This window comes from Sorangium sp. So ce834 (assembly GCF_051521425.1).
Classification (GTDB): Bacteria; Myxococcota_A; Polyangia; order Polyangiales; family Polyangiaceae; genus Sorangium; species Sorangium cellulosum_D.
In genome coordinates this window covers 11,335,001-11,392,671 of the sequence record NZ_CP150351.1, presented here as the reverse complement: position 1 = coordinate 11,392,671, position 57,671 = coordinate 11,335,001, and the positions used below count along the sequence as shown (strand labels likewise).

Here is a 57,671-nt window from a genome sequence, read left to right as displayed (position 1 = left end):
TCAGGCCCTGATCCGCGAGCGCCCGGATGAGCGCGACCATGGAGGCGGTCTGGCTGGGACGACGCTCACGCATGACAGCTGCATAGCGTCAGCCGCCGACGTTTCAAAGCGCGAGCGACGCCGGACCCCCACCGCGGGAGCGCCCCGCCGGGGGCGCGCGGTGAGCTGGTCCGTCCGTGGTGCAGGCTCCTGGGAGTCCCGCTAGGCTGCGCCGCCCCATGACCTCGGAGGCCATTGTCGCTCTCGCCATCCTCGGGCTCTCGATCGTCCTGTTCGTGAGCGATCGCATGCGGCTCGACGTGGTGGCGATGACGTCCTTGCTCGCCCTCACGATCTCCGGCGTCGCCACCGTCCCGGAGGCGCTCGCCGGGTTCTCGAACCCGGCCGTGCTCATGATCGCCGGCCTCTTCATCGTCGGGGCCGCGCTCACCGACACGGGGGTCGCCGACTGGCTGGGCCAGCGCCTCGAGCGCTTCGCCGGCGGCGGGGAGGCCCAGGTGACCGTCGTGGTGATGGGCGCGACGGCGCTCGTGTCCGCCTTCATGAGCTCCACGGGCACCGTGGCGATCCTCCTGCCGGTCGTCGGGACGCTCGCGCTCCGCCGCGGGATCGCGCCGGCGCGGCTCTTCATGCCGGTCGCGTTCGCGGCGCACCTCGGGAGCAACCTCACGCTCATCAGCACCCCGCCGAACCTGCTCGTGAGCGAGGCGCTCCGCGAGGCGGGGCGAGCGCCGTTCCGCTTCTTCAGCTTCACCGCCCCCGGCCTCGTCGTGCTCGCGGTCGGCGTGGCGTACATGGTCGCGATCGGCCGCCGCGCGCTGCCCAGCAAGGAAGACAGGGCCGAGGCGGGCGCGCCGCGGTCGCTCTCGCTCGACGATCTCTCGATGGAGTACGGCCTCGGCAGCGCCCTGCGCGCCGCGCGCGTCGCGCCCGGATCGCGCCTCGCCGGCCTCACGCTCGGGAAGGCGAACCTGCGGGCGGACTTCGGCGTGACCGTGGTCGGCATCGCGCGCCCCGGGCCCCACGGCCTCGAGGCGCAGCGCGTGGTGCCGCAGACGGTGTTCGCCGCCGGGGACGAGCTGCGCGTGCTCGGCGGCGACGCGGCGATCGCGGCGCTCGCCGACCGCTTCGGGCTCGAGGCGCTCTCGGCGCGCCCGGTGTTCTCGCTGCCGCCCGAGGAGTCCCTCGCCGAGGTGGTGCTGCCGCGGCGCTCCGGCCTGACGGGGAAGACCCTGAGGGAGGCCAGGTTCCGCGACCGCTACCGCGCGAGCGTGCTGTCGATCCGGCGGGGGGACGGCTGGCTCCCGGTGTTCCACGCCACGCCCGAGCTCAGGGATCTCAAGCTCCGCGCCGGCGACACGCTGCTCGTGAAGGGGCGGCTCAAGCACCTGAAGAACCTGCGCGACGAGCGGCGCGATCTCGTGCTCGTCGCCGAGCCCGACGCGCGCGGCGACGTCCTCGTCGATCGCGCGCGCGCCGCCATCGCCCTGTGCATCACCCTGGGCATGCTCGTCTGCATGGCGTTCGGGTGGCTGCCCAACGTGATCGCCGTGCTGCTCGCCGCGCTGCTCCTCGCGCTCGCGCAGTGCGTGCGCCCGGTGGACGCCTACCGCGCCGTGAACTGGGAGAGCGTCGTGCTCATCGCAGGCATGGTCCCCCTCGCCGCCGCGCTCGAGCGCACCGGCGCGATGGGGGCCGTCGTCTCCGCCGCCGAGGGGCTCCTCGCGGGGGCGCGCCCCACCGTGGTCCTCGGCGCGCTCGTGCTCTTCACCTCGACCATCGGGATGGTGCTCTCGAACACCGCGACCGCCGTGCTCATGGCCCCCCTCGCGGTCCGGCTGGCCGGGGCGCTGGGCCTCGCGCCGGAGCCGCTGCTCATCGGGGTAGCGTTCGCGTCCTCGGCCGCGTTCGCGACGCCGATCGCCTCCCCGGTGAACATCCTCGTCATGGGGCCGGGCGGCTATCAGTTCAAAGACTTCACCCGCGTCGGCCTGCCGCTGCAGCTCCTCGTGCTGGCCACCACCTTGATCGTCGTCCCGCTCGTCTGGCCCTTTTGAGCGCCGGTCAACGCTCCTCCGCCGCCCGCCGGCGACTGCCGCTCGCGAAGGACGCGAGAGCGCCGCGGACGTCGGATCATGACATCTCGGAGAGTTCCCCGCGCCCGGCCACTGGCACGCTCGCGCCTCGTCTGCACGCGGCTGCGCGCAGCCGGAGCGCGCGGCGACGGCTCTCCAATCTTGCGAATTCCGGGGCGATCATGTAGCGCAGGATCCACGGTGATCGCTCGCAGAGAACTCACGCACATCGCGGCGTATCCGCCGCGTTGGCCGATGGCCGTCGCCCTCGTGCCGCCGCCGCGGGGTGATGCATGAGGGAGCGGCTCGAGAGCCTGCTCCTCGTCCTGGCCGTCGGCTCCGTCGTCGCCATCGGCGCCAAGCGCGTCGGGGTCCCTTACAACGTCGCGCTCGTCTTGATCGGGCTCCTCCTCGTCGTCCTCGACGTGCTGCCGAACACGCCGATGGACCCGGAGGTCATCCTCATCGCCTTCCTCCCGGTGCTCGTCTTCGAGGGCGCCCTGGCCGCCGACGCGGACATCCTGCGCGCCGCGAGCCGGCCCATCCTCGCGCTCGCCGTGCCGGGGGTGCTCATCTCGCTGCTCGGCACCGCCGCGGTGGCGACGCTGGTGCTCGACCTCCCGTTCGCGGCGGCGCTCCTCCTCGGCGCGCTGCTCGCCATCACCGACACCGTGAGCGTGCTGCTCGCCTTCCGGAGCGTCCGCGTCCCGCACCGGCTGGCCGCGATCATGGAGGGAGAGAGCCTCTTCAACGACGGCACGGCGCTCGTGCTCGTGCTGCTCGCCTCGCGCGTCCTCGCGAGCGGCACGTTCGACGTGGTCGAGACCTTCCGCGCGCTCTCGATGGCGATGCTCGGCGGCGCCGTCCTCGGCGGCGCGTTCGGCGCCCTCGGCGCGGTCCTGCTCCGCCGCACGCCGGACCACCTGACCGCGATCCTCGCCTCGCTCGTGCTCGTGTTCGCCACGGCCCTGCTCACCGAGCGGCTCCACGCCTCGCCGGTCATCGCCGTCGTGGTCGCCGGCGTGGTCGTCGGCAAGGCCGCGCGCCGCCACCTCGAGCCCTCGCGCGTGCTCGCGCTGGAGGGGTTCTGGGAGACGACCGGCTTCTTCCTCAACGTGCTGCTCTTCCTGCTCGTCGGCATGCAGATCCAGGCGGAGATGCTCGTGCGCGAGGCGGCCTCCATCGGCCTCGCGCTCATCGCCCTGCACGCGGGTCGGGCGGTGGCCGTCTACGGCTGCTTCGGCGCGCTCCGGGCCATGACGCGGGAGGTCGTGCCGCTGCGCTGGCAGCACGTGATGCTGATCGGCAACATCAAGGGCGCGCTCTCGATGGCGGCCGTCCTCAGCCTCCCGAAGGACATGCCGTTCCGCGAGCGGCTGATCACGATCGTCTTCGGCGTGACCTTCGTGACCCTGGTCGTGCAGGCGCTGCCGTTCGCGCGGCTGCTCAAGCTCCTGCGGGTCGCGGCCCCGAGCGCCGACGCCGCGCTCGACGGCGCGAAGGCGACGCTCATCGCCGCGCGGCGCGGCCAGGCGGAGCTCGACGACCTGCTCGCCGCGGGCCTCCTCTCCCGCAAGGAGCACGCGGAGCGCCGGGCCGCGTTCCAGCGCCGGGTGATCGCGGCCGAGGTGGCGCTCCAGTCGCCCCAGGGCGAGGCGGAGCGCGACCACCTCACGGACATCGCGCTGCTCACGGCGGAGAAGGCGGCGCTGCTCGACGCGGCGAGGCGCGGGCTCATCGCCGACGAGACGGCGAACGCCCAGGTGAGCGAGATCGATCGCGAGATGATGAAGCTGCACGAGCACGAAGGAGGCCACTGAGATGCGCGTTCTCATCGCGGGCGCCGGGCGCGCGGGCCTGAGCGTCGCGGTCCACCTCGCGACGATGGGCCACGAGGTGACCATCGTCGATCGCGACGAGTCGATCGCCAACAGCGCCTTCGAGCGCCACGGCCTCGTCTCGCTCGTCGGCGACGCGACCGACGCGGGGCTCCTCAAGGAGGCCGAGGTGGGGCGCGCCGACGTGGTCGTGGCCATGCTCCGCCGCGACGCCGACAACCTCGCCGTCGCGCTCCTCGCCCAGGCGGCGGGCGCCAGGCGCGTGATGGTGCGCATGCGCGACCCCGACTACCGGAGCGTCTACGTCCGCGCGGGCGTCCAGCGGATCCTCTCCGAGATCGACGTCTTCATCGGCGCGATGGCCACCGCCATCGAGCACCCCGGCGTCCGCCACGCGATGGTGCTCGGCGCCGGCGAGTCGGTGGCGTTCGAGCTCGACATCCCGGCCGACGCGGCGGTCGCGGGCCGCTCGGTGAGCGTCATCGCGGGCAGCCCCGGCTTCCCCGCGTCGTGCGTCTTCGCCGGCGTCTACCGCCCCGACGGCCGCGTCGAGGCGCCGCGCGGCTCCTCCATCGTCGCGGGGGGCGCCACCGTGCTCCTCGTGGCCGCGCGCGACGAGCTCGCCGACGTCATCGCGTTCTTCCTCCGGCGCGAGCTGGGGAACGGCGGCATCCACGAGCGTCGGTGACGCGAGGCAGGTGTTTTCATGGTGAGGTGCGCGGGCTACACGGGTTTAACGGCATCGCTGGGCGCGGCGCTGGCCGCCGTCATCGCCGGGTGCGGCGGCGACGACGGGGCCGGGGCGGCGGCGGGCGGCGGCGTCGCGGCGGCGGTCTCGTACTACCGCGACGTCAAGCCCATCTTCGACGCGCGCTGCGTGGGGTGCCACAGCGCCGGCGGCGTCGCGCCGTTCTCGCTCGAGGGGCCCGACGCGGCGGTGCCCTGGGCCCCGCTCATCAAGCGGGCCGTCGTCGAGCGCACCATGCCCCCCTGGCCGGCCGACAGCGCCTGCGCCGACTACGTGGGCGATCGGTCCCTGTCCGAGCAGCAGATCCAGACCATCGCCGCGTGGGTCGACGGCGGCGCGGCCCCGGGCGATCCCGCGGAGGAGGGCCCGCCGCTCGATCGGGCGTCGAGCCCCGAGCTCGAGCGGGTGGACCGGACGCTCGAGATGCCGGTCGAGTACACCCCGCAGGCGGGGCCCGACGACTACCGCTGCTTCGTGATCGACTGGCCGGAGGAGAGCGCGCGTTACGTCACCGGGTTCGGCGTCAGGCCCGGCGAGGAGCGCATCGTCCACCACGTGATCGCCTTCATCGCCGCGCCGGAGATGGTCGCCGACGTCGAGGCCCTCGACGCGGCCGACCCGGGCCCGGGCTACCCCTGCTTCGGGGGGCCGGGGATCAGGCCGCGCTGGCTCGGCGGCTGGGTGCCCGGCGGCGGGAGCCTCACCTTCCCGGCGGGGACGGGCACCCGGATCGAGCCGGGCTCCAAGCTGGTCGTGCAGGTCCACTACAACACGCTGACCGCGGGGAAGCTGCCGGATCGCTCCGCGATCGACGTGATGCTGGAGAGCTCGGTCGAGCGGGAGGGCTCCACGCAGCCGTGGACGAACCCGGCCTGGCTCACCGGCGACGCCATGACCATCCCCGCCTTCGAGGCCGACGTCGTCCACCGCTGGGGGGCGCAGCCCACCCGGGCGCTCGCGGGAGGCGCGCCGATCGAGCTGCACATCGCGGGGCTCCACATGCATACGCTCGGCAAGCGCGCGCGCCTCGAGATCGAGCGAGCGGACGGCAGCTCGGAGTGCGTGCTCGACATCCCGCGCTGGGATTTCCACTGGCAAGGGAGCTACACGCTCGTCCAGCCCAAGGTGCTCCACCCGGGCGACACGCTGTCGCTCGAGTGTCACTGGGACAACACGCCCGAGAACCAGCCGATCATCGACGGCAAGCCGCGGGTCCCCGGCGATGTCGTGTGGGGTGAGGGCACGAACGATGAGATGTGTCTCGGCACGTTCTACATGACCGAGCTCTGATCTCCGCCGCGGAGCGTCGAGCCATCGAGTCGGATCACGCGCTGCGGCGACCGCGCGTCACACCCCGAACGCCGGATGTGGCGCCCTGCGCCGTCGCTTCGGACGTCCCTGGCGGCGTCAACGCGGGGTCCCTCCCGCCGCAACGGGTATATTCGTCAGGCCACCGCTGAGCCAGGCGCGCCCTCGTGAAAGAGAAAACCGCTTCGACCCTCTCGCAGGCCGTCCTGCGCCCCGGCGGGGCGGAGACGCTGCCGCGGGCGGCCGACGCGCCGCCGTCGAGCTTGGCGCCGTCGAGCTTGGCGCCGTCGAGCTTGGCGCCGTCGAGCTTGGCGCCGTCGAGCTTGGCGCCGTCGAGCTTCAGCCCGCCGAGCTTGGCGCCGTCGAGCTTCAGCCCGCCGAGCCGCTTCGAGGAGTACCGGCTCGTCCAGAAGCTCGGCAGCGGCGGCATGGGCGACGTCTACCTCGCGCACGACACGCTGCTCGACCGCATGGTGGCGGTGAAGCTCATCCGCGCGGAGACGGCGGACGCCGAGGTGCGCGCGCGGCTGCTCGCCGAGGCGCGCGCCGCCGCGCGCATCCAGCACCCGAACGTGGTCGCCATCTACCGCGTGGGCGAGCTCCGGGGACAGCTGTACATCGTGTCGGAGTTCGTCCGCGGCCAGAGCCTCGACCGCGTGACCGTGCCGATGCCCTGGCAGCGCGTGCTCGAGCTCGGGGCCGGGCTCGCGCGGGGCCTCGCGGCCGCCCACCGCCGGGGGGTGCTGCACCTCGACATCAAGCCGGCCAACGCGGTGCTCACCTTCGACGGCGAGGCGAAGCTCCTCGACTTCGGCCTCGCCAAGCTGCTCGACCCGGCGGCGGTGCAGGCGCCCGCGATCCGCGGCGTCGCGGCGCCCCCCGGGGCGCACGGCGACGACGCGGCGCTCGCGCACGGCGACGAGCCGCTCGACGGCGGGATCCGCGAGGCGGCCGAGATGGCGGCGCTGCTGCTCGACGCGACGAAGGGCGTCGACGGCGGCACGCCCCACTACCTGCCGCCCGAGCTGTGGCGCGGCGAGCTGGCGACGCGCCGCTCCGACGTGTACTCGCTCGGCGCGCTGCTCTTCGAGCTCTGCGCCGGCGTCCCGCCGCACGACGACGTGCCGATGCTCGATCTCCCGCGCGTCGTCCAGTGCGAGCGGCCCCGGCCCCTCGCCGCGCTCGCGCCGGGCGTCGACGCGCGGCTCGCGGCGGTCATCGAGCGGTGCCTCGAGATCGACCCCGCCGCCCGCTTCGCCTCGGGCGACGAGCTGCGCGACGCGCTCGAGCAGCTGCTCGCGCGGAGCCGGCACGCCTCGATCGCGCCGGAGGGCAACCCGTACCGCGGGCTGCTCGTCTTCGACGTCGAGCACCGCGCGGTGTTTTACGGGCGCAGCTCCGAGACGGGGACGATCCTCGACCGGCTGCGCTCCGAGCCCATGCTCGTCGTGGCCGGCGACTCGGGCTCGGGCAAGTCCTCGCTGTGCCGGGCCGGCGTGCTCTCGCTCGTGCTCGAGGGCGCCCTCGGCGGCGGGCGCGCCTTCCAGGCGGCGATGATGGTGCCCGGCCGACGCCCGCTCGCCGCGCTGGCCGCCGCGCTCGAGCCGGTCCTCGGCGCGCCCGCCGAGCGCATCGCCGAGGCCGTGCGCGCGGCGCCTGGCTCGCTCGTCCGCGACCTCCGCGCGCGCCTCGGCGAGCGCGGCGGGCTCGTGCTGTTCATCGACCAGCTGGAGGAGCTCGCGACCCTCAGCAGCCCCGCCGAGGCGGCGCTCGTCGGCGACGTCCTCAGCGCCTTCGCGGCGCGCTCGCCGTCGCTGCGCCTGCTGGCCACGGTGCGCGGCGACTTCCTCGCGCGCGTCGCCGGCATCTCTGGCCTGGGCGACGAGATCGAGCGCGCGCTCTACCTGCTCCGCCCGATGTCGGCGGACAAGCTCCGGGAAGCGATCACCGGGCCGGCGCGGGCCAAGGGGGTCGCGTTCGAGTCGGACGCGGTCGTCGACGCGCTCGTCGAGTCCACGGCGCGCGCCGAGGGCGGGCTGCCGCTCCTCCAGTTCGCGCTCGCCGAGCTCTGGGACGCCCGCGCCGCGCCCGACGCGCCCCTCAGCAGCGCGGATCTCGCGCAGATCGGCGGGGTCGAGGGCGCGCTCGCCCGCCACGCCGATCGCGTGCTCGGCCGCATGCCGCCCGCGGTCCACGCGGCGGCGCGGCGGCTGCTCGGCGAGCTCATCACGCCGCAGGGCACGCGGGCGCGGCGCGCGGAGGTCGAGCTCGCGGGGCCGGGCGGCGACGAGCCGGCGCGCGCGGCGCTCGAGGCGCTCGTGCAGGGCCGCCTCCTGTTCGCCCGCGAGGGCGAGCAGGGGACGGTCTACGAGATCGCCCACGAGGCGTTGATCCACGGGTGGGGGACGCTGCGCCACTGGCTCGAGGAGCAGCGCGAGCAGCGGGCCATGCGCCAGCGCCTCGACGCGTCCGCCGCCGAGTGGGAGCGGCTCGGCCGGCGCCGCGACGCGCTCTTCAGCGCGCGCCAGCTGAAGGAGGCGAAGGGGCTCGATCCGGGCGATCTGCCGCCGCGCGAGGCGGCGTTCCTCCGGGCGTCGCGGCGCGCCGTCCTGACGCAGCGCGTGGCCCGGTGGGCGCTCGCCGTGGGGGTCCCGCTCGTCGCGGCGCTGCTCTACGGCGCGCTCGAGCTCAGGGCGGCGCGCCAGCTCGCCGTCCGGGCGAACAGGAAGATCCAGGAGGCCGCGGACATCTCGGCCGCCGCGGCGCGCGAGGGCGCCGCGGCCGAGGCGCTCCGCGCCGACGCGCTCGCGGCGTTCGACGGCCGGCGCCGCGACGAGGGGGAGGCGCTCTGGGACCGCGCGCGCAGGCGCGCCGCCGAGGCCGAGCGGCTCCACCTGCAGGCGAGCCAGAAGCTGGAGGCGGTGCTCACGCTCGACGGCACCCGCCGCGACGCGCGCGATCTGCTCGGCGACGTGCTCTACGAGCGCGCGCTCGCCGCGGACGGCCGGGGCCACCCCTCGCTGCGCGACGAGCTGCTCCAGCGCATGACCACGTACGACCCCGACGGCGTGCGCCGGCAGCGGTGGAGCGCGCCCGTCGAGGTGGCCATCGAGACCGACCCCCCCGGCGCCGACATCACGCTGGAGCGGTACGAGACCGACGCGGAGGGGCGCCGGCAGCTTGTCGACCTGCGGCTCCTCGGGTCGACGCCGGTCTCGGGCATCGCGCTCGCGCAGGGCTCATACCTGCTCACGTGCGAGGCGCGGAACCGCACCATCGTGCGTTATCCGTTCCTGGTCCGCCGCGGAGAGCCGCGGCGCCTCTCCATCCCGCTGCCGCACGCGGGAGACGTCCCGCCCGGGTTCATCTACATCCCGCCCGGACGATTCCTCTTCGGTGCCGCCCTGGACGACATGTACCGGTGGGCGTTCCTCTCGACCGTTCCCCTTCACGAGATCAGCACGGGCGCCTACCTCATCGCGCGGCACGAGACGACGTTTCAGGAGTGGCTCGACTACGTCCAGACGCTCCCGAGAGAGTCCCGCGAGCCGTCATCCATCATCCAGGCGGGCAACGGCGCCATGACGGGCGCCCTCGGGCTGCGCCGTCTGCCCAGCGGCGTATGGCAGCTAACGATCCAGCCCACGGTGCAGGCCTACACGGCGCGCGCCGGCGAGCCGCTCGTCTACCCCACGCGGGGGGTCCGGGCGCAGCAGGACTGGCTTCGTTTCCCGGTCACGGGCATCTCGTTCGCGCAGGCGACCGAGTATGCCGCGTGGCTCCACAGGACGGGTCGTGTCCGCGGGGCCCGGCTGTGCACCGATCACGAGTGGGAGCGCGCGGCGAGGGGCGCCGACAGCCGGATCTTCCCGCACGGCGACACGCTCTCTCCCGGCGACGCCAACTTCGATGAGACCTATGGCAAGGAGAGCTCCACGATGGGTCCAGATGAGGTGGGCTCGCACCCTGCCTCACGTAGTCCCTTCGGGGTCGACGACATGGCGGGGAACGTCCTGGAGTGGGCCATTTCGTCGATAGAGGCCGACAAAGTACTTTTGCGCGGCGGGGCTTACCTCTACGATCAAACATCGGTCCGAAGTGACAACCGGACCGTCGTTGACGGCACCTTCCTCGATCCGGTGATTGGGCTCCGCATCTGCGCTTCCTTTCCTCCACCTCCGTGAAGGGTGACGAGGATCCGCGGCGCCCGGGCAGCGCCGAACGATGCCGCGCCCCTCGCGGGAGCGGAGCGCGACAGCCGGGAGGAAGATCGTCGGCGCGCAGGGCGTCATGGCTTCAGCGTCAGCGTTCGGAGGCGATCATGTTTCAGCGAGGGTTCCTGGCAGGGGCGATGGTCGGGCTCATCTCCGTGGGTGTCGGTTGCGTCGCGGAGGTCGAGGGCGGCGAGGGCGACGAGGAGCCGGCGGAGAGCGCGCTCGCGCTGCAGGCGTCCAACGATCTCACCTTCAACGGCACGTACCTGAACGGCACCCAGCTCAACGGGGTGCGCTTCAACGGGGTGCGCTTCAACGGGGTGCGCTTCAACGGGGTCTCGCTGGACGGGGCGACGCTGATCGGGACGCGCGAGAGCGACGGCAAGCCCGTCCGCGGGGTCGACTTCATCGGCGCGGAGATCGACGCGATCCTGGACGATCGATCGACCGTGGTCGTCCGCATCACGAACGTCGTCGAGCGCGACGGGATCACGTATTACACGGTGAAGTACCACGCCGGCGGCCCGGTCTGGGCGAACGTCTGCGGCGAGGGCCTCGACGCGATCGCGGTGAAGGGGATCTGGGACCCGGTGACCGGCGCCTTCTCGAACGACGGGAGCCAGTTCACGTTCGCCTGCCAGGGCGCGGCGATCGCGAAGTGCGCCGAGTGGGGCTACAAAGACTGGCAGGCCAAGGCGGAGTGCGACGGGAAGCGCTGCGAGAGCCGGGATCTCTCGTACTTCCACAAGGCGTGCGTCCGCATGGTGCGCGCGGACTACTGCGGCGACGGCGCGCCGCACACGCGGGTCGGGACGGCGATCGACGTCTGGGATGCGCTCGGCATCCAGCGCGAGACGGAGGGCTCTGGCATGAGCCTCGAAGCCGAGTGGACCGTGGACGGCGCCGCTTGCATCCGGCACACGCGGTGGCGAGGCGTCGTCGGCAACCCGGACCGCGACTACGTCATGGTGCATTGCCCGGAGCGGTGGGCCGGGGCCGATCCGAGCTGCGGCGGGCCCGGCTCGACGTTCCACAAGGAGAGCGGCTTCGCGACGCCGCTCGCCGAGCGGCGCGTCCTGCGGAACGCGTCGTTCACGACGAACGTGAGCCCGCTGTAGCGCGGCGCCGCGGCGCTCAGCTCTTCGCTGCGGCGAGGATCGCCGCGGCGTGCTCCTTGGGATCCACATCGAGCCAGACCTGCTTGATCTTGCCGTCCTTGCCGATGAGGAAGGACTGGCGAGCGGCGAGCTCGTTGCGCAGCGGCACGCGGAACGCGCTGGAGACCGCGCCGCCCTCGTCGACGACGAGCGGGAACGGGAGCTCGTATTTCTCGACGAAGGCCTGGTGGCTCTGCGCGTCCTGGGTCGAGACGCCGTAGACCTCCAGCCCGGCGGCCTGGAGATCGGCCCAGCCGTCGCGCAGGCCCTTGGCCTGGATGGTGCAGCCCGGCGTGTCGTCCTTGGGATAGAAGTAGACGAGCACCTGCTTGCCTTGCAGGCTCGAGAGCTTCACCTCCCTGCCGTCGTGCAGCTTGAAGGTCACGTCGGGCGCGGCGTCGCCGGGCTTGAGCGCGGCGGGCTGGGCGGAGGCGCCCGCCTGGGCGGGCTTGTCGGCGGCCCCGCCGGGCGCGCCGGAGGGCTCGTTGCAGCCGGCGGCGAGGGCCAGCGCCGCGAGCGCGATGCCGAGGGGGGAGGCGAGGGGCGTTGTGCGCGTCATGATGGCGCGCATGGTCCCACCGGCCCCCGCGGACGGCAAGCGAGCGCCGGCGGCGGCGCGCGCCGCGGCTCCGGGCGGAGAGCGCGCTGCCGACGTTCGTGGGCGGCGCGGGTCGCTGGAGAGGACGCTCGAGGAGACTCGCTCTCAGGGTGCCAGAAGGCACCGAGGCCCAATCCTCGTTTGGGGCGTCTGGCGGCTCGATTCGAGCACCGGTCCAGGTCGGTAATCCGACGGCTCCGACGAAGTGAGCAATGCAAAACGTCCTGACGAAAAGCTAAGGTGGCGCCCGAGGCGCGCTCCACGCTATATCTGCGTTCGCCATGCGCTGGACACCTGGGAAACGCAGTGCGAACCTCCGAGATCTCCGCGGCGTCTCCGGCGGAGCGAAGCTCGGCGTCGGCGGGACGGTGATCCTGCTCGTGCTCTCCCTCGTCTTCGGGAAAGATCTCCTCTCCTCGGGGCTCGGCCAGGGCGTCTCGCTCCCCGGCGCGCAGAGCGAGCGCGCGAGCTCGCCCGAGGAGGAGCGGCTCGTCGACTTCGTCTCCTTCGTCCTCGATGACACCGAGGCCGTGTGGAAGCAGGTGTTCAGCCGGATGGGGCAGACCTATCCGGCGCCGCAGCTGACGTTGTTCACCGACTCCGTGAGGTCGGGCTGCGGCGTCGGCGAGTCGGCCATGGGGCCGTTCTACTGCCCGGCCGATCGGACCGCGTACATCGACCTCGGCTTCTACCGCGAGCTCAAGGCGCGGTTCGGCGCGCCGGGCGACTTCGCCCAGGCCTACGTGCTCGCCCACGAGATCGGCCACCACGTGCAGAACGTGCTCGGCACCGAGCGCCGCGTGCGCCAGCTGCAAGCCTCGCGTCCAGGCGACCGGAACGCCCTCTCCGTGCGCATGGAGCTCCAGGCGGACTGCTTCGCCGGCGTGTGGGCCCACTCCACCGCGAAGCGCGATCTGCTCGAGGAGGGCGACGCCGAGGAGGCGCTCCAGGCCGCGTCCGCGATCGGCGACGACCGGCTGCAGAAGAGCGCGACCGGCAGGGTCAACCCGGAGACGTGGACGCACGGCTCGTCCGCGCAGCGGGTCGCCTGGTTCAAGCGCGGCATGCGGGGCGGCCGCGTCGAGGACTGCGATACGTTCGCGGAGGCCGCGCCCTGAAGGCGCGGCGCGCGTCCGAGGCGGTCCGGAGCGTCCAGGCCGGCAGGGCCAAGGCCGTGTGAAGAGCGGCTCGCGACAGCTCCGCGCCACGGTGTACCCTGCTCGCCCGCCGATGGTCTCGCCGTACGGTGCTCCTCGCTTCCGGCCGCAAGGCCGCTCCCCGCGCGCTCGATCCGGCCGGGGGGCGCCGTGAGCCTGCGCGAGGCGACCGACCCCTGGACCGCGGCGCCGCGATCGATCGCGGAGGTCGTCGAGGACAGCCTCCCCCAGATCGAGGTGCGCTGCCGCCCGCGGGCCATCGCCACGGTCGTCGCCCGCGTCACGGCCGACCTGGGCGACGAGGAGCCCCCGCGGCCCGCGCTGCTCGCCGCGCTCGCCCGGTGCGCCGACGGCGCGGCCGCCGAGGTCGACCGGCTGCGCAGCGCCGAGTCCGCGCTCGTGGTCGCCTACCAGTCGGCCGCCACCCCGGCCGAGCGGCGCGAGCTCCTCGCGCGGCAGCTCCGCGTCTGGGCGCGCGAGCGCAAGAAGAGCGGCGCCGCCTCCCCGCTCGGCTGGGCCGCCGCGCGCGTCGAGCAGGCCGGCGACCTCTCGGCGCTCGCCCGCAACCTCGACCTCGAGGCGGCCCAGGAGCGCTTCGCCACGGCCGTCGCCGACCGCCTCGACGAGATCGAGGTCGCCTACCACGCGCTCACCCACCTCGCGCAGCACCTCGACCCGCCCGACGCGCTGCACGTCGTCCGCGACGGCGGCGTCCTCCGGCTCGCCATCGCGCACGCCGAGCCGAGCCGCCCCGCGCCCGTCCGCCGGGCCGCCATGCTCGCGGCCGTCGCCCTCCTGCACCGCATCCCGGCGCGCGAGCGGCTCGGCCACCTCGGGCTCGACGCGGCCCGCTCGGTGCTGGCGTGGTCGCGCGGCGTGGGCGCGTCCCGCTGGGTGCAGATCGCCGCCCTCGAGATCGGCGTCCTCCTCTTCCCCGACGAGGCGTTCTCGCTGCTCGCCGAGCGCATCCGCGCGCGCGACCCGGCGGACAAGGACGGCCCCATCCTCCGCCGCAACGCCCTGCGCCTCCTCGGCGCGGCCGCGCGCCCGTCCGCCCCGGTGATCCCGCTCGGCGACGCGCGCGCGGCGAGCGCGGCGCGGCCCGCCGCAGCCCAGGACCCGCGCCGCTGGAACGGCGCGCAGGCCGGCCGCGGGAGCAGGCCGAGCGCCGCGCCGGAGGCAGCCTCATCGGGGGGCGCCCTCGAGGGCCCGGGCGGCGCCGAGCTGCCCGACGCGCCCGCGCCCGACTCGGCGCCCCGGCTCAGCGCGGAGCCCGCCGTGAGCGCGCCGCCCGCGCGCGCGGCCTCCGCGAGCGCGGACCCGCTCGCCATCGCGCTCCTCGCCCGCGACGACCCGAGCGAGCACGTCCGCCAGGAGCTCGTGCGCCAGCTCCTCGCGCTCGGCAGCCCCGAGGCCCTCACGGCGCTCGCCGAGATCGCGGAGGCCGACGGGTCGCCGCGCGTCCGCGGCTACGCCATGCGGGAGCTCTCGCGCTTCGCGACCGACCACGCGGACGCCGTCCCGCACGCCGAGCGCGCCGTGCGCTTCGCCCTCACCAAGCCCGGCCCGCCGCTCGCGTCCCGCGCGGCCCTCGAGGCGGTGCGCACGCTCTGCGCCGGGCCCTACGCCCCGCTGCCGCCGGCGACGTTCGTCGACCTGCTCGCCGAGTTCGCGAGCCGCCCGGCGCTCTCGCCGGATCTGTCCGACGAGGCGGCCGCGGCGCTGCGGCTGCTCGAGGTCGAGAGCCGCCCGGTCGCCGAGCACATCCGGCAGGCGCTCGTGGCCGCGGCCTCGGAGCTTCTCGAGGGCGAGAGCGCGCCGGTTGAGATCCCGGCCGACGCCGAGCCCCGGGACGTCGAGCGCGCGCTCCTGGTCGCCTCGCGCGGCGACATGACCTACACGCTCCGGCGCCGCGGCCGGGGCCGGTACGTGCTCACGCGCGGCGAGCCGCGCGGCTTCCGGCTCTGGCGGCTCATCCACGAGATGCGCACCCCGATGCCGGACAAGCGCAAGGGGTGGATCCACACGAGCGGCCGCCTGTTCGCGGGCGAGCTCGTCGCGCCGCCGGTCGGCATGGCGGAGGTCACGCCCACGCGCGTGCCGGGCGAGCGCCACGTCTACCCGCCCGTCGGCGGCTGGGGGCCGTTCGTCCCCCGCATCGACGATCTGCTCGCCGCGGCCAGCCTGACCGAGCGCGAGATCCGCCTCATCACGGCGCGCGGGACGGTCACGGTGCGCGCGCCGGCCAAGCTCGCGCACCGGCTGCGCGCCCGCGCCCTGCTGACGTGGCGTTACGACCGCTACGCGCAGGCCCGCATGCGCGCGCTCGTGGCGCAGGAGCCGGCCGAGCAGAAGAAGTTCACGCTGATGACCGGCGAGCTCGGCTTCACGGTCGCGCTCGGCGACACCGGGGGCGAGGTCGACGGCCGCCCGTACGCGATCGAGCCGCACCTGCCGAGCAAGTACCTCGCCGTCGCGCTGCCGTCGGCGCTCCAGCTCGGCCGCGACTGGCTCGTCGGCCCGTCGGTGCCCGTCTGGATCGACAGCTTCCTCTCGTACCTCGTCTCGCCCGCGGGCAACGTCCCCACGCAGCTCGCGTGGATCGTGTTCCTCGTCCTCGCGTACATGGTGCTGCGCGCCGCGTGGATCATGACGCAGATCGAGCGCGCGCGCCGGGGCATCCCGCTCACCATCGGCGGCTGGGGCACGCGCGGCAAGAGCGGCTCGGAGCGGCTCAAGGCCGCGCTGTTCCACGCGCTCCGGTACGACGTCGTCGTGAAGACGACCGGCTGCGAGGCGATGTTCATCCACGCGATGCGCGACCTGCCGGCGCAGGAGATCTTCATCTACCGCCCCTACGACAAGGCGACCATCTGGGAGCAGCGGAACATCCTCGCGGCCGGGAGGAACCTCCGCGCGCAGGTGTTCCTGTGGGAGTGCATGGCGCTCCAGCCGCTCTTCGTGGACACGCTCTGCTCGGAGTGGATGCGCGACGAGATCACGACGCTGACGAACGCGTACCCGGATCACGAGGACATCCAGGGCCCGGGGGGCGAGGACGTCGCGCGGGTGATCGCGCGCTTCATGCCCACGGACGGGCTGTCGTTCACGACCGAGGAGCAGATGCTCCCGCTGATCAAGGACCAGGCGCAGCGCAAGGGGACGAACCTCGTCGCGATCCCGCCGATCGACGCGGATCTGCTGCCGGTCGATCTCCTCGAGCGGCTCCCGTACCAGGAGCACCCGCGCAACGTGGCGCTGGTGCTGGCGCTGGCGGATCACTTCGGGGTCGATCGCGAGTTCGCGCTGGTCGAGATCGCGGATCACGTGATCCTCGACCTCGGCGTGCTGAAGACGTACCCGACGGTGCAGTACCGGGGGCGGAAGCTGACGTTCTCGAACGGGATGAGCGCGAACGAGCGCGCCGGGTTCATGTCGAACTGGACGCGGCTCGCGTTCGACAAGCACGACATGGACGCGACGCCCGGCAAGGCGACGGTGATGGTGGTGAACAACCGCGCGGATCGGGTCGCGCGGTCGCGCGTGTTCGCGCAGATCGTCGTCGAGGACATCGGGGTCGATCACGTGGTGCTGATCAACTCGAACCTCGGCGGGATGATGCAGTTCATCACGGAGGGGCTCGACGCGCGCCTGCGCGACATGGTGATCACGGGCGACGGGGGCAAGGAGCGCGCGCTCGAGCGCTTCGACGAGCAGATGAAGAAGGTGGGCGTCCCGGCGCGCGCGGGCGCGTTCGAGGAGGATCTCACCCGGATGCTGCGCGCGCTGCCGACGATCGACGAGGCGGCGGCGGCGGCGATCGTGGGCGGCCCCGAGGTCCTGGGGAAGAAGGGGGAGCCCGAGGCGATCGAGGCGGCGGTGAAGAAGGCGCTGGAGGCGCACGCGCCGCCCGCGGGCGAGGACGACATCCGTCCGGACATCGTCCACCACGCGGCGCGGCTGTCGCGGCGGCTGGCCCGGCGCGACAAGGCGCGCGCGGAGGTCGAGGCGGCGCTGTCGCGGGGCGCCGACGCCGAGGCCAACCAGGCGTTCCGGGCGGCGTTCCGCGAGCTGTTCCTCGAGCGCATCGCGGTGCTGTGGAACGCCGACGCCAAGGGGGACAAGGTGATCGACTTCATCACGCGCGAGGTCCCGCCGGGGTTCGACGCGCGGCTGATGGGGTCGCAGAACATCAAGGGCACCGGGCTCGACTTCGTTTACCGGTGGCTGTCGATGGACCGGGTGCGGACCGCGATCGAGCGGATGCAGAGCAACCCCTCGGCGCGGCGCGAGGTGCTGACGTTCTTCCTGTCGTACTCGGATTTCGGCCTCATCGATCTGCGCGAGGCGCTCGCGGCGGTGCGCGCGGCCAAGGAGCAGGGCGGCGCCGGGTGGGCGGAGCACGCGAACCTGATCGACGGGGCGATCCGCAGGCTCGAGGCGCTCGACAAGGAGAAGACGGCGGCGCTCGTGGTGACGGGCAAGACGGGGGTCGGGACGAAGGTGCTGCTCCGGATCGAGCAGTTCGTGGATCACATGGACTCGGTGCGCCGGACGCGGTGGGCGAAGATCGTGATGACCGACCTGTTCGCGATGCGCATCGGCCACGGCCAGGCCGCGCTGCTGCTGCGGGAGATCGTCGGGCGGCAGAAGGGCGGCTGGCTGGCGAAGGACCTCGCCAAGTGGGTCGAGAAGCGCAGGGCGTGGCTGGAGAGCCGGCGGAAGAAGCCGAAGAAGGCCGAGGCGGCCGCGCCGCCGGGGGCGCCGGCGACGGAGCAGGGGTGACGGGGAGGCGGTGACCGCGCGCGCTCGACCGCCTGGGGGAAGGGGGAGCCGACGGGAGGAGGTGCCGGCGCGGGGAGGAGGGCGGCGGTGGGCCGCTTCGGACCTTCCGGGGGAAGGGGGCGGGCGTCTCGCCTCCGGCGGGCGGATGCCGTACGCTGTCCGCGATGGGACATCCTGCCAGGCGCACCGGGCTCTCGCCCGCCGAGTACCTCGCGTTCGAGCGGGCCTCCGATCAGAAGCACGAGTACGTGAACGGCGAGATCTTCGCGATGTCGGGCTGCACCCGGGCGGACAGCCTGCTGGCCGGGAACATCCAGCGCGAGCTCGGCAACGCGCTGCTCGATCGCGCCTGCGAGGTCCACACCTCCGACCTGCGCGTCAAGATCACGGCCACGGGGCGTTACGTGTATCCCGACGCCTCCGTGGTCTGCGGCGATCCCGTGTTCGAGGATACGGAGCTCGACACGCTCATCAATCCGAGCGTGATCGTCGAGGTGCTCTCCGATTCATCGGAGGCCTACGATCGCGGCGACAAGTTCGCTCAGTACCGGAGCGTCCCCTCCATCGTGGAGTATGTGCTCGTCTCCCAGAAGGAGGTGCGCGTCGAGCACTTCCAGCGGCAGCCGGACGGCCGGTGGCTGCTCGCCATCCTGGGCCCCGGCATGCAGCTCGAGCTCGAGTCGGTCGGCGTCTCCCTCGACGTCGACCGCGTCTATCGCAAGGTGCCGCTCGGGCCCTCCGAGCTCGACTGAGCCGGCCCTCCCCGGGAGGCCCCGGGCGCGCTCGCGCCCGGGGCGGCGCGCGTCACTGCGCTGGACGGCAGTACTCGTCCTGCGGGGTGACCGACTCCACGACGACGGTCGTGCCCTTTCGGATCACGAACTCGCTCAGGCCGACCTCCTGGCCCTCTGGGCTCCAGTCGTACGTGTAGCCGAGGCGCGTCCACGGATATCCTTTCTCGCCATAGGACGTCGCCTTCAGGGCGTTGAACCAGTCCTCGTGTTCTTGCGGCGTGCCGTCCGGGAAGTCGAGATCGGCGGTCGTGTCGTCGATCTCGAGGTCCGGGGTCGGGCGGAACATCGACTCGGCCGGCACCCAGAGCGCCACGACGCGATCCTTGCCGCTGTCCGGCGGCAGGCCGAGCAGCTGCTCGAGCCGCAACGAGAGCGCCGCTCCTTCGAGGCCGCTCGCGCGGCAGAACGCCTGGAGCTCGGGCGCCGCCGTGCTCCAGACCTCGACGCCGAGCTCCGTCTCCTCGCCCACGAGCTCGTCATAGCCCGCGTAGGACGTCCAGGTGAGCATCAGCACACGATCCTCGGCGTCGCGGACGAGATTGGCATTCTCGTCGTCGATCGCCGTCAACGTGTCCACGCGCTCGCTCTCCTCGGCGACCTCGGCGTCGGCGACGGCCGCGTGGTACAGCTCGATCAGGCTCGCGTCGCCGCCCGCGCCGCCGCCCCCGCCCTCACCGGCGCCGCCGCCCTCGCCCGCACCGCCGCTCCCGCCTGCGCCGCCGCTCCCATCCGTGTCGTCGCCGCCGCACGCGACGAGCAAGGCGCACGCGCAAGCCACCACCGCCAACCAGGTTTTGCCCATATCTCCTCGATGCCTCCCGCCTGTCCCGCCGGCTCAGCGAGAGCCGACCGGACATCAGCCGCCGCAGGCTACAGCAACGAGGTGACCGGCGGGCCACGGCGATGAGGTGACGGCGCGAGATCATCGCCCGCGCTCTCCCAGCGCGCCATCACGCCGCGTCGTGAAAGATGATACCTACCGTGTGGCGATGCCCCGATCGCACACGGCTGACGCCGTGCCGCATGTTGACCCGGTACACGCCGCGCGTGCCCTGCACGGGGCGATGACGGACGGCGAAGACCGCCGCGTCGCCCTGGCGCAGCGGCACCACCATCGGTCGAGATTGCATCCGCGGGCGCTGCTCCGTCATCACGAGCTCGCCGCCCGTGAAATCGCGCTCGGGCTCGGAGAGGAGGATCGCGACCTGCAGCGGAAAGACGTGCTCGCCGTAGAGATCCTGATGCAGGCAGTTGTAGTCACCCTCGCCATACTGCAGGAGGAGCGGCGTCGGCTGGACCTGGCTCGCGGCGTGGCAGCGCTCGACGAAGCCCGCGAGCTCCTCCGGATACCGCACGTCGAGGCCCATCGCCGCGCTCCAGCGGTTGGCGATGGGCGCGAGGCGCGGATAGAGGCTGGCCCGCAGCGAGGCGATCAGCGCGGGCAGCGGGCGCGCGAAGTACTTGTACTCCCCGCGCCCGAACCCGTGCCGCGCCATCACCACCCGGCTGCGAAAGAGCTCGTCGCGCGCGTACAGCGCGGCCAGGTCGCCGCACTCGGCCCGGGTGAGCAGGCCCTCGATCACCGCGCAGCCGTGCGCGTCCAGGTCCTGCGCCACGCGCGCCCAGTCCACCGACGCCACCCGCTCGTCGTCGTCGTCGCCGTCGTCTACGCCGCGCGCGGGGGGGACGGCCCTGCGAGGCGCGTTCACGCGCCCGCCTCCCGGTCGAGCAGCGCGCGCTTGCGCTCGACGCCCCAGCGGTAGCCCGACAGCTCGCCGTCGTTCCGCACCACCCGATGGCACGGGATCGCCACGGCCAGCGCGTTGGCCGCGCACGCCCGCGCCACCGCCCGGACCGCCCTCGGAGCGCCGATGGCGCCGGCGATCTCCGCATAGCTCGCCGTCGTGCCCGCCGGGATGTCCCGCAGCGCCTGCCAGACGCGCTGCTGGAACGCCGTCCCGCGGACGTCGAGCGGCAGCTCGACCGGGGCGCGGGGGCTCTCCACGAGGCCCACCACCTGCGCGACGAGCTGCTCGAACCCGGCATCGCCGCCGACCAGGTGGGCTCGAGGGAACCGGCGCTCCAGATCGTGCAAGAGCTCCTCCGGATCGTCGCCGAGCAGGATGGCGCACACGCCGCGCGCGGTGGCGGCGACCAGGATCGCGCCGAGGGAGCACTCCCCGATCGCAAACCGGATCTCCATCTGCGCTCCTCCGGCGCGGTACCTCGTGGGCGTCATGCCCAGCACCTGGTTCGACTGCTCGTAGAAGCGCCCGCCCGAGCCGTACCCGGCCGCGTAGATCGCCTCGGTCACGGTGCCGTTCCTGCCGAGCTCGGCCCTCACCCGCCGGGCGCGGTGCGCCGCCGCGTACGCCTTCGGCGTCACCCCGGTCACGGCCTTGAAGATGCGGTGCGTGTGGAAGACGCTCAGCCCCGCGTGGCGCGCCAGCTCCTCGAGGCTCGGCGCCTCGTCGCTGCGCTCGATGAGCCGGCACAGCGCGGCCACCTGGGCCGCCTGGCGCTCGGCCAGCGGGGGCTGATCCGGCTTGCAGCGCAGGCACGGCCGGAAGCCCGCCCGCTCCGCGGCGGCCGCGGTCGGATGAAAGCCGACGTTCTCGGGCCTCGCGGGGCGCGCGCCGCAGGACGGACGGCAGTACACGCCCGTCGTCTTGACCGAATAGAAGAACTTGCCGTCGGCGCTCGCGTCGCGGGCGATCACGGCTGTCCAGCGAGGGTCGCTCTCCACCTCGGCGGCGAGGGTATGGGCCTTTCCCGGCATGTCGTCTGCCTCCTTCCGGCGCATCTTGCGGGTCACGAGGCGAGCTTAACCCCCGCCCGGATCGCCGCACTCCGGGTCTTGCTCTCGAATCCACGGGCGCCGGCGGGACGCCCGAGCGGGCGCGACGCGCCGCCGGGGCTCGCCTCGGATCCGCGCGCCGGGCGCGGGGCGGTCAGCTGCCGGGCTCGATCCGGGACAGGATCCCCTCCAGCGCCTCGACCGCGCGCATCGGCAGCCGCACCGACACGGCGGTGGAGATCGTGGTCGTCTCCGGGTTGATCTCGACGGTCGGCACCCCCGATCGCGCGGCCTCGAGGACGGGCCCGGTGATGTAGGGGAAGAGGCTCGACGTGCCGATCGAGACGACCACATCGAAGCCCTGCGCGAGCTCGCGCCGGAGGATCTCGACCTTCTCCAGCGGGAGCATCTCCCCGAAGAGGACGACATCGGGCCGGAGCACCGCGGCGCACTCCGGGCAACTGGGGCAGGGGGCGAGGTGCGCGTAGTCGTCGACGTGCGCCTCGTACGCGCAGCGCGTGCAGAGGATGCGGCGGATATCCCCGTGGATGTCGATCACGTTCGTGGAGCCGGCGATCCGGTGGAACCCGTCGACGTTCTGGGTGAGCACCCAGCAGCGCGGGATGCGGCGCTCGAGCCGGGCGATCGCCGCGTGCGCGGCGTTGAACCGCGCGCCCCGGCACGCGCGCTCGATCTGGTGGATGTACTTCCACGTGACCTCGGGGCGCCGCTGGAACATCCAGCCCGAGAGCGCGTCCTCGATGGCGAGCCCCTCGTCGGTCGCCTTCTCGCTGTAGAGCCCGCCGATCCCGCGGTAGGTCGGGATGCCGGAGGCCGCGGACACGCCCGCGCCGGTGATGAAGAGGGCTGACCGGGCCGAGGCCAGAAGCGCGCTTGCTTGCTCGATCGACATCGGGGGCGCAGTCTACCCCGCGTTGCCCGGGCTCGCGCCTGCGGATCGGCCGGGGCGCGCGAGAGGTGCTCGGGCGCGGGTCCGGCGAGGGCCGGCCGCGGCTCCACCGCCCGGGGCCCGCGGAGCCCGGACGCGCCGGCCGCATCCGCCGCGGGCCCCGGCCGGCGCGACCGCGGTCACGCGCTCTTGCCGTCGAATTTCATGGTCTTGAGCGAATCGACGTCCACGTCGTCCAGACACCGGACGTTGATGGCGCACATCTCTTTGCCGTCAGGCCCGACTCCCCGCGCGAACGACTCGATGCCGCAGACCGAGCAGAACGTGTGGTGAATGACCTTCTTGTTGAACTGGTAATCGGTGAGGACGTCTCCACCTTGCTTGAGCGTGAACTGGTCCGCCGGCGCGAAGGCCAGCATCACGCCCAGCTTCGAACAGCGCGAGCAGTTGCACACGCCCACGGGAGCGCTCAGGTCCACCTTGACCTCGTAGCGAACCTTCCCGCAGTGACAGCCACCAGAATAGGTCTTGAGCTCCGTCATGGGCGCATGGTGCCACAGCGAGCCGGCAGCGTGCCGCAAAAACGCGAGGCGCCGCGGCGGATCGCGCACGGGAAGAGGACGTGTCCCGCGCCGCAGCGGCTGCCCGCCGACACCGGGTTCTGCGGCGAGGCATTGCCTTCTGTCGGAAACTTTTCTCAGCGTTCAGGCTGCCAGCGTTCAGGCTGATGGAGCGCGCCGGGCTCCCGGAAAGAGGCCGACACAGGCCGTGTGCGTCGCCTACTGCTCCTCGTAATTCCAGGTCAGCCCGCCGTCGACGAAGTACGTCGATCCGGTCACGTAATCGGCGTCCGCCGAGGCGAGGAACACGGCGAGCGCGGCCACGTCCTCCGGCTTCCCCAGGCGGCCGAGCGGGATCTGCCCGAGCAGCGCGCCAAGCTTGTCGCGATCCTTGAGCAGGTCGGCGTTGATCTCCGTCTCGATCGCGCCGGGCGCGATCGCATTCACGGTGATCCCGGTGCCGCGCAGCTCCACCGCGAGCGTGCGCGTGAGCATGCGGACGCCGCCCTTGCTGGCGCAGTAGGCCGCGAAATTGGGGAACGGCAGATCCTCGTGCACCGAGCTGATGTTGATGATCTTGCCGGGGCGCCCCGCCTCGCGCAGGTGCCGGACCATCGCCTGGCTCCCGAAGAACACCGCCTTGAGGTTGGTGTTCACGACCCGATCGTAGTCCTCCTCGGTCACCTCCCAGAACGGCGCCCGCTTCTCCAGGCCCGCGTTGTTGACCAGCACGTCCAGCCGGCCGAAGCGCGCGACGACATCCCGGATCAGCCCCTGCACGCTCTGGACGGAGGCGACGTCGACCGAGAACAGATGACCTCGCCGTCCGGCGGCCTCGACCTCGGCCAGGGCTTCGTCGGCGCCCTCCTTGCTCTTGTGGTACGTGAGCGCCACGTCGGCGCCCTCGCGGGCGAAGCGAACGGCGATGCTGCGGCCGATGCCCCGGCTGCTGCCGGTGACGAGCGCGATCTTGCCTTGCAATCTCATGGCGGCCTCCTGTCTCCACGGGGGACCGTGCCCCCGCGCCACGCCGCTGTTGCCAGCGGAGCGTCACTCTGCACTTCCCGCGATCCGCTCGCGCCCTTCAGCTCGCTGCTCCTCTCGGGCGTGGCCTCTCGCCGACACGGGCTTTCTCTAGCATGTTCGCGCGGCAGGCCAGCGAAGCCCGGCCGTCCGGCGCACGCCGCCTCGGCCGCGAGCATGCAACGGACGAGGCCGGCGAGCGCCCGCGCTGGGCGCGCCCGCGAGCGATAGACTCCGCGCGATCCGCGCCGTTCGCCACGCGCGCTGTCGCAAATTGCCACGCAGCTGGGCCCGAACGCGCGCAGGGCGCACCGCTCTCGGCTCAAATCGATGGCAAACTGCTTGCAGGGCGCGGGGGAGGGAGCCGCCCGGCACGGTCGGCTCGCCCCGACCGGAGGCGCTCCATGACCGATCGCGCATACGACAAAGACACGGCCTGGACCAACGCAGTGCTCCCGCCCATCCCTCCTCTCGCCGCCGAGCACAGAACGACGGTGTGCGTGGTGGGCGCGGGGATCGCCGGGCTCACGACCGCGTACATGCTGGCCAAGGAGGGCCGCGGCGTCATCGTCCTCGATGACGGCGTGATCGGCGGGGGCGAGAGCGGCTTCACGACAGCCCACATCGTCAACGCGCTCGACCGCCGCTGGACCGAGCTCGCGAAGCTCCACTCGCCGGAGCGCCTCCGGCTGGCCGCCGAGAGCCACACCACCGCGATCGACACGATCGAGCGGATCGTCGAGGACGAGGGCATCGACTGCGATTTCCGCCGGGTGCCAGGGTACCTGTTCGCGGCGCCGGGGCAGCCGTCGAGCACCATCGAGGACGAGATCGAGGCGGCTCATCAGGCCGGCCTCGAGCGCGTGCACGGGGTCGACCGGGCGCCCATCGAGGACTTCAACACCGGCGTCGCGGCGAAGTTCCCCGATCAAGCCCAGTTCCACATCCTCCGCTACCTCGCGGGCCTCGCCCGTGCCGTCGAGCGCCACGGGGGCAGGATCTACACGAGGGCGCACGTGGTCGACGTGGACGAGCAAGCCGAGCCCGACCACGTGGTCGTCAAGACGGACCGCGGCGTGAACATCGTCGCCAACGAGGTCGTGCTCGCCACGAACTCCCCGTTCTTGCCGTGGATCTCGGTGCACATGAAGCAGGCGGGCTACAGGACGTACGTCATCGCCCTGCGCGTGCCGCGGGGCTCCATCCCTCCTGGCCTTTACTGGGACACCGAGGATCCGTTCCACTACGTCAGGCTCAGCAACCTCGACGGCGCGGACGGCCCGGACGAGCTCCTCATCGTCGGCGGCGAGGACCACAAGACCGGTCAGGCCGACGACGCGGATCAGCGCCACGCCCGGCTCGAGGCGTGGGCGAGGGAGCGCTTTCCCCAGGCGGGCCAGGTCGTCCACCGCTGGTCCGGGGAGGTCATGGAGACCGCCGACGGGCTCGCGTTCATCGGTCGCCTCAAGAAGGAGTCCCGCATCCTGCTCGTGACCGGCGACTGCGGCAACGGCATGACCCACGGAACCATCGCGGGCCTCCTGTTGAACGATCTCGTCCACGGCCGCGAGAACGCGTGGGCCGAGCTCTACGACCCGAGCCGCGTCAACCTCACCCTGCAGTCCGCGTCGGAGTACCTCAAGGAGAACCTGAATACGGCGGCGCAGTACGCCGACTGGCTGACGGGGGGAGACCTCGACGACGTGGAGAAGCTGCCCCCGGGGATGGGCGCCATCCTGAGAAGGGGGCTCACGAAGCTCACCGTCTACCGCGATCCCCAGGGCCAGGTCCACGAGCGGTCGGCCGTGTGCCCCCACCTCGGGTGCATCGTCGCCTGGAACCCGGCCGAGCGGACGTGGGATTGCCCCTGCCACGGGTCGCGCTTCGCGTGCACCGGCCGCGTCATCCACGGCCCGGCGACGAGCGACCTCAGGCCCGTCGAGTCCGCCACGCCGGGCGAGGCCGAGGCGCCCGCCGACAAGCGGCTCGCCCGGACCGGATGAGCGCGCCGCCACCCCCGGGACGGCGCGCGCGCCCCGGCGCTCCCTGCCGCGGGGGCGCCCGCCCAGCGGCGGCTCGGCGGGGCCGGCGCGGGCGGGCGGGCTGCCCAGGCGCCCCCGCGCCCGTCGCAGGAGCGCTCGTCGCGGTCGGTGAGAAGTGTGACGGGGCGGCGTGTCCAGGTATACGGAGAGCCATGCAGGAGAGCCAAGAGCCTGGGGCCGCCGCCACGCCGGGCGATGCGCCGTTCCTCGCCGGCGACGGCGAGATGGCGCAGCTCATGCGCGATCTCGACTGGTCGCTCACCCCGGTCGGAGCCGTCGAGAGGTGGCCGCAGAGCCTGCGCACCGCGGTCAGCATCTGCCTCGCGTCACGGCACCCCATCGAGATCTGGTGGGGGCCCGAGTACGCTCGCCTCTACAACGATGCCTATCGCCCCATCCTCGGCGCGACGAAGCACCCGCAGTTCTTGGGTCGCCCGGGGCGCGAGTGCTGGAGCGAGATATGGGACGTCATCGGCCCGATGCTCGACGGGGTGCGCGCCACCGGGCAGGCGACGTGGTCCGAAGACTTCCAGCTGATCCTCTCGCGCAACGGCTACCTGGAAGAGACGTACTTCACGTTCTCGTACGCTCCTGTCCTCGTCGAGGACGGCACGGTCGGAGGCATCTTCTGTGCGTGCGCCGAGACGACGGGGCGCGTCCTCAGCGAGCGCCGCCTCCGGGCGCTGCGCGCCCTCGGCGCCCAGTCCGCCGCGGCGGCGATGGTCTCCCCGGAGGAGAGCATCGCCCGCTCGGTGAGCACGCTCGCCGAGAGCTCCGCCGACGTGCCGTTCGCGCTCGCGTACATGGTCGAGCCGGGCGGGGCGGCGGCCCGCCTCGCGGCCGCCGAGGGGCTCGCCCCCGGCAGCCCGGCGAGGCCCGAGCGCATCCCGCTCGCCGAGGGGGGCGGGATCTGGCCGCTCGCGGACGTCGCGCGGCGCCGCGAGTGCCTGCGCGTCGACACCCCCGCCGAGCGGTTCGGCGAGCTGCCCGGCGGCGCCTGGCCCGAGCCGTGCCGCGAGGCGGTCGTGCTGCCGCTCTCGCGCTCCGGGCACCCGGCGCTCCAGGGCTTCCTCGTGGTCGGCGTCAGCCCGCGCCGCGCGCTCGACGCCGCTTACAGCGACTTCTTCGAGCTCGCGGCCGGCAACATCGCCACGACGATCTCCGGCGCGCGGGCCTACCAGGAAGAGCGGCTCCGCGCGGAGGAGCGGGCCGAGCTCCTCGCGCGCGAGCAGGCGGCGCTCGCCGAGGCCGAGCGGCACAGGTCGCGCCTCGAGACGCTGTTCATGCAGGCTCCGGCCGGCATCTGCGTCCTGCGCGGGCCGGAGCACGTCTACGAGCTCGCGAACCCGCGGTACCTGGAGCTCGTCGGCGATCGCGACGTCCTCGGCAAGCGCCTCCGCGACGCGCTGCCCGAGACCGCGCCGGCGGTCGTCCCGGTGCTCGACCGCGTGTACGAGACGGGCGAGCCGTTCTTCGGCAACGAGTTCCCCGTGATGCTCGCGCGCGGCGGCGAGCCCGAGGAGCGCTTCTTCAACTTCATCTACCAGCCCATCTACGACGCCATGGCCAGGGTCGAGGGCATCGCCGTGCTCGCCTTCGAGGTGACCGACCAGGTGCGCGCGCGGCGGCGCGCCGAGCAGCTCGCCCACGCGCTCGCGATCACGAACCAGGATCTCGACCAGTTCGCCTACGTCGCGTCCCACGACCTCAAGGCGCCCCTCCGGGGCATCGCGAGCCTGTCGGAGTGGATCGAGGAGGGGCTCGCCGACAAGATGAACGACGAGGCGCACCAGCAGATGCGCATGCTCCGCGGCCGCGTGCACCGCCTGGAGGCGCTCATCGAGGGCATCCTCAGCTACTCGCGCGCGGGGCGCATCCGCGACAGGCCCTCGCCCGTGGACGTGGGCGCGGTCGTCGCCGAGTGCGTCGAGCTCCTCGCGCCGCCGGCCGAGGCGCGCATCGTCGTCGGCCACGGCATGCCGACGATCCTCGCCGAGCGCGTGCCGGTGCAGCAGGTGTTCATGCACCTCATCCGCAACGCCCTGAAGCACGCGCGGCGCGCGGACGCCGTCGTCGAGATCGCGTGCGCCGACGCGGGAGACTTCTACGACTTCACGGTGAAGGACAACGGCCCCGGGATCCCGCCGCAGTTCCAGGAGCGCATCTGGGGCATCTTCCAGACGCTCGAGGCGCGCGACAAGGTCGAGGGCACCGGGATCGGCCTGTCGGTGGTGAAGAAGATCGTGGAGACGCGCGGCGGCCGCGTGGCGCTCGAGTCGGCGCCGTATGCCGGCGCGACGTTCCATGTCTTCTGGCCGAAGCGCCCGAAGGCGGCCTCGTGACCGGCGCGGCGGCCGCCGCGCTCGGCCGTTCGCTGGCCCAGACTCAGTGTTTGCCGAGGCGCTTGACCTCTTGTCCTGCGAGCAGCGCGTGCGCCTCCGCCAGCACCTCGGGGATGCGGTGCCGCTGCGCTGCGCCGGCGAGGGCCTGCGCGAGGTCGAGCTCCCGCGCGCGCTCGGCGCGGTTGCCGGGGAACCAGTGGTCGCCGTTCCCGAGGAGGTTGTACCGCGCCATGCCGTAGGCGGTCATATCGAACGCCCTTGCGTAGTTGTACAGCCGCAGGATCTCGCGGATGTTCACGTGCCCCGGAACGGCCTCCCACTCGGGCAGGCCGACGTGCCATGTGTCGACCCAAGCGCGGCCGAGCACCCGCTCGAGCTCCTCGTCGAGCCGGCGCAGGATCGGCGCGAGCGCCTCCTTTGCGGCGCCCTCCCGTTCCAGGAGCGGCAGGACCTTCATGTGCTCGTCGAAGTCGGACGGGCGCGCCGCGCCGATGCTGATCGTGTGGACCTCGGGGCGGGCGAGGCAGAAGAGATCGTTGAACACGATCGGCGAGAGGGGGGCGCAGAGCCGCACGAGCTTGTCGCTCGGCTCGTACAGCCTGCCCCCCTTGTCGGTGGGGCTGATGATGAAGACCCCCATGTCGCGCTCGGCCGCGGCCTGGATGGCCGGCCAGGCGGTCTGGTTCACGTAGTACCAGTGCAGATTCACGTAATCGAAGCGGCCGTCCTGCACCATGGCCATGATCACGCGCAGCGGCGCGTGCGTCGAGAAGCCCACCGCGCGCACGCGCCCCTGCCGCTTCAGCTCGAGCGCGGCGTCGAGGCAGCCCCCTTTGCGCAGCGACCACGAGAGGCGCGTCTCGTCGTTCACGCCGTGGAGCGCGAACAGGTCGACGTGATCCAGGCGGAGGAGCTTCATCGAGCGCTCGAACGTCTCGAGGAACCTCTTCGGCTCCGCCTCGGGGCCGACCTTCGTCTGGACGATGATCCGGTCGCGCGGCAGCTTCGGCAGGATGTGCCCGAGCTGCTCCTCGCTCGTGCCGTACCCTCGCGCGGTCTCGATGTGGTTGATGCCGAGCTCGAGCGCCCTCGCGATGCACGCCTCGACGTTGCGCTGGCTCCCCGGCGCGATGCGGTCCTTGTCGTTCCAGGAGTGCTGGTACCGCATCCCTCCACACGAGAGGACGGGCATCTGGATCTCGGTGCGACCGAATCGGCGGTAGAGCATGCGTGTCACCTCAGGCTCGGGAGGGGGGGATCTACCGCACGGTGACAGCCCGCCGCAGGCGCCGCAACGCGAGGAGGGCGAGCGACGGCGGCGAGAGGAGCGGGAGGCGCCGCCACGGCGACCCGCCCCGGGGGTCGACGGCGCCGCCGCCGCCGTTCGCGCCTCCCTCGGGCTCGGCGCCCCCCGCGGGCCAGTCGATTTGTGTTGACACAACCAATGTGAGCGCTCACATCGATGTCAGGGTTCTCCCTTTGCTTCGGCCTGGTCCCCCCATGCGAGCGAAACCACAGCCTCGGAGCTGGGCACCGCGCACTTCGTGCGACCAGGGGTTCAGCCGCCGCCCCCGACATCACCAGCGAGCATCCGGAGCGCTGAGGCCTCGAGCGAGCCAAGCCCTTTGGGCCAGCGCCCGTGCCTCGCTCGCGATCGCCCTCGGCGCCGGGCTGGTCGCCTGTAGCTCGGACAGCTCCTCTGTCGCCACCGGTGGAGCGACGATGTTCGACGGCAGCATCGCAGCCGGTTGCGCGCCCGCTGCTGGAGCGCAGAACCCGCGCAGCATCGCGGAAGTCGTACGAATGGTGAATACGCTGGAGAAGCCGCTCGAGCTCCCGTGCTTCCTGGCGCACCTCGCTGGTCCGTTGCAGATGACCGCCGCCCTCAGCACTGCCAGCGCCCAAGCGTCGTTCGATCGCCGCAGCCCGCGGATCTTCGTGTTCCTGGATCCTCTCGTCTTCACCGTGGTGCCGGAGGGGTCGGGGCGGGACCTGCTCGAGTTCGGCGAGCGCCGAGGCGATGCGCGATCGTTGAAGGGGGAAATCGCGTTCCCGGTGACGAGCGAGCTCACACCGGGAGCGCCGTTCGAACATATCATCTTCAATGAGCAGTACTCGACCTGCGCTTTTTGCCACGCCGACGAGACGCGCGCGCCCGACATCCCCTTCGCACGAGCATTCGAGTCGCTCGCGCTCCGCCCGCTCGACAAGGCGGTGATCAGCCTCGACGAGCTGCGCTCGGAGGTGCGGTCGTGTGACGCCGAGAGCGACCCCTACCGCTGCGCCATGCTCCATGCGCTGTTCGACCGGGATGGCGTCATTCAGCGCGACTTCCCCGAGAGCTACGGTACGCTCTGACGTCGGCGCCGCGCCCGGCGGCGCGGCGCGCAGGGAGGCGCGAGCGAGAGCCTACCGCACGGTGACAGCCCTGCGCAGGCGCCGCAATGCGAGCAGCGCGAGCGGCGAGAGGATCGGGAGCAGCCGCCACGGAGACCCGCCCCGGGGGTCGACGGCGCAGCCGCCGCCGCCGCTGTCGCCCCCCTCGTCGGGCGCGCCGCCGCCGGACGAGGCCCCGGAGGCCCCCGCGCCGGCGCTGCCGGTGCTCGTGCTCCCAGGGGTGCCGCCGCCGGTCCCGCCGCTGCACGTGCCGTTCGGGCAGCCCTCGCCGGGCGCGCAGAGGCCGGGATCCTCGTCGGTCTCGCCGTCGCAGTCGTCGTCGAGCCCGTTGCACACCTCGGGGCTCGGCTCGCCGGGCGTGCACGACCCGGGGGTGCACGCGATCGCCTCGCGCGCGCACATCCCGACGCCGCACACCTCGCGCACGCCCTCGTCCACCCGGCCGTCGCAGTCGTCGTCGATCAGATTGCACGTCTCGACCGCGTCCGGGTGGACGTCAGGGGACCTGTCGTTGCAATCGTTCGAGCTCGGCGCGTAGCCGGCGGGGGGGCACTTCGCCTCGACCGTCGCGCCGAAGAGCGACCCGTACCCGTCGCCGTCGGCGTCCTCGTACTGCGTGATCACCGCGAGATCCTCGTCGACCTGACCATCGCAGTCGTCGTCGCGCCCATTGCAGACCTCGGCCTGATCGGGGTGGATGTTGACGCTGTAGTCGTCGCAATCCCCGCCGCGCGGCGCGTGGTCGGCGGGCTGGGCGCAATCGACCCTGGGCACGCCGGAGTCGCCGTATCCGTCTCCGTCGCGGTCGAGGTAATACGTCGTTCCCTCGCACCCGTAGGCAAACGCGGCGTTGGCGGCCGACGCGCCGTCTCCGCGAGAGCTGTTGTCGCCGTTGGCCGCGATGGCCCACACCTCGACCACGACCCCGCCCGGCGCTCCCGGCGCGATCCACTGCGCGTCGAAGCGGACGACCCCGCCGCTCGCCCGCTTCGGCGCGGAGTGGACGAGCTGGCGGTCGTCGATGAGGTGAGTGCCCTGTCCGTCGATGGGCGCGAGACGGCCTGTCCCGGTGCGGAGATAGACGCCGCCGGCGTTGATGTTGGCCGCCTGGATCGTGACCTGCAGAGTCACCGCCTCGCCGGCCGCGGGGCTCTCGGGGCGATGATCGATGGTGATCGTGGGCGCGGCGCCGCCGGTGTGGCAGCCGTTGCACCCCTCCACCGCCGTCCCGCCGCGGCGCGCATGGGCCTCCGATGCGACCAGCGTGGTCAAGAGGGCCAAGCTCACCGAGAGGGCCGGTGAAGAAAGCGATGTACTTCGCATGCGCCTCGCGCGCAGCTCGGGCGCGCGAGCTCCGCGCGCTCCGCTGCGAGGCTCAGGGATAGCCGCACGCGATGGATGCGACAAGCGCATATGCGCAGAGCGAAACATTGTGCTGCGACCACCCGGCGTGGCGGCTCTCCGCGGTTCGCGCTGCCGGGACGGCGGGTGTTGCAGAGCGGTTTGCCGCGCGGCGCGGCGCGTCGGCGCGTCAGGCGAGCCGCGCGTGTTGCGGCCGTGTGACGTCGCAAACCACGCCGTGGTATTTGAGCAGGCCCTCGTCGAGGGTCACGACGGTGGCGTCGGTGCGGTGGGCGGCCCACAGGTACACGAGGTCGGTCGCGTTGGCGAAGGGCCTGCGGCCGCGCATGCGCTTCGTCAGCAGGGCGAGGAACTCGACGACGGCGCCCTCGTCCGCGGGCGCGACCAGCTCGACGGCGAGGCCTCCCAGCGCGCTCGCGGTCGCGGGCGCGCCCCGGCGCGACGCCGCGAGCCGTTGCTCGGCCACGTACACCTCCAGCCACAGCTCGGGCGGCGCGAGCACGCGCGCCGCGCCCGCGGCCACGGCCGCGCGGGCGCGCTCGAGAAACGCGAGCGCGTCCGCGTGCCCGGGCTCGGCGGGCTTCATCGAGGCGATGGCGACGGAGCTATCGAGCACGAACCGCATGAGACCTCACCGGGCGGCGGCGAGAGCCATGATGGCACACGCTGGCACGCCGGGGCGCTCCGGCGGCTGGAAACCCGCTGTATTTGCACGGTACATGCCTTGCCTATCACCGGACATGCGAACGTTGCTGCGCCGTATCCTTGTCGCGTCCCAGTGGGGCGCGAGCCTCGCTGTGGCATCCGCCTGCGGGCCGCACGTCGACTCCGGCGGGGGCGCGGGCTCGTCTGAAAGCACATCGTCGCAGTCCGGCGGGGGCTCGGCCTCGTCTGGAGGCGCCTCGTCGTCGTCCGGGGGCGGCGGCGAGCCCGGCCCTCCACCGCTCGAGCCGTATCCGGATCCGACCTGCTTCGGGCCGGAATACGACGGCGGCTATGAGGGCCGGTGCTGTTACGAGGTGCACTGCGCCGCGCCGGTCAACGGCGCCTGCCCCCCGGCCACCGAGGCTCCGCTGCGCATCGAGGACATCGCGCCCGGCTCGGGATCCTGCATGTGCTACCGCGAGGACCTCACCGAGGCGATCGAGGGGCCGTACGCGAACCGCGACGCGTCGGCCCCCGAGAGCTGCTGCTATTTCGTTGGGGTCATCAGCTGCGAGGGGCGCCCCCTCCTGGTCCGGGGCGAGCCCCGCGTCGCGCCGCTCGCGCGCGCGCCGAGCGCCTGGTCGCAGACCGACGTGCGGCGCTTCGAGCGCGCGCTCGCCGACGCCGACCTGAGCGAGCTCGCGCCCGCCGAGCGCCGCGAGCTCGCCCGGCGCTGGGCCGAGCGCGGCCAGAACGAGCACGCCTCGGTGGCCTCCTTCGGCCGCTTCGCGCTCGGGCTGATGGCGCTCGGCGCGCCTCCCCAGCTGCTCGAGGCGGCGCACCGCGCCGCGGTCGACGAGGTGCGGCACGCGCGCCTCGCGCTGGCGATCGCCTCGGCCTACGCGGGCGAGCCGGTGGGCGTCGGCCCGCTGCCGCTGTGCGGCGCGCTCGACGACCTCGGCTCGCTCGAGGCCCTCACCCTCGCCACCGTCGTGGAGGGCTGCATCGGCGAGACCCTCTCGGCCATCGAGGCGGAGGTCGCCGCGCAGGCCGCGCAGCCGCCGGCGGTGCGCACGGCGCTCCTCTCGATCGCGCGCGACGAGGCGCGCCACGCCGAGCTCGCCTGGGCGTTCGTCTGCTGGGCCACCGACGCGGGCGGCGCGGGCCTGCGGGCGCGCGTCGCCGCGGCCTTCGCGCGCGCGCTCGACCAGGTGGCCTCCGCGGCGCCCGGCAGCGCCGGCGGCGAGCTCCCGCCCTCCCACGGCTTCCTGCCCGCCGACGAGCTCCACCGGCTGCGGCAGCAGGCCATCACCGACGTGCTCCGCCCCGCCGCCGCGGCGCTCGTCAGCGCGCGCCCTCCGTCGGCAGATCGCGAGTTCAGCGGCGCCAGCGGGAACGTCATCCTGAGCGCCACCACGACGTACCTGTCGACGTGAGCTCGCCGCAGGCGCCGTACCTCGCTCCTTGCGAGCGCAGGGGGCCTTTCGGCGATCTCCAGGACCGGCTCCGGCTGATCAGGCCCCGGGAGCGGGTCGTCCTTCTCTGGATCGTCGGTGGACGAACGCCGCGTGCAACCTCGCGATCGCGTCCGAGGTGAAGAGCTCTTTCGTGCAGCCGACTCGAAGGACGTTCGCCGGGCAGGAAACAACGAAAGGCGGGAACAACAAGAGGCAGCCGAGCGCCCCGAGCGCGTCCTCACGAAGCAGGCTCGCACAACGCACACGCCTCGCGTGGCATCGGATCGCGGCCAGGATCTCTTCGAGCGCGTCTGGCGGCGGGTCCGGTTCGCGGCGCCCGTCGGGCGGCGGATGTACGCTCGAGAAGGGGGAGCCCGTCGGCCCTGAGCGGAGCGCCAAGACCTCGATTCGTCTCGTAGAAAGAGCTTGACAGATCAAGGATGGCTTGGTTGACCTTCCGCCAGGAGTCGAGACGAGGAAGCCTGTGCCAGACGGGCTGTCGGACGGAAGGCGACCGCCCACGCTGGCGCCGCGACGACAGGCTCCGTGTTCGCGACGGTGAAGAGCCGTGATTGAAGCGAGGTGCGCCGATGCTCGTGGCTGGACCGCTCGATCGATTTCCGCTCTGGCTGCTCTTCGGGATTACGATCGTGGTCCTGCTGCTCGCCGTCGAGGGCGGCTACCGGCTCGGAGGGTACCGGCTGCGCCGCTCCGACCAGGAGTACGGGCCGCACGTGCTCGCGCTGGCCACGGCCACGATGGGCTTGCTGGCGCTCATCCTGGCGTTCACGTTCGGACTCGCGGCGACCCGCTTCGAGGCCAGGAAACAGGTCGTCGTCGACGAGGCCAACGCCATCGAGACGACCTACCTGCGCGCCGGCCTGCTCCCCGGCGACCGCGGCCACAAGGTCCGCGACATGCTGCGTGAGTATGTGGCGCTGCGTCTGGACGCGGTGAGGCTCGGCGACGTCGAGCAGGCGTTGCGGCGCTCGGAGGAGCTGCACCGGGAGCTGTGGAAAGAAGCGGAGGGCGCGGGACGAGACCAGCCCGGCTCGACCGCCGTGGCGCTCTTCATCGAGTCGCTGAACAGGGCGATCGAGCTCCACGCGACACGCGTCAAGGTGGCCGTCCGGGGCGGCATTCCAGGGGTCCTGTGGGCGGCGCTCTTCGTGATCGCGGTCCTGAACTTGACGGCCGTTGGTTATCACGCCGGTCTGGTCAGGACGCGCCGGTCTCCCACGGTCGCGACGCTGGTCATGGGCCTCTCGATCGTCCTGATGTTGACCGCCGATCTCGACCGCCCGCAGGAGGGGGCTCTGAGGGTGAGCCAGCAGGCGATGTTCGATCTGCGGCGCACGATGGGCACGATGGGTGATTGAGCATCGCTCGTGTGTCGGGCGGATCGGCGAGGATCTCACGGCGCGCCCGCCCTGCCGTGGGATGGCGATCACCGAGAGAGGGACGGAGGAGATGGAGATGGACACCGTCGACGCATCGACAACGGTCACGACGGAGTGGACGATGCCGCACCTCTCCGCTGAGGACCATGCGGCCCGCGGCAAGGCGGAGCGCGCGGAGATCCCGCGCGCCACCCACGCGACCTGGGAGGCGGCGCCCCACCGGCCCGATCCGATCGCGCTGCTGGAGGAGCAAGCGAAGACACGTGTGCCCGAGCTCGTGCCGATCCGCTACAGCCGGATGCTGGCCTCCCCGCTCACGTTCTACCGGGGCGCCGCGTGCGTGATGGCCTCTGATCTGGCCGCCACCACGCGATCGGGCCTGAGGGTGCAGCTCTGCGGCGACGCACACCTCTCGAACTTCGGGGTGTTCGGCTCTCCCGAGCGGCGGATGATGTTCGATATCAACGACTTCGACGAGACGCTCCCGGGACCGTGGGACTGGGACGTGAAGAGGCTGGCCGCCAGCATGGAGCTGGCGGGGCGCGACAACGGGTTCTCGAGGTCGGCCCGCTCCGAGATCGTCCTGGCCACCGTCCGCGAGTACCGCAAGGCGATGCGGAGCTTCGCGGCGCTCCGCAACCTCGACGTCTGGTACGCGAGCCTCGATATCGAGCGCATCGTCGACCGGTTCCGCTCGCGGGTGGGTCGCGAGCGGTTGCACGTCACCGAGCGCAACGTCGCCAAGGCTCGCGCGAAGGACAGCATGCAGGCCTGCGAGAAGCTGACCCGCGAGGTCGGCGGCCGGCGGCGAATCATCAGCGCTCCTCCCCTGATCGTCCCGATGGATGAGCTCGTGGAGGGCGTGGCCCGCGAGCAGCTCGAGCAGCAGGTGCGCGAGATCCTGCGCGGCTACCGCTGCACCCTGCAGAGCGATCGGCGGCACCTGCTGGAGCGGTACAACTTCGCGGACATGGCCCACAAGGTGGTCGGGATCGGCAGCGTCGGCTTGCGCGCCTGGATCATCCTGCTCCTCGGCCGCGACGACCACGACCCGCTCTTGCTGCAGGCGAAGGAGGCGCAGGCGTCGGTCCTCGAGCGGTTCCTCGGCAAGAGCGGGCACCGCAACAGCGGCGAGCGCGTGGTGGCCGGCCAGCGGCTGATGCAGGCCGCGAGCGACATCTTCCTCGGCTGGCAGCGGGTGAGAGGCGTCGACGGGATCGAGCGCGATTTCTATGTGCGCCAGCTGCGCGACTGGAAGCTCTCGGTGGACATCGGCTCGCTGGATCGGGTCGCGCTGGCGACGTACGGCAGCCTCTGCGGCTGGACCCTCGCGCGCGCGCACGCGCGCTCGGGCGATCGGATCGCGATCGCGGCCTACCTCGGGAAAGCGGACACGTTCGACGAGGCGATCGCCGCGTTCGCGATCGCCTACGCCGATCAGACGGAGCGCGACCATCGAGCGCTGGTGGACGCGGTGAAGAACGGACGCATCCAGGCCCAGACCGGACTCTGAGCGGCGGGCGCGCCGCCGACAGCGCAGGCGGCCCGTCGGCGCGCCCGCCGCTCAGCAGGAGTCCGCCTAGGGGTCCGGAGTCAGCAGGAGTCCGCCTAGGGTTCCGGAGAGAGAGAGTTCAACGCAAAGGCGCAAAGGCGCAAAGGCGCAAAGGCGCAAAGGCGCAAAAAAATATTATGTATTTTTGCGTCTTTGCGCCCTTTGCGCCTTTGCGTTGAATTTTTTTTTTTTTTTTTTTTCGCTCGCGAGGCAGATTCCTGGGGGATCTCTGACCCGCGGCATTAGCGGCGGGCGGTGGCGAGGCCGGTCGCCACCTCGCGGTCGCTCGCCGGCGCGGGCGACTCGCGCGCGGTGGGGGTGTCGCGCCGCTCCCGCCAGAGCAGGAACATGCCGAGCGCGTAGATCGCGAGCAGCACATACAGGTTCACCGACAGCGCGAGCTCCGGCAGCCGCCCCTTGAAGCGGTCGTAAACGTACGGAAAGTCGATGGTGGCCAGCGACAGTAGGACCACGAGCGCGCCCATCTCGATCCGGCGCTCCTGCGCCGCCGCGCGGTCGAGCGCGTAGAGCGCGGCCGGGAAGAGATAGAGCACGTGGTGCACGTAGGTGAACGGGCTCGCCACGACCATCGTGACGAGCAGCGGCAGGAGCAGCCGCAGCGAGCGCGGCGGCGACGGGGAGCGGCCTGCCAGCGCGAGCGCGGCGCCGAGGAGGAGCAGGAGGGTGATCGCCGACGCGAGCTTGACGGTGGTCGCGTCCCCGTCGAAGAGCCGCGTGTAGAAGCCGGCGATCGAGAAATTCGGCACCGTCCCCGGGGCGAAGAGGCCCGGGATCTTGGCCCCGTGGGACATGCGCGGCAGCCGCCGCAGGAACTCGAGCCACGCCGGCGCGGCGCCGAACGGCAGGCTGATCAGGACGAGGGCCGCGAACCCGGCGGCGAGGCCGGCGAGCGCGCGGAAGCGCCGCTCGATGACCCAGGGGACCGCGAGCAGGATCGGCGTGACCTTGATCCCCGCGGCGACGGAGAGGGCGAGCCCCGCGGGGATGTCCTTGCGCGCCATCGAGAGCGCGAGCGCGGCGCAGATGAAGGCGAGCACCAGCGGGTTCACCTGCCCCATGGCCAGGCTGTTGCGCAGGTTGAGCGCCCACGCGAGAAAGGCGATGAGCGCGATGAGGACGGTGGGGACCGCGGTCCGGCGGGCCGCGCCGGAGAGGTCCGGCGACGCGCGGCGGACGGCGAACACGGTGAACGTCGCGGCGAGGCCGTAGCTGACCACGGCGATGCTCGACCAGACCTGCTGGGCGATGCTCGGGCGCAGGCGGGCGAGCCACGAGAAGGTGTGCGCGAAGAACGGCGGATACAGATAAGGGAACGTCGGCTTGTGCGGGAGCCGCAGCTCCGTCGCGATCGCCTCGAGGACCTCGACGTCGTACACGTCGAGTCCCCGGCGGGCCGCGACGGCGGCCGCGTAGAACGATTTGAAGTCGATCGCGACTGGCTGCTTGATGACGATATCGAGGACGCAGAGCCAGGCGGCGCCCGTGGCAAACGCGAAGATGGCGAGATAGCTCGGGAGCTCGCCCGACAGGCGCTTTTTGAAGGCGGCTGCGAACGACGTCACGGCGCGCACGTTCTGGCGTGTTCGTCCACGTTGTCAAATGTCCTTGCCGGAGCTCCGGCGCCGGAGATTCCGCGGATCACGCCGGCGCGCTCGCGCTTCTTCGGGCGGCATGCGTCTCTCGCTCGAGCTCGTAGAAGAGCGTCCCGTCGTACATCCGGCGCAGCTGCTCGCGCGTCAGCTTCCCCCCTTTGCCGGCGAGCGCATAGAGCACCGCCCACTCGCCCGCCGACGCGAGGAACCCGAACACGTCGAGCAGGTCGCGATCTCCCAGCGTGCGCGCCACGAGCTCGCGCGCGTTCAGGGCGCCGTCGCGGTCCTTGTCCCAGCGCGCGAACAGCTCTTCGAACTTCTGCGGGTCGAACCTGCCGTCCTTGTCGTAGACGCCCGTGTCGCTCGCGTGCTTCGCTCGGTGGATGTTCTCGAGCGTGATCGAGAGGGTGGGAACGAACGATCGGGACGTCGGGAGCCCGAGCGCCCCGTTGATGACGAGCGCGAACCACGCGGAGAGCACCCGTCCGATCCCGATCGCGCGGAGCCCTTCATAGGTCTCGCGGAGCGTGATGATCCCGTCGTGGTTCCTGTCGAAGAAGGCCGAGTGCATCTCGAGCGCCGTCCTGTCGCCGAGCGCCGCCGGCTGCGCGCCGCGCACGTCCCCGGTCGCCGACGCCGACACGAACGTCGCCGGCCCGCGCCCCTCGCCCCGGGCCACGCCGTGCGGCGGCGGTCCGCCGTCCGCCGAGCGCCCGGGCGCCCCTCTTGGCTCGGTCGGCTCGAAGGTCCTCGGTCCGCCGTTCAGCTTGTCCATGGTGCTCCCCTTCCCGCGCCCGCGGCCTTGGCGCGCGTGCCTGGCCGGGCGCGGAAGCACGATGCGCGCCGACGCCCCACGGAGCGGCGCGGGGCTCGCAACCTGCTGTGCTCGCGTCGCCGCTGGCACCGCAATGTGAGGCAAATTGCCTCATGGGGTGGCCAGCGGTCACAAAAATGGCCCAGACTGGCGCACTCTGCCGCAGGGCGCCGCGTGGGGGAGGTTGTCGCGTTCGTCCGGAGCGAGGGCTCCGTGCGCGTTCGTCCGGAGAGAGTTCCGTGAAGGAGGCCTCCCACGTCCCGCCCCGCCCGGCCGTGAGCGAATGTCTCAGCGCGCGCGGCGCGCGCCGGGTCGGCCGCTCGCCGCGACTCGGCCGCTCGCCGCGACTCGGCCGCTCGCCGCGACTCGGCCGCTCGCCGCGACTCGGCCGCTCGCCGCGACTCGGCCGCTCGTCGCGACTCGGCCGCTCGCCGCGAGGAGCAGGGCCGACCCGGCGCGCTCGCCGGGTGCGCGCGCCTTGTCCTCTCGCGCGGGCGGGCGCGCCGCTGGGTCGGCGCGCCTGCGTCGGCCTGGATCACGGAGCGCGGTCCGGCGCTGGGCACAATCTTGCTTGGTGCGTCGCGGCGAGGTGGAACGATATGGCAACACTCTCGACGTCTGCATGGGTACTGCATGAGCTCGGTCTGGCCGCGGGGTTCGGCGGCCCTCTCTTCGGCCGGCTGGCGCTGCACCAGGCGGTCAAGGATATCCATTCCGAGGCCGAGCGCGGCAAGGTGCTCGCCGACGCGTGGCAACGATATAACCTCGTCAACGCGATCTCGCTGGGCACCGCCGCGGCCACGTGGTTTATCGGGCGGACGATGATCTCGGGGCGATCGATCGACGAGGAGACCCGGAGTCTGGTGCGTTTGAAGGACATCCTGCTCGGCGCGACCCTCGCGACGAGCCTCGTCAACATGGTGAGCGGACGTGAGATGAGCGAGCAGGCGCCCGGCCGCGCCGTGCCGGTCCGGGACGGCGACACGCCGTCGCCGCGCACGCCCCCGAAGGCCGCGGGCCTGCTGCGGCTCCTCGACGTCATGGGGCCGCTCAACATCGCCCTCACGGCGGGGGTCATCGGCGTGACCACGGTCCTCGCGATGAAGTCCGGCCGCTCGACGAAGTGGAGCTTCATCTCCCGGCTCCTGCCCTGAGCCGCGCCCTCTCCGGCGAGGGCGCCCCGCGCGGTTCCGGCGGCGGGGCTCCTCTCTCCGGGGCCCGCGCCGGCGCGCGCGGCGCCGCGCTCATGGTACGATGGCCCGATGAAGGTGATGACACGCATGGCGCTCGCCGCGCTCGCCCTCGCCGCCTGCAGCGGCGGCCACGGCGAGGAGGGTTGTCCTGAGCTCTGCGAGCGAGCGGTGGAGTGCCCGGGCGATCCCATGACGGAGGACAGCTGCCTGGACGCCTGCGGCGCCGAGACGGAGGAGGCCGAGGAGGCTGGCTGCGAGGACGCGTGGGAGTCCTACCTCGAGTGCCGAAACCACGCCGAGGACAACTGCGATCCGGCGAAGTACGAGGAGGAGTGCAGCATCCAGCTGGAGTCGCTGAACAGCTGCCTCGAGCGCAGCTAGCCACCGGCGAGGGAGACCCCGCGAGCTGCGCGTCCGGCGGAGCGCCGGCGACCCGGCCGCGGCTACTGGAAGCGGTGGACCGGGCGCCCGCTCGGGACCTCGTCCGGGATGAGCTTCCTGAGCCGCTTCGGCGTCGCGCGCGGGTCGAGCAGCGCCTCGCCGACGAAGGCGGTGAGCCAGCGGATCTCCTGCTCCGAGAGCTCGATCGGCTCCTCCAGCAGGGGGTCGACGGCGGCGAGCACCGGCGCGAGCGGGCCCATCTCGCCCCGCAGATCCCGATCGAGGTGGGCGTTCGTGTACTCCGTGGCGGACGTGTAGACGTCGAGGTGGTGGCGGATGGCGCCCTCCAGCGACGTGAACGAGCCGTTGTGGAAGAACGTGGGCTGGAGGGCGACGTTGCGCAGCGGCGGGGTCCTGAACTTGTACCGGTCGGCCGGGTCGCCCGTGACCTGCTCGAGCCCGAAGTCCTCATCGGCGTTCGGGCCGTCGAAGACCACGTTCGAGAGCGCCGGATCGTCGGTCGGCGCGATCTGCGGGACGCCGATGGCGTGCTGCTGGAAGTCGCTGAACATCTCGTTCGACGGCCCCGACACCGCGTGGCAGCGGACGCACCCCGCCTCGCCGAAGAAGAGCAGCGCGCCGCGCTTCTGCTCCAGCGTCATCGCGTTCCGCCGGCCGCGGGCGAACCTGTCGATGGGCGCGTCGGCGAACGTGAGCGACATCTCGAACTCGGCGATGGCGGCGGCGATCATCTCGTAGGTGACGGGCTTTCCGCGCTTCACCGCGTCGAAGCGCTTGCCGAACCGGCGGCGGTACGCCTCGACGTCGTTCACGCGCGCCGCGACCTCCTCGCGCACGACATCGTGCGACGCCGGCGCCTCGTACCCGGTCATCTCGGCGATCTCGGCCGGCGGGATGAACGCCTGCGCGGTGAGCAGGTGGGGCAGGGAAGAGAGCGACATCCCCTCCGGCGAGGTGAACGAGAAGCCCTCGCTGTTGTCGAAGGGGTCGCCGGACACGGCGAAGAACCGCGAGTTCCACATCAGGGTGGGGTAGAAGGCGGTGTTGATGACGGTGGGCGCGCGGCGCTGGTTGCGCGGCCCCGCGCGGCGCGGCCCGACGACGCCGTTGTTCTCGATGCCGATGGCGATCGACTGTGTGTCGGCGAAGCCCGCAGTGGGCGAGTGGCACCCTGAGCACGAGTTGTCGTCGTTCAGGCCGAGGATGCTGTCGAAGAACAGCTCACGCCCGAGCTTCGCCAGCTTCCGGTCGAGCTTTCGCCCGAGGCGCGACTCCAGCGTCGACTCGATCTCTCCGGTGAAGCCGTATCGGGCGAGCGTCGCCTCGAGCTGCTCGTCGACGCGAGAGCCCTTGGCGAGCGCCGGGCGCGCGAGGAGGAGCGTGGCGACGAGACATGCCGAAAGGACGGCGAGCGCCGGCCCGAGGGATCGCAGGGTCATGGTGCCTCCAGCTCCCCCGGCGGGGGAGGCGCGCGTCGGCGCGCGTCCGTGAGATCAACCAGTCCTGCCCAGATCCTGGCCGAGCGGCGGTGAATCCGATGCTGGCAAATCTAATGTTGCGAGTCGTCTACCGGCAAGGACAATCTTCCATGATTCAATAGACTTACTGCGTCTCCGGGAGTCCGGTTACCGCGTTATCTGCGGTTGCCGCGCCTACATTCGGCGGCGACGCTGCGGCGCGGCGCGGCCGCTCGCGGCATGGCGTCGTTGTAGGTGCGTGGCCGGCGCTCCGCGTCGGTGCGGCGCCCCCGCGCAGCGCGCCTCCGAGGTCGCCCGATACTCACGCTTTGTGGGGCGCGATGGGCCGTCGTATGCTTGAGGTGATGGGCCGGACAGCAACTCTGGCGGATCCGACGGGGCTCGTGGGGGGCGCGCTCACCGGGGGATATCGGATCGTCCGCGTCCTCTCCGCGCAGGGGTTCGGCGTCGTGTTCGAGGCGCGGAGCCCCTCGGGCCGCCGCGTCGCGCTGAAGGTCCTGCGGCCCGAGGTCGTCACCGAGGACACGCTGTCGCGGCTCAGCCGCGAGGCGAGCGTCACGTCGAAGCTCGACAACGCCCACGTCGTCCCGATCGTCGACGCCGGCCACGACCTCGAGCGAGATCTCGCCTACCTCGTGATGCCGCTGCTCGACGGCACCGACGTCGCCGCCCTCCTCGCCGAGACGGGTCCGCTCGCGCCCGAGGTCGCCGTGCGGATCGCGCTCCAGGCCGCCGCGGGGCTCTCGGCGGTCCACGCCGCGGGCCTCGTTTACCGCGACGTCCGCCCGCCGCGCCTCTTCCTGGAGCACCTCCCGAGCGGCGAGATCCTGGTCCGCGTCTTCGGCTTCGGGCTCTCGAAGGGCTACGACACGGCCACCTCCGACCCGGGCAAGGCGAGGAGCACCGGTCCCCAGCGCGACGAGTCGGGGCCGCGGGATCGCGCCGCGGACGTCCGCGGCGACGTGTTCGGCCTGGCGGCGACGCTCTACGAGATGCTCTGCGGCGTCTCGCCGTGGGCCGAGCTCGACGTCACGGCGGACACCGTCGACTTCGGCCCGGCGGACACGGCGGCGGACGCGCCGCCGTCGCCCCTCGCGCAGCTGCCGTCGATCCAGGACCGCGCCCCGTGGATCGAGGCGCGCCTCGCGACCGCGCTCTCGCTCGCGTTGCACAGCGACGTGGACCGGCGCTACCCGTCGATCGAGGCGTTCGCCGAGGCGCTGCGCGCCGCCTCCGGCGGCGAGGAGCGGATCACGATCGACATGCTGAGGCCGCTCGACCCCGAGCTGCGCGAGGCGATCGCCGAGCGCGCCGGCGCCGAGACCGATCCGCTCGTCGGCCGCGAGCTCGGCGGCCGGTACGCGGTGCGCCGCCTGATCGGGCGCGGCGGCATGGGCGCCGTCTACGAGGCGGAGTCGCCGGAGGGGCGGCGGGTCGCGGCCAAGGTCATCTTCAAGAGCGCCGTCGGGCAGGACGACCACGCCGTGCGCCGCTTCATCCGCGAGGCGCGCGCGGTGACCGCGATCCAGAGCCCGCACGTGGTCAAGACGTTCGAGCTCGGGACGGATCTCACGCTCGCGACCCCGTTCATCATCATGGAGCTCTTGCACGGCGTCGATCTCGCCAAGCTCCTCAGGATGCGCGGGCCGCTCGAGCCGGCGCCGGTCGTGCGCGTCTTCCTCCAGGCGGCGCGCGGGCTCGCGGCGGCGCACGCCGAGGGGATCGTGCACCGGGACATCAAGCCGGCGAACCTCTTCCTGCACGCGCCGTTCGAGGGCGCGGCGAGCCGGGCGTCGAGCTCGATCGCGCCGCCGCCGTCCACCCAGCGCGGCGCCCTCGCGACGGCGCCGCCGTCCACCCGCCGCGGCTCGAGCTCGGTGAGGCCGCCGCCCTCCGGCCAGCGCCTCTCCGGCTCGATCCGGCCGCCGCCGTCGACCCGCCGCCCGTCCGGCTCGATCCGCCCGCCGTCCTCGAGCGACCGCCGGCTCGTGGTCAAGGTCTGCGATTTCGGCATCGCGAAGCGCACCGGCGACGGCGTCTCGCACGAGCTCACGCGCGCCGGCGGCGTGCTCGGGTCGCCGATCTACATGTCGCCCGAGCAGGCGAAGATGGCGAAGGACGTCGATCGCCGCTCCGACGTCTGGAGCCTCTCCGTCTCGCTCTACCAGGCGCTCTGCGGGAGCTGCCCCTGGGATCCGAACGCCTCGCTCGCCGAGCTGCTGCTGTCGATCTGTACCGAGCGCGTGCCGCCGCTCGCCGCGGCCGCGCCGTGGCTCGATCCGGCCCTCGCCGCCGTCGTGCACCGCGGCCTGAAGCGCGATCCCGGCGAGCGCTGGCAGAGCATGGAGCAGCTGATCGCCGCGCTCGCGCCGCACGCGGAGGGCACCGAGGTCGTCACGCTGGATCAGCTGCGCGGCATCGACGCGGAGCGGCGCGCCGGCGCCGCCCCGATGTCCGCGCTGCGCAGCGAGTCGAGGCTCGCCCGCTCCGCCGAGGGGGAAGAGCGCTCGATCGGCGGCAGCTCGTTCACGGCGTCGCAGGCGCCTGCGGGCGCCGCGCGGCGGCGCTTCGTCGGGGCGGCGGTCACGGCGGTCGCCCTCGCCGCGGTCGGCGGCGGCCTCGCGCTGCGCGCCTCGACCGGCGGCGAGGTGCGCGCGCCGCCCGCCGCGCAGCGCGAGCCCGCGCCGCCCGCCGCGCCTGCGCCGACGCCCGCGTCCGCGCCGACGCCCGCGCCCGCGTCCTTCACGGCGGTCGTGACGCTCCCGAAGGAGGCGACGGTGCGGGTCAACGGCGCCGAGCGCCCGGTGCGCGATGGCCGGCTCGACCTGACCGGCCAGGCCGGCGATACGTTCGAGGTCGAGGTGAGCCGCGGCGGCGCGACAACGCGGGAGACGGTGTTCATGCTGAGCGACGGCCGGCTCCGGCCCGATCGCATCGAGCTCCAGCCGCCCGCGCCGGCCTCCGCCTCGGCCGCGGCGTCCGCGCCGGCCCCGCGCCGCGACCGGCCGCGCCGCGCGCCGCGCGGCTCCTCCGCGCCGGCCGATGCGTCCACGTCCTCCACGGGGGCGCCCGGGGCCCCGCCGGCCCCGACCGCGGTGATGCCGGTCGATCGGTGGTGATCCGGACGGCGCGCGCCCCTCGCGCCGCGCGGCGCTCCGTCGCGGTGTCCGCGCTCGCCGCGGCGCTCGCGGCGCTCGCGGCGCCTGCGCCGCCGGCCCTCGCGCAGCCCGAGCCGGCGCCGCCCACCGCAGCGCCGGCGCCCACCGCGGCACCGCCGACGCCCTCCGCATCGCCCGCGTCCTCCGTGTCGGCCGACGAGGCGCTCGCCCGGGCCAAGGCGCTCTTTCAGGAGGGGAACGAGCTGCGCAAGAGCGGCGACTGCCAGCGCGCGCTCGAGCTCTACCTGCGCTCGCGCCGCCTCGTCGCGTCGGTGCCCAACACCCTCAACGCCGCGTTCTGCCTCGATCAGCTCGGGCGTTACGACGAGGCGCTCGGGCTCTACGAGGCGCTGCTCACCGATTTTCGCGCCGAGCTCGGCGAGCCGGAGCGCAAGAGCGTCGCGTCCACGATCGCCGCGCTGAGGGCGCGGATCGGCAGCGTCCTCGTCTCGTCGAACGTCGATGGCCTGGTGCTCATCGACGGCAGGCCGCGCGGACGCCTCCCCGTCTCCGGCCCGATCCGGCTGCTCCCCGGGGACCACACGCTCCGCGTCGTCAAGGACGGCTGGCGCACGTTCGAGGCGATCCTGACCGTCCGGGTCGCCGAGACCGCCTCGGTGGACGCGAAGCTCGAGCCGCTCGCCAACACGGGGCGGCTGAAGATCGAGGACGAGCGGCTCGTCGGCGCGGAGCTCTTCATCGACGGCACGCTCATCGGGCAGCTGCCGTGGGAGGGCTCGCTCGCGCCCGGCCCGCATTTCTATTCGGTGCGCAAGGGCAACCTCGGCTCCGCGCCGCGCGAGGCGAACGTCGTCGCGGGGCAGCTCGCGGTCGCCACGGTCGAGGCGGGCCCGCTCGGCGAGGAGGTCCGCGTCGTCACCCAGCCGCTCAGCGCGGATCTGGCCATCAACGGCGTCCCGGTCGGCAAGGGGCAGTGGCGGGGGGCGCTGCCGCTCGGGCGCCACACCTTCGAGGCGCACGAGCCGGGCTATTTCGCGCGCACGCTCCGCACGACCGTCGATCGGACGACGACGGGCGATATCGTCCTGCCGCTCGCCATCGACGAGGCCCACCCGCGCTGGGGGCGGAGGGTCGGTGTCTTCCGGCTGGAGGCGGCCTCCGGCTATGCCTTCGCCTCGTCGCTCGAGAGCGACGCCGAGCGGAGCTGCGGCAGCTACCGCTGCTCCAACGTCTCACGCCCCTCCGGCTTCCTCGCCGGCCTGCGCGGCAGCTACGAATTCCCGATCGGCGCCGCCATCGAGCTCACGGCCGGGTACCTGAGCCTCCACACGGCGCTCGATCGCTCCCTCGACGCGACGTTCCTCGCGCCGGGCGGGGGCACGGAGCGGCTCCCCATCCGGTACACGTTCCACGACGACATCGACCTCGCCGGCGTGACCGTGATGGTCGGCGGCAGCTATCATTACGGGCTGTCGTCCTGGTTCGACGTCGGCGGCGCGCTCGGGCTCGGCGTGGTGCTGGCCGAGATGCGCGACGCGGTGACCGGCGCGGCGTCCGACGCGCGGAGGACCGTCGCCGTGGCCGTGCAGAACGCGGGCAACGGCGTCCGCGCCGCCGCCCCGTTCGCGATGCCGGAGCTCAGGGTGCGGCTGAAGCTCGGGCGCGTCACCGCCAGCGCCGGCCTCGGCGTCGCCTTCTTCCTCGTCGACGGCCCGCCGCTCGAGACGGGCAATACCTACGTCGTCGGCGCCGAGTGCGACGAGGCGGACCCGACGGTCGACTGCGCGCCGGGCAAGAAGGTCGTGTTCGAGGAGCGGGCCCACGGCACGTTCACGATGTTCCTCCCGAACGTCGCCGTGGGATACCGGTTCTGAGCGCCGCCGGCCGCGGCGCTCAGCGGCTCGCCTGGTCCCTCTCGAGGCGCGCCTGCTCCCGCACCACGTCGAAGAGGCGCGCCGCGTCGAGCAGCGAGGCCGTGAGCCGGCCGAACTGGATCACATCGCCGACCGCGACCTCCCTCGGCTCGTTCTCGGAGAGCACCTTGCCGTTCACGCGGGTCCCGTTCTGTGAGCCGTTGTCGATGAGCACGAGCTGCCCCTGCGCATTCTGCCGGAAGTGCGCGTGCAGCTTCGACACCGACGGGTGGCGCAGCACCACATCGCAATTGCGCGTGCGGCCCACCGAGATCTGATCGGGATACGGATTGCCCTTCGCCTTGGCGACCTCGAACACCTCGCTGGTCGGACCGGGCGGAGGCGGCGGCTTGCGGTGCGCCGCGGGCGAGGCGGCGACCGTCCGGAAGGCAAATTGCTGGTTGTCCGCACCAGCCTCGGACACCACGAGGAGCAGGTTCGTCACCCTGCGGACGAAGCGGTCCCGAGGCATCACACGCGCTAGCTCGATGATGTCCCCTGATTCTTCCACGATGTGCCGAGTATAAGCCGATCCCGAGGAGCGGAACGTGGGTGAGCGTACTTTGCCGTGGCGACACGCCCGCGTCTCTGCAGCAGGGTCTCGCGGCCGCCGTCGCGCTGGCGCACATCGCGTCTCCACCGCGCTGCGCGGCGCGCCTTGAGCCAGAATCGGTGTTCCGATGTGCGCGCACGTGGTGCCCTGGGGGCGCGCCGCCCCTGTTTCCCGCCGCGCGATCGCTCCTCGGCATCGATGCGGCGGCTCGCCGGGCAGACCGCGCTCGAAAACGCCGCGACCTGGCGTACCTTCCGCGCCCATGCACGCACTGGTTCGTGGACGCATCTCGGTCAACCCGCGCGGCTTCGGGTTCCTGAACATCGAGGCCTCTCCGGAGAAGGGAGGGGCGCCGGGCAGGCCGCCCCTGGTCCCGGCGACCGCCTTCATCACGCCGCCCGATCTGAACCCGTTCCTCGACGGCGACGTCGTGGACGCGGTCGTCGTCGAGGCGGAGCCTGGCCGCTACAGCGCGTCGCAGCTCGCCCTCGTCCATCGCGAGCGCGCCGAGCTCTTCGGGACGGTCGTGTCGCACGCGAAGCGGCCGCACCTCCGGGTCGATCGCCTCGTCTCCAACACGGACTGGCCGTTCAAGCCGGGCGCCGCCGACGACCTCGCCGAGGGCACCGCGGTGGTCGCCGTCATCGAGGGCGCGGCGGTCGTCCCGGCGCGCGTCGTCGCGCCGGGCGCCGATTTCGGCATCGAGCGCTGCCTCGCCCGCAACGGCGTGCGCGCCGTGTTCCCGGGCGACGTCGTCGAGGCGTCGCGCGCGGCGGCGGCGGCGGTGTCGATCGAGCGCGAGCTCGCGCGCGGCCGCCGCGACCTGCGCGAGCTCACCACGGTCACGATCGACGCGCCCGTCACCACCGACATCGACGACGCCCTCGCCGTGCTGCCGGCCGGCCCCGACGGCGCGCTCCGCGTCTTCGTGTCGATCGCCGACGTGGACGCGTTCGTCCAGGAGGGCTCGCCGCTCGATCTCGAGGCCCGCGCCCGCGGCACGAGCGTCTACCTCGCCGGCCGCGTCATCCCGATGCTCCCCGAGTCGATCTCCAGCGAGGCGGCGAGCCTGCTCCCGGGGGTCGATCGGCTCGCGGTCACGGCCGAGCTGCGCGTCGATCCCGAGGGCGGCGTCACCGCGATCGATCTCCACGAGAGCGTGATCCGCTCGCACGCCCGCCTCTCGTACGACGCCGTCGAGGAGTTCCTCACGACGGGCCGGTCCGCCGGCATCCCCGAGGCGGCGTGGCCGGTCGTGCGCTGGCTCCGCACCGCGGCCGCGCGGCTGTCGACGATCCGCGCCGCGCGCGGCGGCGTCGAGCTCGACCGCGATGAGGCCTACGTGACGCTGGACGCCGAGACGCGCGAGCCGACCGGCGTCTCGCCGCGCTCCGACACGGGCGCGCACCGCCTCGTCGAGCGGCTGATGGTGGCGGCGAACGAGGCCGTGGCCAGCTGGCTCGTGGCGCGCGGGCTCCCCTGCATCTATCGCGTCCACGACGAGCCCACCGAGGAGCGCGTCCGGGCGCTCGAGCACTTCGCGCACAACTTCGGCGTCGAGGCCGGGTTCGGCCCGCGCCTGAGCCCCCTCGGCCTCGCGGCGTTCGAGGCGCAGTACCGCGGCTCGGAGCTCGCGCCCGCCATCCGCACCGTGCTCGGCAAGGCGCTCGGTCCGGCCCGCTACACGGCCACCCCGGACCTGCATTTCGGCCTCGGCGCCCCGCTGTATCTGCACTTCACATCCCCGATCCGCCGCTATGCCGACCTCGCCGTGCACCGCATCGTCAAGGGCTACCTCCAGGGCCGCCGCGATCAGCGCGTGGACGCCGAGGCGCTGGCGTCGCTCGCCCACCACCTGAACGCGCGGGCGCGCAGCGCCGGCAAGGCCGAGACGGAGCGGCACCGCATGCTCGTGGCGCGCCTGTTCGCCTCCCGGATCGGCGAGGAGATCGAGGGCAACATCGTGTCCATCAAGCCGTTCGGCCTCGTCGTCCAGATGGTCGAGTCCGGCGCGACGGGCACGATCGCGCTCGAAGCGCTGCCGGGCGGCCCGTACCGGATCGACGCCGTCGCCCAGGCGCTCGTCGGCGCGAGCCGCCGCTACGGCGTCGGCGAGCCGATCCGCGCCGCCATCGCGTCGACGAACGAGGAGCTCGGCCGCGTCGACCTCGTCCCCGCGGGCGCCCGCGGCGCCGCGTGACCCGGGCCGCGGCGCGCCCGCGGCGGCGGCTCACGACGCGCGCGCCCGCGGCGCCCGGCGGCTACGGCGACAGGCTCACGACGAACGCGTCGGTGCCGTTCGCCGCGTGCTCGCCGAGGCCGAAGTCGATCCGCCCCTCGGCCGTACCGCAGAGCACGATGGTGCCGTTCGCGGGCGAGATGGCCGCCGCGTTCGACTTCTGGTTGCCGGCGGCGCCGAGCACCTTCCCCCAGAGGGTCTTGCCCTGCGGGTCGAGCTTCGCGACGAAGACGTCGAAGCCGCCGCCGCTCGGGAGCGGCTCGTCGCCGAGCGCGATCACGCCCTGCGCCGCGCCGGTCACCACCACGTTGCCGGCTGCGTCCGCGGCGACCGCCATGCTCTCCTGCGAGCCGTCGCCGGCGAACGACCGCGCCCACACGGGCGTGCCGTCGGGCGCGAGCGACACCACGAACGCCGTCTGCGCGTCGTTGGCGCGGAGGCTCAGCCCAGGGCCGAAGTCGAGCTTGCCCAGGTACGTCCCCGTCACGACCACCGCGCCGGACGGGGTGACGGCGATCCCGGTGCCCGCCTGCGAGGCCGTGTCCCCGTAGTCCGAGAGCCAGACGCCGTTTCCGCTGCTGTCGAGCTTGAGGACGAACAGGTTCGGCCCGAGCCCGGTGTTCCGCACCTGCCTGCTCCCGACGCTCAGCGTGCCGCTGTACCGGCCGGTGAGGAACACGCTGCCCTCGGCGTCGACGGCCACGCTGGTGGCGAACTGGTTCGAGATGTCCCCGTAGATCCTGGTCCACAGGACGGCGCCGAGCGGATCGTACTTCCGGAGGAAGATGTCGGTGCCGCCCTCGCTGCTGGCGCAGACCGGGAGGGGCGGCGCCGAGCAGAGCAGCGATCCGCTGAAGTAGCCGGCGATCACGACGTTGCCGGCCGCGTCCACCGCGATGGAGCGCAGCGTCTGATCCGCGCTGTCCCCGATCTGGCGCGCCCAGCCGGGGGTGCCGTCTCTGTCCAGCGTGGCCACGAAGCTGTCGAGCGCGTTGACGCTCCTCAGCGTCGCGCTGCCGAACGTGAACGACCCGTAGAACGTCCCGCCGATGACGAGCTTGCCTTCGGGCGTCACCGCGAGCCCGTTGAGCGTCTCGGCGCCGCTGCCGCCGATCCTCGCGCTCCAGCGGTGGGCTCCGGTCGCGTCGAAGCTCGCGACGTACACGTCGGCGGTGCCGATGCTCACCAGCGTCTCGTCGCCGAACTTGAGGGTCCCCGAGAAGGTGCCGCCGATATAGATGTTCCCGTCCGCGTCGACGCCGACGCCGGTCGCGCTCTGGATGTTCGGGTCGCCGTAGAGGGCCGACCAGAGCGGCGCGCTGCAGGCGAAGCCGTCGCAGTCCTCGTCGGTGTCGTCCGCGCACGTCTCGGTCGTCGGGGTGACCTCGCCGGCGCACGGCCGCCACGACGTCCCCGTGATGTCGCACATCCGGAGCCCCGGCGCGCAGAGCCCGACGCCCTTCGTGTCCTCCGAGCCGCTGTAGCAGGTCTCGATCTGGCCCGGGGTGCACACGCACCCCGCGTCGGCCTCGTTCGTCTCGCCGTCGCAGTCGTCGTCCAGGGTGGTGCTGCAGTCCTCGAGCCTGGGGACCACGGCGCCCTCGCAGTCGCCGAAGCCCTGGCCGTCCGGCAGGCACCTCCGCACGCCCGCCGCGCACACCCCGACGCCCTCGGTGCCTGCAGGGCCGGGATAGCAAGCTTGCTCATCGCCGGCGCTGCAGAGCGGCGCGCCTCCGGTGCCACCGCCGCTGCCGCCGCCCCCGCCGCCGCCGGCGTCGGGCCTCGGGTTGAAGGGCGCCGGGTCCGAGCACGCGCCAGGGAGCATGAGCACGAGCGCAGACCCGACGAGCATCGATCGAGCGCGCACGGTTGTCCTCGTGACCATCAGGGGACGGAGCTCCATGTTCGGCGATGTTGACTTCAGTCCTGATGTGGCTTTCTCGTCGGGCGCTTCTTCTTCAAGTCGATGATGATCGTGCTGACGGGCGGCGGCGCGCTCGATGAGGCGCCGGGCGGGTCCGGGCGCATCGTCTCCGGCGCCTCGAGGGCGCGCGGCGGCTCGTCGGCGATCTCGGACGGGGAGAGCTGGGTGGGCCTTTCGCTCGCGCTCTGCGCGGGGAGCAGGTCGTGCTGGATCGCATCGCTCTTGGGCTCGCCGCGGAGCGCCATCCACACCGCGACCACGCTCGCGATCACGAGCGCCACGCCGCCGATCGCGAGCAGGATCACGAGCTTCGGCGGCTGCTTCGGCGGAGCGCGGCGCGGCGCCCAGCCGGCGGCCGGCGGCTCGCCGTAGGCGGCGCTCGGGGCGTGCTGCGACGCGGGCGCGCCGTAGGACGCGCCGGTGCTGTGGAGCGAGGCCGGCGCGCTGTGGGGCATGCTGGCGGCGTGCGACGCGGCGGGGGCGCCGTAGGACGCGCCGGTGTTGTGGAGCGCGGCGGGCGCGCCGTGCGGGGCGCTCGGAGCGTGCGGCGCGCCGGCGGCGCCGTAGGAGGCGCCGGTGTTGTGGAGCGAGGCGGGGGCGCCGTAGGAGGCGCCGGTGTTGTGGAGCGCGGCGGGCGCGCCGTAGGAGGCGCCGGTGCTGTGGAGCGCGGCGGGCGCGCCGTAGGAGGCGCCGGTGCTGTGGAGCGCGGCGGGCGCGCCGTAGGAGGCGCCGGTGCTGTGGAGCGCGGCCGGCGCGCCGTGGGGCACGCTGGCGCCGTGGAGCGAGGCGGGCGCGCCGTGCATTCCGGCGTGGCCTGCGCCGGTGTTGTGCAGGGCCGACGGCGGCCCGTTCGGTGCGCCGGGGCCGATCTGCGCGAGGCTCGGATGGCCTCCGCGCGCCTGGGCGGCATCCATGGCGCTCGCGCCCTGGGCCCCGGGCGCCGCCACCGTGGCGGCCTCCCACGAGGTCGCTCCGCCGGGGCCGGGATCCGGCCCGAGCGCGGGCGCCGACCCCATCTCGTTCCACCTCGCGCCCGAGGGGGCCGCCGGCCGCGGCGGCGGCTCGGCCGGCGCCTCCGCCGAGGCGGGCGCCGCGAGCATCGGCGAGGGCTGCGGCGCGCCCGCCGACGGCGCGTCCCCCGCCGCGAGCCGCGCCGACGCGAACGGCGGCGGCTCTCCGCGCAGGAGCGCCCGCATGTCCGCCTGCATCGTGCGGGCGTCCGGGTAGCGCCGGTCGCGATCGAACGCGAGCGCCCTGTCCACGAGGGCGCACAGCCCAGGCGGCGCCTCCGGCGCGACGCTCGCGAGCGGCGGCGCCGCCATGGTCGCCATCTTCACGAGCAGCTCGGACTCCGTGCGCGCCTCGTGGATGCGCCGCTTCGCGATCAGCCGGAACATCGTCGCGCCCGCGGCGAAGAGGTCCGCCCGGTGGTCGACCGAGATGCCGCGCACCTGCTCCGGGGCCATGTACGACACGGTCCCGAGCGTCGCGCCCGTCCGGGTCCGCATCGCCGTCTTCACGCCGTCGCGCATGCGGGCGATGCCGAAATCGAGCACCTTGAGGCGCCCGGTCCGCTCGACGAAGAGGTTGTCGAGCTTGATGTCGCGGTGGATGATCCCCTGCTCGTGCGCCGCCCCGAGCACGTCGAGCAGCTCGTCCATGAGGCGCAGCATCTCGCCCGTCTCGACGTGGCCGAGCCGCTGGAGCCTGTCGGCGAGCGACTCGCCGTCGAGGAGCTCCATCACGAGGAACGGCGCGCCGTCCTCGGTCATGTCGATGTCGCGGATCTCGACCACGCCGGGGTGCCGGAAGCGATTGACCGCCTGCGCCTCCCGCTCGAACCGGGCGCGCAGGTCCTTCGAGCGCGCCACCTCGGGGTGGAGGATCTTGATCGCCTCGCGCCGCCCGATCTTGTGGGTCGCGGCGTAGACGGCGGCCATCCCGCCGATCCCGAGGAGGCGATCGATCGTCCACTTGCCCCGCAGGGTCGTCCCTACGCGCCTCTCGCAGGCCGCCCGCTCGTCGTCCATGCCCCGATCGAATGTCACAGCGCGCGGGATCGAGGTCAAGGTGAGAGCCGCGGCGGGGGCGACATCGTCTCACTTCCCATGGCTTCCCGGCGCCGACGAGCCTGCCGCCGGCCCTGGCTCAATCGGGGATCGGGTGCACGCCGTCGCGCACCCAGGGATCGATGGTCGGCCGGAACGCCGCCTCGGTCCGGAGCCCCGCCAGCACGGACGCGAGCCCCCACTGCAGCCGATTCACGAACGTGAAGTCCTGCGGCATCTTCGGCACGTGGGGGATGGTGGGCATCTTCTCTCCCTCCTTGAAGGCGAGCCCCCGGATGCCGCGGGTCAGGTAGGCCACGGTCTCGCGCGCCTTCTCCGGGGAGCACTTCCAGGTCCCGTGCGTGCACAGCGGGACCATGAGCTCCATCGTGTAGCTCCGGTAGAGATCCCAGCTCTCGTCGTTCGGATCGTAGCCGAGCACCTCCACGCAGGCGCGGTCGAACTCCTTCCAGTCCGCGTCCATGGCGGCGCGCATGTAGCGCTTCATGCCGGCCACGAGGTCGGGCGGGAGCTGCTTCACGCAGCCGAAATCGAGGATCGCGACCCGGCCGTCCTCGTGGAAGCGGTAGTTGCCGGGGTGCGGATCGGCGTAGAGCCAGCCGTACCGCAGCATCGAGCGGAAGGTGAAGCGCCAGATGGAGAGGCCCGCGCGGTTCTTCGCCTCCTGGCTGCCGCGCTCGCAGAACTCGGCGTAGCTCATGCCGTCGACGAACTCGAGCGTGATGACCCGCCGCGTGGTGAGGCTGTGGTGAATGCGGGGAACGTAGACGTCCTCGTCCCCGGCGTTCATGCGGCGGAACAGGTCCGCCATCTCGGCCTCGCGCGCGTAGTCGAGCTCGGACAGGAAGACCTTGCGGAGCTCGTCGACGGTCTGCCGGGCGTGCAGCTTCTTGGCGATGGGCGCCATCATCGCCTCGAGCATCGAGACGCTCTTCAGGTCGTTCTCGATGGCCCTGTCCATGCCGGGGTACTGCACCTTGACGGCGACCCGCTCCCCCGCCTTCGTCGTCGCCCGGTGCACTTGCCCGATGCTCGCCGCGGCGAACGGCTCGCGCTCCCACGCCGCGAACACCTCGTGGGGCGGCGTGCCGAGCTCCTGGATGACCATCTGCTCCGCGGCCTCGGGCGACAGGGGCGGCGCCTTGTCGAGCAGCTTCTTCAGCGTGGCCTGGAACTTCTCCTCGTACCCCGGCGGCGCGAGCCCGTCGATGTAGCTCGCCATCTGGCCGAACTTGAGCGGCAGGCCCTTCATCTCGCCGAGCGTCTTCAGCATCGCCTCGGCGGTCTTCTTCACCTCCTGGGTCATCCTCCGCCGCGCCTCGGCCTCCTCCTCGTCGGTCCGCGGCGCGCCGAGGGCGCGCTTCGCGCCCTCGATGGCGAAGGGGAGGGTGCGGGGCGCGAGACCGGCGAGGCGCGCGAGGCGCCCGAGCTTGGAGGTCGGCGGTTTGTCTCTGGGCTTGTCGTCGGCCATGCGGACTGACTCGTTAGGGTAGCGTTGGTCGGCGCGGCGCGGTCATGCGCCGACGCGGCGCTTCGGGGCCGCGCGGATCTTGGGAACCGGCCACAGGGACACGGTGTTCCTCAGCTGCTGAGCCTGCTCCGGGGAGATGTCCCCCTCCACGTGGACCCGGGCCTTCCGGTCCTCGACCACGACCCGCACCGCGCCCCGTCCGACCGGCGCCGCGCGGAGGACGTCCGTGATGTCGTCGAGCAGGCGTTGGGGCAGCCGGCCCCGGAGCAGCCGGACGTTGCGCCCCTCGACGCGCACGTAAAATAGCTCATTCGCGCGGAGGAGGGCCACGGCGAGCGGCACGACGAAGGCGAGCAGGGCGAGGGGGATCAGGAAGGACATGGCGGGCCGCCCACGACGAGAGCGCCTCCCCAAGGCTCACCGCGGCGCCCGGATCGTGAGCCCGCGCCGGCCGTTGTCAACGCTGGCCGTGGGCCGTGGCCGGCTCTCGGCGCCCGCGAGCGCGCCTGCGAGCGCGGCCCGGGCCGGGGGCCCTGGTCAGGGAGGCGCGCGGTGCCTACCTTAGGATCCCATGACGAGCGCCGCGCCCCAGCCTGCCGCCATCGACCCGCGCCTGGATCTCCACGACGAGATCAGCCGCCTGAAGCGGGAGAGGAACGCCGTCCTCCTGGCCCACTACTACCAGGACGGCGAGATCCAGGACCTCGCAGACTTCCTCGGCGACTCGCTCCAGCTGGCGCAGCAGGCCAAGAAGACCACCGCGGACGTCATCCTGTTCGCCGGCGTGCACTTCATGGCCGAGACGGCGAAGATCTTGAACCCCGAGCGCATCGTCGTGGTGCCCGACCTGCAGGCCGGCTGCTCGCTCGCCGACGGCTGCCCCGTCGATCGCTTCCGCGCCTGGCGCGCCCGGTACCCCGGCGCGGTCGCGATCTCCTACATCAACTGCTCCGCCGAGGTGAAGGCGGAGAGCGACTACATCTGCACGTCGTCGAACGCCGAGAAGATCGTCCGCGCGATCCCCGAGGGGCAGGAGATCCTCTTCGCGCCCGACAAGAACCTCGGGCGCTGGCTCATCGAGAGGACGGGCCGCCCGATGCGCCTGTGGCAGGGCAGCTGCCTCGTGCACGAGACGTTCAGCCTGCGCAAGATCGTCGCGCTGCGCGAGCGCCACCCGGACGCGAAGCTCATCGCGCACCCGGAGTGCGAGGAGCCGATCCTGCGGATGGCCGACTACATCGGCTCGACGACCGCGCTCCTCAAGTACACGATCGCGGACGACGCCGCGAAGTACATCGTCGCGACCGAGAGCGGCATCGTGCACCAGATGCGCAAGGCGTCGCCGCAGAAGGAGTTCATCGAGGGGCCGCCCGAGGGCAACTGCGCCTGCAACGAGTGCCCCTTCATGCGGCTCAACACGCTCGAGAAGGTCTACCTCGCGCTGCGCGACCTCGCCCCGCGCCTCGAGATGGCGCCCGAGCTGCGCGAGCGCGCGCGCGTCCCGATCGATCGCATGCTGGCCCTCAGCTGAGCCCGCCGCGCGGCTCACCGCCTCGGGCACGCGTGGCGGCGCAGGGTGCAGATGTTGGTCCGCTCGCACGTCGTCGACATCGTGAGATCGCGGCAGGGGCGGCCCTTCTGGTGGGGCCGCTCCCGCGTCGCGCGGACCGGGTGCGGGCGCGGCTCGTGGGCCACGGCGCAGTCGTGGTCCCCCTCGCACGG

Annotated in this window: 43 protein-coding genes (2 of these 43 running past the window's edge); 21 read left to right on the top strand and 22 right to left on the bottom strand. The window is 72.8% G+C overall.

Going from position 1 to position 57,671, the window contains the following annotated elements; all coding sequences use genetic code 11:
- On the bottom strand, window positions 1-73 hold the 5' end (the start) of the coding sequence (locus tag WMF20_RS41910) for a class I SAM-dependent methyltransferase (RefSeq protein WP_437607268.1). Its footprint begins 791 nt before the window's first position; only the first 73 of its 864 coding nucleotides appear in the window; it begins with the start codon at window positions 71-73; the stop codon falls past the left edge of the window.
- Between the two features lie 145 nt (window positions 74-218).
- Here WMF20_RS41910 and WMF20_RS41905 point away from each other — a divergent pair, with 145 nt between their 5' ends.
- The 4 genes from WMF20_RS41905 (at window position 219) to WMF20_RS41890 (ending at window position 5,951) form a co-directional block, all read left to right on the top strand.
- Window positions 219-2,057 carry an SLC13 family permease gene (locus WMF20_RS41905; RefSeq protein WP_437607267.1) on the top strand — a complete coding sequence of 613 codons (1,839 nt, stop codon included), beginning with the start codon at window positions 219-221 and terminating at the stop codon, window positions 2,055-2,057.
- A 311-nt stretch (window positions 2,058-2,368) separates the two neighbouring features.
- A complete protein-coding gene (locus tag WMF20_RS41900; RefSeq protein WP_437607266.1) occupies window positions 2,369-3,895 on the top strand; it encodes a cation:proton antiporter in 1,527 nt (508 codons plus the stop codon).
- Between the two features lies 1 nt (window position 3,896).
- Window positions 3,897-4,601: a potassium channel family protein gene (locus tag WMF20_RS41895; protein WP_437607265.1), complete on the top strand. Its 705-nt coding sequence runs from the start codon at window positions 3,897-3,899 to the stop codon at window positions 4,599-4,601.
- A gap of 189 nt (window positions 4,602-4,790) precedes the next feature.
- Entirely contained in the window at window positions 4,791-5,951 is a 1,161-nt protein-coding gene (locus WMF20_RS41890; protein ID WP_437607264.1) for a monooxygenase, read from the top strand.
- Between the two features lie 34 nt (window positions 5,952-5,985).
- Here the strand turns inward: WMF20_RS41890 and WMF20_RS41885 are convergent, their stop codons facing one another.
- The gene (locus tag WMF20_RS41885; RefSeq protein ID WP_437607263.1) at window positions 5,986-6,399 is read right to left on the bottom strand and encodes a pentapeptide repeat-containing protein; all 414 of its coding nucleotides are present in this window, start codon (window positions 6,397-6,399) and stop codon (window positions 5,986-5,988) included.
- On the opposite strand from WMF20_RS41885, the gene WMF20_RS41880 reads away from it, so the two are divergent.
- Complete coding sequence (locus tag WMF20_RS41880) at window positions 6,293-10,153, top strand: nSTAND1 domain-containing NTPase (RefSeq protein ID WP_437607262.1); 3,861 nt, start codon at window positions 6,293-6,295, stop codon at window positions 10,151-10,153. The genes WMF20_RS41885 and WMF20_RS41880 overlap by 107 nt on opposite strands.
- Window positions 10,154-10,290: 137 nt before the next feature.
- On the top strand, window positions 10,291-11,301 hold the full coding sequence (locus tag WMF20_RS41875; RefSeq protein WP_437607261.1) for an ADYC domain-containing protein: 1,011 nt from the start codon (window positions 10,291-10,293) through the stop codon (window positions 11,299-11,301).
- A gap of 16 nt (window positions 11,302-11,317) precedes the next feature.
- Here the strand turns inward: WMF20_RS41875 and WMF20_RS41870 are convergent, their stop codons facing one another.
- The gene (locus tag WMF20_RS41870; protein ID WP_129579506.1) at window positions 11,318-11,899 is read right to left on the bottom strand and encodes a peroxiredoxin; all 582 of its coding nucleotides are present in this window, start codon (window positions 11,897-11,899) and stop codon (window positions 11,318-11,320) included.
- 320 nt (window positions 11,900-12,219) lie between these two features.
- On the opposite strand from WMF20_RS41870, the gene ypfJ reads away from it, so the two are divergent.
- From ypfJ to WMF20_RS41855, 3 genes are all read left to right on the top strand, one after another.
- Window positions 12,220-13,056 carry a KPN_02809 family neutral zinc metallopeptidase gene (ypfJ, locus tag WMF20_RS41865; RefSeq protein WP_437607260.1) on the top strand — a complete coding sequence of 279 codons (837 nt, stop codon included), beginning with the start codon at window positions 12,220-12,222 and terminating at the stop codon, window positions 13,054-13,056.
- 189 nt (window positions 13,057-13,245) lie between these two features.
- Complete coding sequence (locus WMF20_RS41860; protein ID WP_437607259.1) at window positions 13,246-17,880, top strand: capsule biosynthesis protein CapB; 4,635 nt, start codon at window positions 13,246-13,248, stop codon at window positions 17,878-17,880.
- 164 nt (window positions 17,881-18,044) lie between these two features.
- On the top strand, window positions 18,045-18,632 hold the full coding sequence (locus WMF20_RS41855) for a Uma2 family endonuclease (RefSeq protein WP_437607258.1): 588 nt from the start codon (window positions 18,045-18,047) through the stop codon (window positions 18,630-18,632).
- Between the two features lie 52 nt (window positions 18,633-18,684).
- Here WMF20_RS41855 and WMF20_RS41850 read toward each other — a convergent pair whose 3' ends face one another.
- The 6 genes from WMF20_RS41850 to WMF20_RS41825 all read right to left on the bottom strand — a co-directional run bounded on the left by WMF20_RS41850 (window position 18,685) and on the right by WMF20_RS41825 (window position 23,928).
- Window positions 18,685-19,476: a hypothetical protein gene (locus WMF20_RS41850; protein WP_437607257.1), complete on the bottom strand. Its 792-nt coding sequence runs from the start codon at window positions 19,474-19,476 to the stop codon at window positions 18,685-18,687.
- Between the two features lie 148 nt (window positions 19,477-19,624).
- The gene (locus tag WMF20_RS41845) at window positions 19,625-20,383 is read right to left on the bottom strand and encodes a 2OG-Fe(II) oxygenase (protein ID WP_437607256.1); all 759 of its coding nucleotides are present in this window, start codon (window positions 20,381-20,383) and stop codon (window positions 19,625-19,627) included.
- Entirely contained in the window at window positions 20,380-21,453 is a 1,074-nt protein-coding gene (ada, locus tag WMF20_RS41840) for a bifunctional DNA-binding transcriptional regulator/O6-methylguanine-DNA methyltransferase Ada (RefSeq protein ID WP_437617215.1), read from the bottom strand. Before ada ends, WMF20_RS41845 begins: the two co-directional genes overlap by 4 nt.
- Before the next feature lie 172 nt (window positions 21,454-21,625).
- On the bottom strand, window positions 21,626-22,384 hold the full coding sequence (locus WMF20_RS41835; protein ID WP_129579502.1) for an NAD-dependent deacylase: 759 nt from the start codon (window positions 22,382-22,384) through the stop codon (window positions 21,626-21,628).
- Window positions 22,385-22,560: 176 nt separating this feature from the next.
- The gene (locus WMF20_RS41830) at window positions 22,561-22,923 is read right to left on the bottom strand and encodes a GFA family protein (RefSeq protein ID WP_129579501.1); all 363 of its coding nucleotides are present in this window, start codon (window positions 22,921-22,923) and stop codon (window positions 22,561-22,563) included.
- Between the two features lie 237 nt (window positions 22,924-23,160).
- Window positions 23,161-23,928: an SDR family NAD(P)-dependent oxidoreductase gene (locus WMF20_RS41825; protein ID WP_129579500.1), complete on the bottom strand. Its 768-nt coding sequence runs from the start codon at window positions 23,926-23,928 to the stop codon at window positions 23,161-23,163.
- A 440-nt stretch (window positions 23,929-24,368) separates the two neighbouring features.
- On the opposite strand from WMF20_RS41825, the gene WMF20_RS41820 reads away from it, so the two are divergent.
- Together WMF20_RS41820 and WMF20_RS41815 are read left to right on the top strand one after the other, a co-directional pair.
- A complete protein-coding gene (locus WMF20_RS41820; RefSeq protein WP_437607255.1) occupies window positions 24,369-25,967 on the top strand; it encodes an FAD-dependent oxidoreductase in 1,599 nt (532 codons plus the stop codon).
- Between the two features lie 191 nt (window positions 25,968-26,158).
- Complete coding sequence (locus WMF20_RS41815; RefSeq protein ID WP_437607254.1) at window positions 26,159-28,348, top strand: sensor histidine kinase; 2,190 nt, start codon at window positions 26,159-26,161, stop codon at window positions 28,346-28,348.
- Window positions 28,349-28,391: 43 nt separating this feature from the next.
- On the opposite strand, the gene WMF20_RS41810 is transcribed toward WMF20_RS41815, so the two are convergent.
- On the bottom strand, window positions 28,392-29,576 hold the full coding sequence (locus WMF20_RS41810) for an aldo/keto reductase (RefSeq protein WP_437607253.1): 1,185 nt from the start codon (window positions 29,574-29,576) through the stop codon (window positions 28,392-28,394).
- Window positions 29,577-29,607: 31 nt separating this feature from the next.
- Window positions 29,608-29,787, bottom strand: coding sequence for a hypothetical protein (locus WMF20_RS41805; RefSeq protein WP_437607252.1), 180 nt, complete (start codon window positions 29,785-29,787; stop codon window positions 29,608-29,610).
- 283 nt (window positions 29,788-30,070) lie between these two features.
- On the opposite strand from WMF20_RS41805, the gene WMF20_RS41800 reads away from it, so the two are divergent.
- A complete protein-coding gene (locus WMF20_RS41800; protein WP_437607251.1) occupies window positions 30,071-30,706 on the top strand; it encodes a hypothetical protein in 636 nt (211 codons plus the stop codon).
- 51 nt (window positions 30,707-30,757) lie between these two features.
- On the opposite strand, the gene WMF20_RS41795 is transcribed toward WMF20_RS41800, so the two are convergent.
- Window positions 30,758-32,017: a putative metal-binding motif-containing protein gene (locus tag WMF20_RS41795; RefSeq protein WP_437607250.1), complete on the bottom strand. Its 1,260-nt coding sequence runs from the start codon at window positions 32,015-32,017 to the stop codon at window positions 30,758-30,760.
- 259 nt (window positions 32,018-32,276) lie between these two features.
- Window positions 32,277-32,732 carry a PIN domain-containing protein gene (locus WMF20_RS41790; RefSeq protein ID WP_437607249.1) on the bottom strand — a complete coding sequence of 152 codons (456 nt, stop codon included), beginning with the start codon at window positions 32,730-32,732 and terminating at the stop codon, window positions 32,277-32,279.
- Window positions 32,733-32,847: 115 nt separating this feature from the next.
- Between WMF20_RS41790 and WMF20_RS41785 the strand changes: the two genes are divergently transcribed.
- The 3 genes from WMF20_RS41785 (at window position 32,848) to WMF20_RS41775 (ending at window position 37,122) form a co-directional block, all read left to right on the top strand.
- The gene (locus WMF20_RS41785; RefSeq protein ID WP_437607248.1) at window positions 32,848-34,188 is read left to right on the top strand and encodes a hypothetical protein; all 1,341 of its coding nucleotides are present in this window, start codon (window positions 32,848-32,850) and stop codon (window positions 34,186-34,188) included.
- A gap of 611 nt (window positions 34,189-34,799) precedes the next feature.
- Window positions 34,800-35,588: a hypothetical protein gene (locus WMF20_RS41780; protein WP_437607247.1), complete on the top strand. Its 789-nt coding sequence runs from the start codon at window positions 34,800-34,802 to the stop codon at window positions 35,586-35,588.
- A gap of 91 nt (window positions 35,589-35,679) precedes the next feature.
- Window positions 35,680-37,122 carry a DUF2252 domain-containing protein gene (locus WMF20_RS41775; protein ID WP_437607246.1) on the top strand — a complete coding sequence of 481 codons (1,443 nt, stop codon included), beginning with the start codon at window positions 35,680-35,682 and terminating at the stop codon, window positions 37,120-37,122.
- Window positions 37,123-37,403: 281 nt separating this feature from the next.
- On the opposite strand, the gene WMF20_RS41770 is transcribed toward WMF20_RS41775, so the two are convergent.
- Together WMF20_RS41770 and WMF20_RS41765 are read right to left on the bottom strand one after the other, a co-directional pair.
- Window positions 37,404-38,744: a glycosyltransferase family 87 protein gene (locus WMF20_RS41770; RefSeq protein ID WP_437607245.1), complete on the bottom strand. Its 1,341-nt coding sequence runs from the start codon at window positions 38,742-38,744 to the stop codon at window positions 37,404-37,406.
- Window positions 38,745-38,820: 76 nt separating this feature from the next.
- A complete protein-coding gene (locus tag WMF20_RS41765; RefSeq protein WP_437607244.1) occupies window positions 38,821-39,549 on the bottom strand; it encodes a caleosin family protein in 729 nt (242 codons plus the stop codon).
- Between the two features lie 638 nt (window positions 39,550-40,187).
- On the opposite strand from WMF20_RS41765, the gene WMF20_RS41760 reads away from it, so the two are divergent.
- Both WMF20_RS41760 and WMF20_RS41755 read left to right on the top strand, forming a co-directional pair.
- A complete protein-coding gene (locus WMF20_RS41760) occupies window positions 40,188-40,742 on the top strand; it encodes a hypothetical protein (protein WP_129579491.1) in 555 nt (184 codons plus the stop codon).
- 108 nt (window positions 40,743-40,850) lie between these two features.
- On the top strand, window positions 40,851-41,162 hold the full coding sequence (locus WMF20_RS41755) for a hypothetical protein (RefSeq protein WP_129579490.1): 312 nt from the start codon (window positions 40,851-40,853) through the stop codon (window positions 41,160-41,162).
- A 62-nt stretch (window positions 41,163-41,224) separates the two neighbouring features.
- Here WMF20_RS41755 and WMF20_RS41750 read toward each other — a convergent pair whose 3' ends face one another.
- Entirely contained in the window at window positions 41,225-42,622 is a 1,398-nt protein-coding gene (locus WMF20_RS41750; protein WP_437607243.1) for a cytochrome-c peroxidase, read from the bottom strand.
- Between the two features lie 383 nt (window positions 42,623-43,005).
- Between WMF20_RS41750 and WMF20_RS41745 the strand changes: the two genes are divergently transcribed.
- Together WMF20_RS41745 and WMF20_RS41740 are read left to right on the top strand one after the other, a co-directional pair.
- A complete protein-coding gene (locus tag WMF20_RS41745; RefSeq protein WP_437607242.1) occupies window positions 43,006-45,780 on the top strand; it encodes a protein kinase domain-containing protein in 2,775 nt (924 codons plus the stop codon).
- Window positions 45,777-47,654, top strand: coding sequence for a PEGA domain-containing protein (locus WMF20_RS41740; RefSeq protein WP_437607241.1), 1,878 nt, complete (start codon window positions 45,777-45,779; stop codon window positions 47,652-47,654). The genes WMF20_RS41745 and WMF20_RS41740 overlap by 4 nt, the downstream gene beginning before the upstream one ends.
- A gap of 19 nt (window positions 47,655-47,673) precedes the next feature.
- Here the strand turns inward: WMF20_RS41740 and WMF20_RS41735 are convergent, their stop codons facing one another.
- A complete protein-coding gene (locus WMF20_RS41735) occupies window positions 47,674-48,165 on the bottom strand; it encodes an FHA domain-containing protein (protein WP_129579486.1) in 492 nt (163 codons plus the stop codon).
- 343 nt (window positions 48,166-48,508) lie between these two features.
- Between WMF20_RS41735 and WMF20_RS41730 the strand changes: the two genes are divergently transcribed.
- The gene (locus tag WMF20_RS41730) at window positions 48,509-50,446 is read left to right on the top strand and encodes a ribonuclease R family protein (protein ID WP_437607240.1); all 1,938 of its coding nucleotides are present in this window, start codon (window positions 48,509-48,511) and stop codon (window positions 50,444-50,446) included.
- A 61-nt stretch (window positions 50,447-50,507) separates the two neighbouring features.
- Here WMF20_RS41730 and WMF20_RS41725 read toward each other — a convergent pair whose 3' ends face one another.
- The 4 genes from WMF20_RS41725 to WMF20_RS41710 all read right to left on the bottom strand — a co-directional run bounded on the left by WMF20_RS41725 (window position 50,508) and on the right by WMF20_RS41710 (window position 56,330).
- Window positions 50,508-52,352, bottom strand: a complete 1,845-nt coding sequence (locus WMF20_RS41725; RefSeq protein WP_437607239.1) for a hypothetical protein — start codon at window positions 52,350-52,352, stop codon at window positions 50,508-50,510.
- A gap of 53 nt (window positions 52,353-52,405) precedes the next feature.
- Entirely contained in the window at window positions 52,406-54,439 is a 2,034-nt protein-coding gene (locus tag WMF20_RS41720) for a protein kinase domain-containing protein (RefSeq protein ID WP_437607238.1), read from the bottom strand.
- Between the two features lie 118 nt (window positions 54,440-54,557).
- Entirely contained in the window at window positions 54,558-55,949 is a 1,392-nt protein-coding gene (locus tag WMF20_RS41715; RefSeq protein ID WP_437607237.1) for an ABC1 kinase family protein, read from the bottom strand.
- Window positions 55,950-55,991: 42 nt separating this feature from the next.
- On the bottom strand, window positions 55,992-56,330 hold the full coding sequence (locus tag WMF20_RS41710; protein ID WP_437607236.1) for a DUF3634 family protein: 339 nt from the start codon (window positions 56,328-56,330) through the stop codon (window positions 55,992-55,994).
- A gap of 190 nt (window positions 56,331-56,520) precedes the next feature.
- Here WMF20_RS41710 and nadA point away from each other — a divergent pair, with 190 nt between their 5' ends.
- Window positions 56,521-57,480, top strand: coding sequence for a quinolinate synthase NadA (gene nadA, locus WMF20_RS41705; protein ID WP_437607235.1), 960 nt, complete (start codon window positions 56,521-56,523; stop codon window positions 57,478-57,480).
- Between the two features lie 14 nt (window positions 57,481-57,494).
- Here the strand turns inward: nadA and WMF20_RS41700 are convergent, their stop codons facing one another.
- Window positions 57,495-57,671 carry the end of a hypothetical protein gene (locus tag WMF20_RS41700; protein ID WP_437607234.1) on the bottom strand. 411 nt of this gene lie beyond the right edge of the window, so 177 of the gene's 588 nt are visible here — the last part of the coding sequence; its start codon lies beyond the right edge, outside the window; the stop codon is at window positions 57,495-57,497.

Bases quoted from the DNA above. Each gene is read 5' to 3' on its own strand.
- WMF20_RS41905 (WP_437607267.1), top strand. From the start codon at position 219: ATGACCTCGGAGGCCATTGTCGCTCTCGCCATCCTCGGGCTCTCGATC.
- WMF20_RS41900 (WP_437607266.1), top strand. From the start codon at position 2,369: ATGAGGGAGCGGCTCGAGAGCCTGCTCCTCGTCCTGGCCGTCGGCTCC.
- WMF20_RS41895 (WP_437607265.1), top strand. From the start codon at position 3,897: ATGCGCGTTCTCATCGCGGGCGCCGGGCGCGCGGGCCTGAGCGTCGCG.
- WMF20_RS41885 (WP_437607263.1), bottom strand. From the start codon at position 6,399: ATGCCGCCGCTGCCGAGCTTCTGGACGAGCCGGTACTCCTCGAAGCGG.
- WMF20_RS41875 (WP_437607261.1), top strand. From the start codon at position 10,291: ATGTTTCAGCGAGGGTTCCTGGCAGGGGCGATGGTCGGGCTCATCTCC.
- WMF20_RS41870 (WP_129579506.1), bottom strand. From the start codon at position 11,899: ATGACGCGCACAACGCCCCTCGCCTCCCCCCTCGGCATCGCGCTCGCG.
- ypfJ (WP_437607260.1), top strand. From the start codon at position 12,220: ATGCGCTGGACACCTGGGAAACGCAGTGCGAACCTCCGAGATCTCCGC.
- WMF20_RS41855 (WP_437607258.1), top strand. From the start codon at position 18,045: ATGGGACATCCTGCCAGGCGCACCGGGCTCTCGCCCGCCGAGTACCTC.
- WMF20_RS41850 (WP_437607257.1), bottom strand. From the start codon at position 19,476: ATGGGCAAAACCTGGTTGGCGGTGGTGGCTTGCGCGTGCGCCTTGCTC.
- ada (WP_437617215.1), bottom strand. From the start codon at position 21,453: ATGCCGGGAAAGGCCCATACCCTCGCCGCCGAGGTGGAGAGCGACCCT.
- WMF20_RS41835 (WP_129579502.1), bottom strand. From the start codon at position 22,384: ATGTCGATCGAGCAAGCAAGCGCGCTTCTGGCCTCGGCCCGGTCAGCC.
- WMF20_RS41830 (WP_129579501.1), bottom strand. From the start codon at position 22,923: ATGACGGAGCTCAAGACCTATTCTGGTGGCTGTCACTGCGGGAAGGTT.
- WMF20_RS41825 (WP_129579500.1), bottom strand. From the start codon at position 23,928: ATGAGATTGCAAGGCAAGATCGCGCTCGTCACCGGCAGCAGCCGGGGC.
- WMF20_RS41820 (WP_437607255.1), top strand. From the start codon at position 24,369: ATGACCGATCGCGCATACGACAAAGACACGGCCTGGACCAACGCAGTG.
- WMF20_RS41815 (WP_437607254.1), top strand. From the start codon at position 26,159: ATGCAGGAGAGCCAAGAGCCTGGGGCCGCCGCCACGCCGGGCGATGCG.
- WMF20_RS41810 (WP_437607253.1), bottom strand. From the start codon at position 29,576: ATGCTCTACCGCCGATTCGGTCGCACCGAGATCCAGATGCCCGTCCTC.
- WMF20_RS41800 (WP_437607251.1), top strand. From the start codon at position 30,071: ATGTTCGACGGCAGCATCGCAGCCGGTTGCGCGCCCGCTGCTGGAGCG.
- WMF20_RS41790 (WP_437607249.1), bottom strand. From the start codon at position 32,732: ATGCGGTTCGTGCTCGATAGCTCCGTCGCCATCGCCTCGATGAAGCCC.
- WMF20_RS41785 (WP_437607248.1), top strand. From the start codon at position 32,848: ATGCGAACGTTGCTGCGCCGTATCCTTGTCGCGTCCCAGTGGGGCGCG.
- WMF20_RS41780 (WP_437607247.1), top strand. From the start codon at position 34,800: ATGCTCGTGGCTGGACCGCTCGATCGATTTCCGCTCTGGCTGCTCTTC.
- WMF20_RS41775 (WP_437607246.1), top strand. From the start codon at position 35,680: ATGGAGATGGACACCGTCGACGCATCGACAACGGTCACGACGGAGTGG.
- WMF20_RS41765 (WP_437607244.1), bottom strand. From the start codon at position 39,549: ATGGACAAGCTGAACGGCGGACCGAGGACCTTCGAGCCGACCGAGCCA.
- WMF20_RS41760 (WP_129579491.1), top strand. From the start codon at position 40,188: ATGGCAACACTCTCGACGTCTGCATGGGTACTGCATGAGCTCGGTCTG.
- WMF20_RS41755 (WP_129579490.1), top strand. From the start codon at position 40,851: ATGAAGGTGATGACACGCATGGCGCTCGCCGCGCTCGCCCTCGCCGCC.
- WMF20_RS41750 (WP_437607243.1), bottom strand. From the start codon at position 42,622: ATGACCCTGCGATCCCTCGGGCCGGCGCTCGCCGTCCTTTCGGCATGT.
- WMF20_RS41745 (WP_437607242.1), top strand. From the start codon at position 43,006: ATGGGCCGGACAGCAACTCTGGCGGATCCGACGGGGCTCGTGGGGGGC.
- WMF20_RS41735 (WP_129579486.1), bottom strand. From the start codon at position 48,165: ATGCCTCGGGACCGCTTCGTCCGCAGGGTGACGAACCTGCTCCTCGTG.
- WMF20_RS41730 (WP_437607240.1), top strand. From the start codon at position 48,509: ATGCACGCACTGGTTCGTGGACGCATCTCGGTCAACCCGCGCGGCTTC.
- WMF20_RS41720 (WP_437607238.1), bottom strand. From the start codon at position 54,439: ATGGACGACGAGCGGGCGGCCTGCGAGAGGCGCGTAGGGACGACCCTG.
- WMF20_RS41715 (WP_437607237.1), bottom strand. From the start codon at position 55,949: ATGGCCGACGACAAGCCCAGAGACAAACCGCCGACCTCCAAGCTCGGG.
- WMF20_RS41710 (WP_437607236.1), bottom strand. From the start codon at position 56,330: ATGTCCTTCCTGATCCCCCTCGCCCTGCTCGCCTTCGTCGTGCCGCTC.
- nadA (WP_437607235.1), top strand. From the start codon at position 56,521: ATGACGAGCGCCGCGCCCCAGCCTGCCGCCATCGACCCGCGCCTGGAT.